The sequence below is a fragment of the Streptomyces sp. NPDC092045 genome (assembly GCF_044756005.1).
GTDB lineage: Bacteria > Actinomycetota > Actinomycetes > Streptomycetales > Streptomycetaceae > Streptomyces.
The window spans coordinates 373,433-428,168 of sequence record NZ_JBIVSC010000002.1 but is presented as its reverse complement, the minus strand read 5'-3'; the positions used below and the strand labels follow the sequence as shown (position 1 = coordinate 428,168).

55 protein-coding genes, 1 tRNA gene, 1 pseudogene and 1 riboswitch (2 of these 58 cut by a window edge) are annotated in these 54,736 nt (G+C 73.4%); of the genes and pseudogenes, 28 read left to right on the top strand and 29 right to left on the bottom strand.

Features of this window, described 5'->3' with window-relative positions; all coding sequences use genetic code 11:
- Together ACIQKA_RS08735 and ACIQKA_RS08730 are read left to right on the top strand one after the other, a co-directional pair.
- Positions 1–746: the final stretch of an MFS transporter gene (locus ACIQKA_RS08735; RefSeq protein WP_383431808.1), read on the top strand. It extends 877 nt beyond the left edge of the window; 746 of the gene's 1,623 nt are visible here — the last part of the coding sequence; its start codon lies off the left edge, out of view; the stop codon is at positions 744–746.
- A gap of 201 nt (positions 747–947) precedes the next feature.
- Positions 948–1,400: a peptidase inhibitor family I36 protein gene (locus ACIQKA_RS08730; protein ID WP_402540486.1), complete on the top strand. Its 453-nt coding sequence runs from the start codon at positions 948–950 to the stop codon at positions 1,398–1,400.
- 134 nt (positions 1,401–1,534) lie between these two features.
- Here the strand turns inward: ACIQKA_RS08730 and aceE are convergent, their stop codons facing one another.
- Positions 1,535–4,267 carry a pyruvate dehydrogenase (acetyl-transferring), homodimeric type gene (gene aceE / locus ACIQKA_RS08725; RefSeq protein ID WP_383156722.1) on the bottom strand — a complete coding sequence of 911 codons (2,733 nt, stop codon included), beginning with the start codon at positions 4,265–4,267 and terminating at the stop codon, positions 1,535–1,537.
- A gap of 417 nt (positions 4,268–4,684) precedes the next feature.
- On the opposite strand from aceE, the gene ACIQKA_RS08720 reads away from it, so the two are divergent.
- The 6 genes from ACIQKA_RS08720 (at position 4,685) to ACIQKA_RS08695 (ending at position 9,304) form a co-directional block, all read left to right on the top strand.
- Positions 4,685–5,107, top strand: a complete 423-nt coding sequence (locus ACIQKA_RS08720) for a DUF3052 domain-containing protein (protein WP_366375689.1) — start codon at positions 4,685–4,687, stop codon at positions 5,105–5,107.
- 322 nt (positions 5,108–5,429) lie between these two features.
- Positions 5,430–5,888: a peroxiredoxin gene (locus ACIQKA_RS08715; RefSeq protein ID WP_383156726.1), complete on the top strand. Its 459-nt coding sequence runs from the start codon at positions 5,430–5,432 to the stop codon at positions 5,886–5,888.
- A gap of 172 nt (positions 5,889–6,060) precedes the next feature.
- Entirely contained in the window at positions 6,061–6,636 is a 576-nt protein-coding gene (locus tag ACIQKA_RS08710; RefSeq protein WP_053647320.1) for a TerD family protein, read from the top strand.
- Between the two features lie 84 nt (positions 6,637–6,720).
- Positions 6,721–7,296, top strand: a complete 576-nt coding sequence (locus ACIQKA_RS08705; RefSeq protein ID WP_125663907.1) for a TerD family protein — start codon at positions 6,721–6,723, stop codon at positions 7,294–7,296.
- Positions 7,297–7,325: 29 nt separating this feature from the next.
- A complete protein-coding gene (locus tag ACIQKA_RS08700; RefSeq protein WP_383431812.1) occupies positions 7,326–8,465 on the top strand; it encodes a DUF475 domain-containing protein in 1,140 nt (379 codons plus the stop codon).
- A 101-nt stretch (positions 8,466–8,566) separates the two neighbouring features.
- Complete coding sequence (locus tag ACIQKA_RS08695) at positions 8,567–9,304, top strand: Tellurium resistance (RefSeq protein ID WP_383156732.1); 738 nt, start codon at positions 8,567–8,569, stop codon at positions 9,302–9,304.
- Positions 9,305–9,334: 30 nt separating this feature from the next.
- Here the strand turns inward: ACIQKA_RS08695 and ACIQKA_RS08690 are convergent, their stop codons facing one another.
- A complete protein-coding gene (locus tag ACIQKA_RS08690) occupies positions 9,335–10,207 on the bottom strand; it encodes a TerD family protein (RefSeq protein ID WP_383156735.1) in 873 nt (290 codons plus the stop codon).
- A 187-nt stretch (positions 10,208–10,394) separates the two neighbouring features.
- Here ACIQKA_RS08690 and ACIQKA_RS08685 point away from each other — a divergent pair, with 187 nt between their 5' ends.
- From ACIQKA_RS08685 to ACIQKA_RS08675, 3 genes are all read left to right on the top strand, one after another.
- Positions 10,395–11,558, top strand: a complete 1,164-nt coding sequence (locus tag ACIQKA_RS08685; RefSeq protein WP_383156737.1) for an HpcH/HpaI aldolase/citrate lyase family protein — start codon at positions 10,395–10,397, stop codon at positions 11,556–11,558.
- Positions 11,559–11,576: 18 nt separating this feature from the next.
- On the top strand, positions 11,577–14,318 hold the full coding sequence (locus ACIQKA_RS08680) for a phosphoribosyltransferase (RefSeq protein ID WP_402540483.1): 2,742 nt from the start codon (positions 11,577–11,579) through the stop codon (positions 14,316–14,318).
- A gap of 104 nt (positions 14,319–14,422) precedes the next feature.
- Positions 14,423–15,220, top strand: coding sequence for an HAD family hydrolase (locus ACIQKA_RS08675; RefSeq protein WP_386364744.1), 798 nt, complete (start codon positions 14,423–14,425; stop codon positions 15,218–15,220).
- 17 nt (positions 15,221–15,237) lie between these two features.
- On the opposite strand, the gene ACIQKA_RS08670 is transcribed toward ACIQKA_RS08675, so the two are convergent.
- The 3 genes from ACIQKA_RS08670 to ACIQKA_RS08660 form a co-directional block, all read right to left on the bottom strand.
- Complete coding sequence (locus tag ACIQKA_RS08670) at positions 15,238–15,456, bottom strand: zinc ribbon domain-containing protein (RefSeq protein ID WP_402540481.1); 219 nt, start codon at positions 15,454–15,456, stop codon at positions 15,238–15,240.
- A 46-nt stretch (positions 15,457–15,502) separates the two neighbouring features.
- Entirely contained in the window at positions 15,503–16,864 is a 1,362-nt protein-coding gene (locus ACIQKA_RS08665; RefSeq protein WP_383156748.1) for a hypothetical protein, read from the bottom strand.
- 79 nt (positions 16,865–16,943) lie between these two features.
- Positions 16,944–17,606 carry a DUF4097 family beta strand repeat-containing protein gene (locus ACIQKA_RS08660; RefSeq protein WP_383156751.1) on the bottom strand — a complete coding sequence of 221 codons (663 nt, stop codon included), beginning with the start codon at positions 17,604–17,606 and terminating at the stop codon, positions 16,944–16,946.
- 268 nt (positions 17,607–17,874) lie between these two features.
- Between ACIQKA_RS08660 and ACIQKA_RS08655 the strand changes: the two genes are divergently transcribed.
- Positions 17,875–17,946, top strand: a tRNA-Val gene (locus ACIQKA_RS08655).
- A 184-nt stretch (positions 17,947–18,130) separates the two neighbouring features.
- Here ACIQKA_RS08655 and ACIQKA_RS08650 read toward each other — a convergent pair.
- Positions 18,131–18,538 (bottom strand): hypothetical protein, encoded by a 408-nt coding sequence (locus ACIQKA_RS08650; RefSeq protein ID WP_383431967.1) that lies wholly within the window; start codon positions 18,536–18,538, stop codon positions 18,131–18,133.
- Between the two features lie 145 nt (positions 18,539–18,683).
- A complete protein-coding gene (locus tag ACIQKA_RS08645) occupies positions 18,684–18,890 on the bottom strand; it encodes a hypothetical protein (RefSeq protein ID WP_391092887.1) in 207 nt (68 codons plus the stop codon).
- 125 nt (positions 18,891–19,015) lie between these two features.
- On the opposite strand from ACIQKA_RS08645, the gene ACIQKA_RS08640 reads away from it, so the two are divergent.
- On the top strand, positions 19,016–19,654 hold the full coding sequence (locus ACIQKA_RS08640) for a DUF4231 domain-containing protein (protein WP_391092889.1): 639 nt from the start codon (positions 19,016–19,018) through the stop codon (positions 19,652–19,654).
- Positions 19,655–19,771: 117 nt separating this feature from the next.
- Here the strand turns inward: ACIQKA_RS08640 and ACIQKA_RS08635 are convergent, their stop codons facing one another.
- Positions 19,772–20,221, bottom strand: a complete 450-nt coding sequence (locus ACIQKA_RS08635; RefSeq protein WP_391092890.1) for a lamin tail domain-containing protein — start codon at positions 20,219–20,221, stop codon at positions 19,772–19,774.
- A 218-nt stretch (positions 20,222–20,439) separates the two neighbouring features.
- A complete protein-coding gene (locus ACIQKA_RS08630; protein ID WP_391092891.1) occupies positions 20,440–21,198 on the bottom strand; it encodes a UTRA domain-containing protein in 759 nt (252 codons plus the stop codon).
- Between the two features lie 188 nt (positions 21,199–21,386).
- Here ACIQKA_RS08630 and ACIQKA_RS08625 point away from each other — a divergent pair, with 188 nt between their 5' ends.
- Together ACIQKA_RS08625 and ACIQKA_RS08620 are read left to right on the top strand one after the other, a co-directional pair.
- Positions 21,387–21,620 carry a hypothetical protein gene (locus ACIQKA_RS08625; protein ID WP_383431974.1) on the top strand — a complete coding sequence of 78 codons (234 nt, stop codon included), beginning with the start codon at positions 21,387–21,389 and terminating at the stop codon, positions 21,618–21,620.
- Positions 21,621–21,773: 153 nt separating this feature from the next.
- Positions 21,774–22,040, top strand: a complete 267-nt coding sequence (locus ACIQKA_RS08620; protein ID WP_383156790.1) for a DUF2277 domain-containing protein — start codon at positions 21,774–21,776, stop codon at positions 22,038–22,040.
- Here the strand turns inward: ACIQKA_RS08620 and ACIQKA_RS08615 are convergent.
- The 5 genes from ACIQKA_RS08615 to ACIQKA_RS08595 all read right to left on the bottom strand — a co-directional run bounded on the left by ACIQKA_RS08615 (position 22,000) and on the right by ACIQKA_RS08595 (position 27,127).
- On the bottom strand, positions 22,000–22,623 hold the full coding sequence (locus tag ACIQKA_RS08615) for a DedA family protein (RefSeq protein WP_383156797.1): 624 nt from the start codon (positions 22,621–22,623) through the stop codon (positions 22,000–22,002). The genes ACIQKA_RS08620 and ACIQKA_RS08615 overlap by 41 nt on opposite strands.
- Positions 22,624–23,192: 569 nt before the next feature.
- Positions 23,193–23,660, bottom strand: a complete 468-nt coding sequence (locus tag ACIQKA_RS08610; protein WP_383431983.1) for a DoxX family protein — start codon at positions 23,658–23,660, stop codon at positions 23,193–23,195.
- A gap of 309 nt (positions 23,661–23,969) precedes the next feature.
- Entirely contained in the window at positions 23,970–24,620 is a 651-nt protein-coding gene (locus ACIQKA_RS08605) for an HNH endonuclease family protein (protein WP_383431976.1), read from the bottom strand.
- 488 nt (positions 24,621–25,108) lie between these two features.
- On the bottom strand, positions 25,109–25,777 hold the full coding sequence (locus tag ACIQKA_RS08600) for an HAD-IA family hydrolase (RefSeq protein WP_383151266.1): 669 nt from the start codon (positions 25,775–25,777) through the stop codon (positions 25,109–25,111).
- Positions 25,778–26,041: 264 nt separating this feature from the next.
- Positions 26,042–27,127: a peptidoglycan-binding protein gene (locus ACIQKA_RS08595; protein ID WP_402540476.1), complete on the bottom strand. Its 1,086-nt coding sequence runs from the start codon at positions 27,125–27,127 to the stop codon at positions 26,042–26,044.
- Positions 27,128–27,275: 148 nt separating this feature from the next.
- Here ACIQKA_RS08595 and ACIQKA_RS08590 point away from each other — a divergent pair, with 148 nt between their 5' ends.
- Positions 27,276–29,336 carry a DHA2 family efflux MFS transporter permease subunit gene (locus ACIQKA_RS08590; protein ID WP_402540475.1) on the top strand — a complete coding sequence of 687 codons (2,061 nt, stop codon included), beginning with the start codon at positions 27,276–27,278 and terminating at the stop codon, positions 29,334–29,336.
- A gap of 15 nt (positions 29,337–29,351) precedes the next feature.
- Here the strand turns inward: ACIQKA_RS08590 and ACIQKA_RS08585 are convergent, their stop codons facing one another.
- A complete protein-coding gene (locus tag ACIQKA_RS08585) occupies positions 29,352–29,855 on the bottom strand; it encodes a GNAT family N-acetyltransferase (protein ID WP_383151269.1) in 504 nt (167 codons plus the stop codon).
- Positions 29,856–29,900: 45 nt separating this feature from the next.
- Positions 29,901–30,230, bottom strand: coding sequence for an antibiotic biosynthesis monooxygenase family protein (locus ACIQKA_RS08580; protein WP_383151270.1), 330 nt, complete (start codon positions 30,228–30,230; stop codon positions 29,901–29,903).
- Between ACIQKA_RS08580 and ACIQKA_RS08575 the strand changes: the two are divergent.
- From ACIQKA_RS08575 to ACIQKA_RS08565, 3 genes and pseudogenes are all read left to right on the top strand, one after another.
- Positions 30,231–30,731: pseudogene (locus tag ACIQKA_RS08575) on the top strand (recombinase family protein); the annotation flags it as partial.
- 13 nt (positions 30,732–30,744) lie between these two features.
- Entirely contained in the window at positions 30,745–31,980 is a 1,236-nt protein-coding gene (locus tag ACIQKA_RS08570) for a recombinase family protein (protein WP_402540474.1), read from the top strand.
- A 522-nt stretch (positions 31,981–32,502) separates the two neighbouring features.
- Positions 32,503–32,841, top strand: a complete 339-nt coding sequence (locus ACIQKA_RS08565; protein WP_402540472.1) for an HNH endonuclease — start codon at positions 32,503–32,505, stop codon at positions 32,839–32,841.
- Here ACIQKA_RS08565 and ACIQKA_RS08560 read toward each other — a convergent pair.
- On the bottom strand, positions 32,838–32,999 hold the full coding sequence (locus tag ACIQKA_RS08560; RefSeq protein WP_383151273.1) for a hypothetical protein: 162 nt from the start codon (positions 32,997–32,999) through the stop codon (positions 32,838–32,840). The genes ACIQKA_RS08565 and ACIQKA_RS08560 overlap by 4 nt on opposite strands.
- A 693-nt stretch (positions 33,000–33,692) precedes the next feature.
- On the opposite strand from ACIQKA_RS08560, the gene ACIQKA_RS08555 reads away from it, so the two are divergent.
- The 3 genes from ACIQKA_RS08555 to ACIQKA_RS08545 all read left to right on the top strand — a co-directional run bounded on the left by ACIQKA_RS08555 (position 33,693) and on the right by ACIQKA_RS08545 (position 36,016).
- Positions 33,693–33,899 carry a hypothetical protein gene (locus tag ACIQKA_RS08555; RefSeq protein ID WP_402540471.1) on the top strand — a complete coding sequence of 69 codons (207 nt, stop codon included), beginning with the start codon at positions 33,693–33,695 and terminating at the stop codon, positions 33,897–33,899.
- A 130-nt stretch (positions 33,900–34,029) separates the two neighbouring features.
- Positions 34,030–35,136 (top strand): serpin family protein, encoded by a 1,107-nt coding sequence (locus ACIQKA_RS08550; protein WP_402540470.1) that lies wholly within the window; start codon positions 34,030–34,032, stop codon positions 35,134–35,136.
- A 292-nt stretch (positions 35,137–35,428) separates the two neighbouring features.
- Positions 35,429–36,016, top strand: a complete 588-nt coding sequence (locus tag ACIQKA_RS08545; RefSeq protein WP_390105816.1) for a TetR/AcrR family transcriptional regulator — start codon at positions 35,429–35,431, stop codon at positions 36,014–36,016.
- Here ACIQKA_RS08545 and ACIQKA_RS08540 read toward each other — a convergent pair.
- The 8 genes from ACIQKA_RS08540 to ACIQKA_RS08505 all read right to left on the bottom strand — a co-directional run bounded on the left by ACIQKA_RS08540 (position 36,013) and on the right by ACIQKA_RS08505 (position 44,630).
- Positions 36,013–36,681 (bottom strand): O-methyltransferase, encoded by a 669-nt coding sequence (locus ACIQKA_RS08540; protein WP_383151277.1) that lies wholly within the window; start codon positions 36,679–36,681, stop codon positions 36,013–36,015. The genes ACIQKA_RS08545 and ACIQKA_RS08540 overlap by 4 nt on opposite strands.
- Entirely contained in the window at positions 36,678–37,793 is a 1,116-nt protein-coding gene (locus ACIQKA_RS08535; RefSeq protein WP_402540468.1) for a DUF2330 domain-containing protein, read from the bottom strand. The genes ACIQKA_RS08540 and ACIQKA_RS08535 overlap by 4 nt, the downstream gene beginning before the upstream one ends.
- Before the next feature lie 126 nt (positions 37,794–37,919).
- Positions 37,920–38,321 (bottom strand): transglycosylase SLT domain-containing protein, encoded by a 402-nt coding sequence (locus tag ACIQKA_RS08530; RefSeq protein ID WP_366375643.1) that lies wholly within the window; start codon positions 38,319–38,321, stop codon positions 37,920–37,922.
- Positions 38,322–38,628: 307 nt separating this feature from the next.
- Positions 38,629–39,471, bottom strand: coding sequence for an ECF transporter S component (locus ACIQKA_RS08525; protein WP_383438115.1), 843 nt, complete (start codon positions 39,469–39,471; stop codon positions 38,629–38,631).
- Positions 39,468–41,573: an ABC transporter ATP-binding protein gene (locus ACIQKA_RS08520; RefSeq protein ID WP_402540466.1), complete on the bottom strand. Its 2,106-nt coding sequence runs from the start codon at positions 41,571–41,573 to the stop codon at positions 39,468–39,470. Before ACIQKA_RS08520 ends, ACIQKA_RS08525 begins: the two co-directional genes overlap by 4 nt.
- Entirely contained in the window at positions 41,570–42,706 is a 1,137-nt protein-coding gene (locus ACIQKA_RS08515; RefSeq protein WP_383151281.1) for an energy-coupling factor transporter transmembrane component T, read from the bottom strand. The genes ACIQKA_RS08520 and ACIQKA_RS08515 overlap by 4 nt, the downstream gene beginning before the upstream one ends.
- Positions 42,703–43,386 (bottom strand): SCO2322 family protein, encoded by a 684-nt coding sequence (locus ACIQKA_RS08510; protein WP_391092905.1) that lies wholly within the window; start codon positions 43,384–43,386, stop codon positions 42,703–42,705. The genes ACIQKA_RS08515 and ACIQKA_RS08510 overlap by 4 nt, the downstream gene beginning before the upstream one ends.
- The gene (locus tag ACIQKA_RS08505; RefSeq protein ID WP_383440814.1) at positions 43,383–44,630 is read right to left on the bottom strand and encodes a prenyltransferase/squalene oxidase repeat-containing protein; all 1,248 of its coding nucleotides are present in this window, start codon (positions 44,628–44,630) and stop codon (positions 43,383–43,385) included. Before ACIQKA_RS08505 ends, ACIQKA_RS08510 begins: the two co-directional genes overlap by 4 nt.
- Before the next feature lie 92 nt (positions 44,631–44,722).
- A riboswitch (cobalamin riboswitch) is annotated at positions 44,723–44,800 on the bottom strand.
- A 233-nt stretch (positions 44,801–45,033) separates the two neighbouring features.
- Between ACIQKA_RS08505 and ACIQKA_RS08500 the strand changes: the two genes are divergently transcribed.
- Positions 45,034–45,573: a hypothetical protein gene (locus ACIQKA_RS08500; RefSeq protein WP_391092908.1), complete on the top strand. Its 540-nt coding sequence runs from the start codon at positions 45,034–45,036 to the stop codon at positions 45,571–45,573.
- Between the two features lie 76 nt (positions 45,574–45,649).
- Here the strand turns inward: ACIQKA_RS08500 and ACIQKA_RS08495 are convergent, their stop codons facing one another.
- The gene (locus tag ACIQKA_RS08495; protein ID WP_383151287.1) at positions 45,650–46,264 is read right to left on the bottom strand and encodes a TetR family transcriptional regulator; all 615 of its coding nucleotides are present in this window, start codon (positions 46,262–46,264) and stop codon (positions 45,650–45,652) included.
- A 207-nt stretch (positions 46,265–46,471) separates the two neighbouring features.
- Here ACIQKA_RS08495 and ACIQKA_RS08490 point away from each other — a divergent pair, with 207 nt between their 5' ends.
- From ACIQKA_RS08490 to ACIQKA_RS08475, 4 genes are all read left to right on the top strand, one after another.
- Positions 46,472–47,839, top strand: coding sequence for a glycosyltransferase family 4 protein (locus tag ACIQKA_RS08490; protein ID WP_383151288.1), 1,368 nt, complete (start codon positions 46,472–46,474; stop codon positions 47,837–47,839).
- Between the two features lie 73 nt (positions 47,840–47,912).
- Positions 47,913–48,647, top strand: coding sequence for a class I SAM-dependent methyltransferase (locus ACIQKA_RS08485; protein ID WP_383151289.1), 735 nt, complete (start codon positions 47,913–47,915; stop codon positions 48,645–48,647).
- Positions 48,644–49,744 (top strand): prenyltransferase, encoded by a 1,101-nt coding sequence (locus tag ACIQKA_RS08480; RefSeq protein WP_402540461.1) that lies wholly within the window; start codon positions 48,644–48,646, stop codon positions 49,742–49,744. The genes ACIQKA_RS08485 and ACIQKA_RS08480 overlap by 4 nt, the downstream gene beginning before the upstream one ends.
- A 93-nt stretch (positions 49,745–49,837) precedes the next feature.
- The gene (locus ACIQKA_RS08475) at positions 49,838–50,398 is read left to right on the top strand and encodes a hypothetical protein (RefSeq protein WP_383151292.1); all 561 of its coding nucleotides are present in this window, start codon (positions 49,838–49,840) and stop codon (positions 50,396–50,398) included.
- Positions 50,399–50,472: 74 nt separating this feature from the next.
- Here the strand turns inward: ACIQKA_RS08475 and ACIQKA_RS08470 are convergent, their stop codons facing one another.
- Positions 50,473–51,330, bottom strand: a complete 858-nt coding sequence (locus ACIQKA_RS08470) for a DUF5336 domain-containing protein (protein ID WP_383151293.1) — start codon at positions 51,328–51,330, stop codon at positions 50,473–50,475.
- Between the two features lie 115 nt (positions 51,331–51,445).
- Positions 51,446–52,327 carry an N-acetylmuramoyl-L-alanine amidase gene (locus ACIQKA_RS08465; protein WP_383440820.1) on the bottom strand — a complete coding sequence of 294 codons (882 nt, stop codon included), beginning with the start codon at positions 52,325–52,327 and terminating at the stop codon, positions 51,446–51,448.
- A 174-nt stretch (positions 52,328–52,501) separates the two neighbouring features.
- Here ACIQKA_RS08465 and ACIQKA_RS08460 point away from each other — a divergent pair, with 174 nt between their 5' ends.
- Positions 52,502–54,460, top strand: coding sequence for a hypothetical protein (locus ACIQKA_RS08460; protein WP_402540458.1), 1,959 nt, complete (start codon positions 52,502–52,504; stop codon positions 54,458–54,460).
- Between the two features lie 64 nt (positions 54,461–54,524).
- Here the strand turns inward: ACIQKA_RS08460 and ACIQKA_RS08455 are convergent, their stop codons facing one another.
- A protein-coding gene (locus ACIQKA_RS08455; RefSeq protein WP_383151296.1) for a class I SAM-dependent methyltransferase crosses the window boundary here: on the bottom strand, positions 54,525–54,736 show its 3' portion. Its footprint extends 418 nt past the window's final position; the window shows 212 of its 630 coding nt (coding positions 419–630); its start codon lies off the right edge, out of view; it ends in the stop codon at positions 54,525–54,527.

Below are 54,736 nucleotides of genomic sequence, written 5' to 3'. Positions count from 1 at the left end.
GTGTGGTGCTGATGGTCCTGATGGCCTTCGCCTTCATGGGCGGCCTGTTCTTCGTGACCTTCTACCTCCAGGGCGTGAAGGGGCTCAGCCCGGTCGACAGCGGTCTGCGCCTGCTGCCGCTGACCGCGATGATGATCGTCTCCTCGCCGCTGGCCGGCGCGCTGATCACCAAGTTCGGCCCGCGCGTGCCGCTCGTCGGCGGCATGGTCTGCACGGCCGTGGCGATGTTCGGCATGATCACGCTCTCCGAGGGCACCAGCACGCTCGTCATGTCCCTCTGGTTCGCCCTCCTCGGCCTGGGCCTCGCCCCGGTCATGGTCGGCGCCACCGAGGTCATCGTCGGCAACGCCCCGCTGGAGCTCTCCGGCGTGGCCGGCGGTCTGCAGCAGGCCGCCATGCAGGTCGGCGGCGCGCTCGGCACGGCGGTGCTCGGCGCGGTCATGTCCTCCAAGGTCTCCGGCGTCTTCGCGGACAACTGGAAGGCGGCCGGCATCCCGGCCCCGCCCAACACGCAGCTGGAGCAGGCCGCCGAGTTCGGCATGGTCCCGCCGGAGCTCGCCAAGGCGCCGGGCATGACCCCCGACCTCGTCCAGGTGATCGGCGGCGTCATCCACGACACCTTCCTCCAGGGCATGGGCCTTGCCTTCACCGTCGCCGGTGTCGTCGCGGTCGTCGCGGCGGGCGTCGCCCTGCTGACCAAGCGCGGCGAGAACGCGGAGGCGGGCATGGGCGGCGCCCACATCTGACCTGCGCGTTCTCCTCCCGCGCGGGTCTCCGGCGTGCCTCTCGCACGTCTCTCGCGTGTCTTTCGTACGGCCCCCGCCGGACCTGGTCCGGCGGGGGCCGTCGCCCGTTCGGGTGAAGAAGCTTTGGCCCCCTTCTCAACAGGCGGTGACCTCCGGCAGAGTTCTTGTCACAGAGAGTGACGAAACCGGGGGTTGAGAACCATGCGTGACCTGCGTACGAAGCGATTCCTCACGACCGCCGCCCTGGCGGTCCTCCTCCTCACCGCCCTGCCGGCCTCGGCGGCCACCACGGCGACCGGCGGGGCGCCCGCCACGACGACCGCCACGGCGACCGGCGGGGCCGCTGCCGGGGCCGCCGCCCCGGGGGTGGCGCTCGGGGCCTGCGGCCCCGGGAAGCTCTGCCTCTGGCCCAAGCCCGACTTCAAGGGCAGGGCCCGGACCCACGAGCTGGCCACGACCGACGTCGACAGCTGCGTCGCCCTGCCGGCCGGCACCTCGGCCCAGTCCCTCGCCAACCGCACCGGACGGCCGGTCACCACCTACCAGTCCGCCGAGTGCGAGGAGACGGGCGAGTTCGAGACCTACCCGGGGGAGGGCACCTGGGTGCCGCAGTCGCCCCACGAGGTCAGGGCGTTCAAGATCTGGGAGCGGTAGGGGCGGAGCGGGAGGCGGGCGACGGCGGGCAGGAGACGGGCGGGCAGGGGGCGGCGCGGGGCGGCGCGGGAAACGCCGAGGGGCGGCGGAACCGTCGGTCCCACCGCCCCTCGCCTCCCCTCACGGGGTACGGATCACGCGTCGCCGCCTGCCGCGCCCGGGTCCGCCGCCGCCACGTCGAGCAGCTGGTAGCGGTCCACGGCCTGCTTCAGGGCCGACCGCTCGACCTTGCCCTCGCGGGCCAGCTCGGTCAGCACCGCGAGCACGATCGACTGGGCGTCGATGTGGAAGTGGCGACGGGCCGCGCCGCGCGTGTCCGCGAAGCCGAAGCCGTCCGCGCCCAGCGAGGTGTACGTGCCCGGCACCCAGCGGGAGATCTGGTCCGGCACCGAGCGCATCCAGTCCGAGACCGCCACGAACGGACCCTCGGCGCCCTGGAGCTTGCGCGTCACGTACGGGACGCGCTGCTCCTCGTCCGGGTGGAGCAGGTTGTGCTCCTCGACGGCCACGGCCTCGCGGCGCAGCTCGGTCCAGGAGGTGGCGGACCAGACGTCGGCCCGCACGTTCCACTCCTCGGCGAGGATCCGCTGGGCCTCGATCGCCCACGGCACGCCGACGCCGGAGGCCAGGATCTGCGCGGGGATCGTGCCCGCCCCGGCCGGCTTGAAGCGGTGGATGCCCTGGAGGATGCCCTCCACGTCCACGTCCTCCGGCTCGGCCGGGTGCTGGATCGGCTCGTTGTAGACGGTCAGGTAGTAGAAGACGTCCTCGGCCTCCGGGCCGTACATCCGGCGCAGACCGTCCTTGACGATGTGCGCGATCTCGAAGCCGAACGCCGGGTCGTAGGCGATGCAGGCCGGATTGGTGGAAGCGAGGAGGTGGGAGTGTCCGTCCGCGTGCTGGAGGCCCTCGCCGGTCAGCGTCGTGCGGCCGGCGGTGGCGCCGAGGACGAAGCCGCGCGCCAGCTGGTCGGCCATCTGCCAGAACTGGTCGCCGGTCCGCTGGAAGCCGAACATCGAGTAGAAGACGTACACCGGGATCAGCGGCTCGCCGTGCGTGGCGTACGCGGAGCCGGCGGCGATCAGCGAGGCCGTGCAGCCGGCCTCGGAGATGCCGTCGTGCAGCATCTGGCCGGTCGGCGACTCCTTGTAGGCGAGGAGGAGTTCGCGGTCCACCGCCTCGTACTGCTGGCCCAGCGGGTTGTAGATCTTGGCGCTCGGGAAGAACGCGTCCATGCCGAAGGTGCGGTACTCGTCGGGGGCGATCAGCACGAAGCGCTTGCCGATCTCCTTGTCCCGCATGAGGTCCTTCAGGATGCGGACGAACGCCATGGTGGTGGCGATCGACTGCTGGCCCGAGCCCTTCTTGGCCGCCGCGTAGGCCTTGTCGTCGGGGAGCTCCAGCGGCTTCGCCCGCACGACGCGGGTCGGCACGTACCCGCCGAGCGCCTTGCGGCGGTCGTGCATGTACTGGATCTCCTCGGAGTCCCGGCCCGGGTGGTAGTACGGGGGCAGGCCCTCCTCGATCTGCTTGTCCGTGACCGGGATGTGCAGCCGGTCGCGGAAGCGCTTGAGGTCGTCGACCGTCAGCTTCTTCATCTGGTGGGTCGCGTTGCGGCCCTCGAAGTTGGGGCCGAGCGTCCAGCCCTTGACGGTCTGCGCCAGGATCACGGTCGGCTGGCCGGCGTGGGCCTTGGCCGCCGCGTAGGCCGCGTAGATCTTCCGGTGGTCGTGCCCGCCGCGGCCCAGGTGCAGGACCTGCTGGTCGCTCATGCCCTCGACCATGGCCCGCAGCCGCTGGTCGTCGCCGAAGAAGTGGTCCCGGATGTAGCCGCCGGTCTCGGTGGCGTACGTCTGGAACTGGCCGTCCGGGGTGGTGTTCAGCTTGTTGACCAGGATGCCGTCCCGGTCCTGCGCGAGCAGCGGGTCCCAGGAGCGGTCCCAGATCAGCTTGATGACGTTCCAGCCGTTGCCCCGGAAGATCGACTCCAGCTCCTGGATGATCTTGCCGTTGCCGCGCACCGGGCCGTCGAGCCGCTGGAGGTTGCAGTTGACGACGAAGGTGAGGTTGTCCAGGCCCTCGCGGGCCGCGATGGAGAGCTGGCCGAGGGACTCCACCTCGTCCATCTCGCCGTCGCCGAGGAACGCCCACACGTGCGACTTGGAGGTGTCGGCGATGCCGCGCGCCTCCATGTAGCGGTTCATCCGGGCCTGGTAGATCGCGCCGAGCGGGCCGAGGCCCATCGACACGGTCGGGAACTCCCAGAAGTCCGGCATCAGCCGCGGGTGCGGGTAGGAGGAGAGGCCGTTCGGGAACTTGGACCTCTCCTGGCGGAATCCGTCGAGCTGGGCCTCGTTCAGCCGGTCGAGCAGGTACGCGCGGGCGTAGATGCCGGGGGAGGCGTGGCCCTGGAAGAAGATCTGGTCGCCGCCGTCGCCCTCGTCCTTGCCGCGGAAGAAGTGGTTGAAGCCGACGTCGTAGAGGGAGGCCGAGGAGGCGAAGGTCGCGATGTGGCCGCCGACGCCGATGCCCGGGCGCTGGGCGCGCGAGACCATCACGGCCGCGTTCCACCGCGTGGCGTTGAGGACCTTGCGCTCGACCTCCTCGTTCCCGGGGAAGAAGGGCTCGTCCTTGGTGGCGATGGTGTTGACGTAGTCCGAGCTGCGCATCTCGGGCACGGCCACGCGCTTCTCGCGGGCGCGCTCGATCAGGCGGAGCATGAGGTAGCGGGCCCGGGCCCGGCCCCGCTCGTCGACGGCAGCGTCGAGGGAGTCGAGCCATTCCTGGGTCTCTTCCGGATCGAAGTCCGGGACCTGGCTGGGAAGGCCGCCAATGATGATCGGGTTGCGATCGGATCCGGGAGCCACGCTCTTCCTTCGCTGTTCGGGGTGGTCACGGGGCCACGGTGTGGTCGGGATCTCCATCGTGTACCCCGCCGACACCGGACGTCATCTTTACCGAGGGGTAACCCTTCGGGGCGTCCTCCGGGTGTCAGGGTGCGGTCAAATCGCAACCTTACGCCCAACCCGCGCATGCGTTTCGTCCGGGCGTTCGGCAGACTGAAGAGTCAGAAGTCCTCGAAACCGGGCGAACCGCTCGCACCCGATCACGGAGGGGGTCCCGCAGTGCCGGAAGTTGCGGCGAGACGGCCCCAAACGTCACCGTTTCGGCGGTCTCCGGGGCCGGGTACTTGCGCGATCCGCCCCGGCACGTGTGGACTACGGCCAGCGCCGCGCGCACACGCGCGGCCCACAAGCATTTTCCGAATGAGCAGGAGGCAAGCCGTGAGCGCGACCGCGGACCACGCGGAGGAGCGGACCAACCCGGCATCCAGGCTGGGGTTCGAGCCCGGACAGGTGGTCCAGGAGATCGGCTACGACGACGACGTCGACCAGGATCTCCGTGAAGGCATCGAGTCCATCATCGGGGCCGATCTCGTGGACGAGGACTACGACGACGTCGCCGACGGCGTCGTCCTGTGGTTCCGGGACGAGGACGGCGATCTCACCGACGCCCTGGTGGACGCCATCGGTTTTCTGGAGGACGGCGGCATGATCTGGCTGCTGACGCCGAAGACCGGCCGCGACGGCTACATCGAGCCGAGCGACATCAACGATGCCGCGCAGACCGCTGGTCTCTCCCAGACCAAGAGCATCAGCCTCGCCAAGGACTGGGTGGGCACCCGCCTGGCCTCTCCGAAGCGCTGATCACCCACGCCGCGACGAGCCCCCGCAGGACCCGGTCCTGCGGGGGCCTTCGCGTACGGGCGCAAGCCTTCACGCGGGGGCGCGGGCCTTCACGCAGGGGCGCGGGCCCTTCGCGTGCGGGCACGGGCGCAAGCCCTCACGCACGGGCCGCAGGCCTTCGCGTGCGGGCGCGGGTGCTCCGGTCCGCCGCGCGCGGACGCGGTCCGGTGTCCCGGGGCGGGGCCCTCCGCGTACCGGCGTAGGGTGGGGTTCACCGTTTCGGCCCAGGGCCCGGGTTCCGTCGGCCCGGTCCGCGGGCCCCGTCGAGAGGGACGCGCACGCGATGGCGATCGAGGTCGGCACCGAGGCCCCGGATTTCGAGCTCAAGGACAACCACGGGCGCACCGTGCGGCTCGCCGACCTCCGCGGCGAGAAGAACGTCCTGCTCTTCTTCTACCCCTTCGCCTTCACCGGCGTCTGCACCGGTGAGCTGCGCGAGCTCCGCGCCCACCTCCCGGCGTTCGTCAACGACGACACCCAGCTCCTCGCCGTCTCCGCCGACTCCGTCCCCACCCTGAGGGTCTTCGGCGACCAGGAGGACCTGGAGTTCCCGCTGCTCTCCGACTTCTGGCCGCACGGCGAGGTCTCCCGCGCCTACGGCGTCTTCGACGAGGAGAAGGGCTGCGCGGTGCGCGGCACCTTCGTCCTCGACAAGGCGGGGACCGTCCGCTGGAGCGTCGTCAACGCCCTGCCGGACGCCCGCGACGCCGCCGCCTACGTGAAGGCGCTGGAAGCCCTCTAGGGGTCCCGACGGGGTTCCGGAGGGGCTTCCGGGAGCTCTCCGGGGCCGACACCCTCGCATTCACCGGGCGAATCGACTGTTTCGACCGGGAACCCGTCACTAGGATCCAGACGTTGATCCGATGCCAACGCACGACTGGGGGCGCTGCCCCTGGAAACCTATGGAGGGACTCGTGGGAGTCAGCCTCAGCAAGGGCGGCAACGTCTCGCTGACCAAGGAGGCCCCTGGCCTCACCGCCGTGACCGTCGGTCTGGGCTGGGACGTCCGCACCACCACCGGTACGGACTTCGACCTCGACGCCAGCGCCATCCTGGTGAGCGAGGAGGGCAAGGTCCGCAACGACCAGGACTTCGTCTTCTTCAACAACCTGAAGAGCGCCGACGGCTCCGTCGAGCACACCGGTGACAACCTCACCGGCGAGGGCGAGGGCGACGACGAGCAGGTCAAGGTCGACCTGGCGGGCGTGCCGGCCGACGTGGCCAAGATCGTCTTCCCGGTCTCGATCTACGACGCCGAGAACCGCCAGCAGTCCTTCGGCCAGGTGCGCAACGCGTTCATCCGCGTCGTGAACCAGGCCGGCGGCGCCGAGATCGCCCGGTACGACCTCTCCGAGGACGCCTCGACCGAGACCGCCATGGTCTTCGGCGAGCTGTACCGCCACGGCGCGGAGTGGAAGTTCCGCGCCGTCGGCCAGGGCTACGCCTCGGGCCTGCGCGGCATCGCGCAGGACTTCGGCGTCAACGTCTGAGCCGAACCGCACGAACCGTCCGGCGCCGCACTCGGAAGTGCGGCGCCGGACGTGCCTCATCACCCACCGGGGAGGAACAGAATCATGGGCGTCACGCTCGCCAAGGGAGGCAACGTCTCCCTCTCCAAGGCCGCACCCAACCTCACCCAGGTCCTCGTCGGGCTCGGCTGGGACGCGCGCTCCACCACCGGAGCCCCCTTCGACCTCGACGCCAGCGCCCTGCTCTGCCAGGCCGGCCGGGTGCTCGGGGACGAGTACTTCGTCTTCTACAACCAGCTCCGCAGCCCCGAGGGCTCCGTCGAACACACCGGTGACAACCTCACCGGCGAGGGCGACGGCGACGACGAGTCCCTCATCGTGGACCTCACCAAGGTGCCGGCCCACTGCGACAAGATCGTCTTCCCGGTCTCGATCCACGACGCCGACAACCGCGGCCAGAGCTTCGGCCAGGTCAGCAACGCCTTCATCCGGGTCGTCAACCAGACGGACGGTCAGGAGCTCGCCCGGTACGACCTCTCCGAGGACGCCTCCACCGAGACCGCGATGATCTTCGGCGAGCTCTACCGCTACAACGGCGAATGGAAGTTCAGGGCGGTGGGTCAGGGGTACGCGTCCGGGCTGCGGGGCATCGCTCTAGACTTCGGGGTCAACGTTTCGTAAAGCCATGTAATTTCACGATGGGGTAGACAGTGGTTCTGAAAACCTTCGGCTGGTCGTTCGCCATCACGGCGATCGGCCTGGCCTTCGCCGCTTGGCAGTGGGGGTGGGAGGCGTTCGGGGTCGTTCTGATCCTGTCGATCCTCGAGATCTCGCTGTCCTTCGACAACGCGGTCGTCAACGCCGGAATCCTGAAGAAGATGAATGCCTTCTGGCAGAAGATCTTCCTCACGATCGGCATCCTGATCGCCGTCTTCGGCATGCGGCTGGTCTTCCCCGTCGCGATCGTCGCCATCAGCGCCAAGGTCGGCCCGATCGAGGCCGTCCAGCTCGCCCTGGACGAGCCCGAGCGGTACGAGGCCCTGGTCACGGACGCCCACCCGGCGATCGCCGCCTTCGGCGGCATGTTCCTGCTGATGATCTTCCTCGACTTCATCTTCGAGGACCGCGACATCAAGTGGCTCTCCTGGCTGGAGCGCCCGCTGGCCAAGCTCGGCAAGGTCGACATGCTGTCGGTCTGCGTCGCGCTCATCGCCCTGCTCGTCACGGCGATGACCTTCGCGACCCACGCGCACACCAGCGTCGGCCACGTGGACAAGTCCGCGACCGTGCTGCTCTCCGGTGTCGCCGGTCTGATCACCTACCTCATCGTCGGCGGCCTCTCCGGCTTCTTCGAGAACAAGCTGGAGGAAGAGGAGGAGCGCGAGCACGAGGAGGAGGAGAAGGCCAAGGCCGAGGGCAAGCCCGTCTCGGCGGTCGGCCTCGCCGGCAAGGCCGCGTTCTTCCTGTTCCTTTACCTGGAAGTCCTCGACGCCTCGTTCTCCTTCGACGGCGTCATCGGCGCCTTCGCCATCACGAACCACATCTTCTGGATGGCGCTCGGCCTCGGCATCGGCGCCATGTACGTCCGTTCGCTCACGGTCTACCTGGTCCGCGAGGGCACCCTCGACGACTACGTGTACCTGGAGCACGGCGCGCACTACGCGATCGGCGCCCTCGCCGTCATCCTGCTCGTCACCATCCAGCACGAGATCAGCGAGCTCATCACCGGCTCCATCGGCGTGGTCCTGATCGCCCTCTCCTTCTGGTCGTCCGTCCGCCGCAACAAGGCGCTCGCGGCGGCCGAGGGGGGCTCCTCGGGAGACAGGACAGGGGTGACCCCGGGGGTGTGACACCCCCGAGAATGAGGAACGCTTCACTGCGGGGCGGCCGGAGCACCCGGCCGCCCCGCGGGCATGTGGGGACGTGGACGAGCGGTGGGGGTGGGGACGGCATGGCCTTCTGGGACAACCTGTTCGCGGGGAGGGCGGCGCAGTTCGACTCGGGCAACGCCGTGTCGAACGCGATCGACCTGACGAAACGGCGCCCGTCCGTCTCGCTCACCAAGCAGGGGGCCGCCACCGGCAACCTCCGGGTGAACCTCTCCTGGCGGATGCGGACCTCCGACATCGAGGGCCGCTCCCGCCAGAGCGGCCGGCTGCTGCGCAACCCTGCCCAGTTCTTCAAGCCCGAGGTCGTCCAGGCCCACACCCAGGGCATGGTCAACGTCGACCTCGACCTGGGCTGCCTCTACGAGCTGGCCGACGGCTCCAAGGGCGTGGTGCAGCCGCTGGGCAACTTCTTCGGCGACCTGAACACGGCCCCGTACGTGAAGCTGAGCGGGGACGACCGCTTCGGCGGCTCCTCCGGGGAGACGATCTTCGTCAATCTGGACCAGCGCGACGCGATCAGAAGGCTGCTGTTCTTCGTCTACATCTACGACCAGACGCCGGCCTTCGACCGCACCCACGCCAAGGTCACGCTCTACCCGAGCAACGGCCCCCGGATCGAGATCGAGCTCGACGAGCGCGCCCCGCAGGCCCGCTCCTGCGCGGTCTTCTCCCTGGAGAACGTCAAGGGCGACCTGACGGTCCGGCGCGAGGTGCGCTTCGTGTACGGCTTCCAGGCGGAGCTGGACCGGCTGTACGGCTGGGGCCTCCAGTGGGGCCGCGGCTACAAGACCAAGACGTGACGGGCGGGCGCCGTGCCCGCCCGGGCCGTCTCAGGACCTGACGAACTGGGGACCCATCGGCGGCATCCGGAAGTCCGGGGAGGGGTTCTGCCCGGGAGCGCCCACGGGCTGCGGATACCCGTACGCGGGGGCCGGGACGTCCGCCGGCCGCTGCGGATACCCGTACGCGGGCGCCCGGTCCGGCCGGGGCGGCACCGCCGGCTGCGGCGGCACGGGAGGGTGGACCACGGTCGCGTCGAGGTCGGCGGCCCCCGCGGGCGTGCCGTGGGCCGGGGAGCCGGTGGGAGCGCCGTCCGGGCCCCGGGAGGCCTCCGGGGCCCCGGGAAGGCCGTCGTGGCCCTCCTGGGCGCCTTCCTGGGCGTCCTCGTCGACCGAGATGCCGAAGTCGGTGGCGAGGCCGACGAGGCCCGTCGGATAGCCCTGCCCCACCGCGCGGAACTTCCAGCCGTCCCCGCGCCGGTACAGCTCGCCGCAGATGACCGCCGTCTCCTCGCCGGTCTCCGCCGTCACCTCGAACAGGGCCAGCGGCTCGCGCTCGGGCCCGGTGGCGTCGTACAGCAGGATCCGCAGGTCGGAGACGGAGCGGAAGGTGCCGCCGTCGGAGGAGGCCGCGACCACCACCCGGTCGACCGAGGCGTCGAGGTTGCCGAGGTCGGCCTCGACGGTGTCCGTCAGGCCCGAGGCGTCCCGCTTCTTCGGCAGCCGCCGCACGAGCCCCGAGGGGTGGCGCGGCTGGTTGTAGAAGACGAAGTCCTCGTCGGACCGCACGCGCCCGGAGGGCCCGAGCAGCAGGGCCGAGGCGTCCACGTCGGGGACCCCGGGGCCCGGGGTCCAGCGGAGCACGGCCCGTACGGCCGCGGTGTCGAGAGGGACGTTGGAGCCCTTCAGCATCGCGTGCGTCATGACCGCAATCCTGCCCTCCCGGCCGACCCGCGGACAACGCGGGGGCGGTACCGAGACCGGGACGAGACCGACGGACACGGACGGGTTACCTGGATTTCATACGCTGGGGGAACCGGGGATACCCGTATCTACGTACTATTACCGGCCACGTGTCGTCCGGGCACAGAGAGGCAGACGGGGTACTCACATGCGTCATTTCGGGCACATCCCGTCCGTGAAGCGGGCCGGGCTGTTCCACCGGGAACCGGCCGAGTTCACGGCCGCGTCGCCCGCGCGCACCCTCGCCACGGCCCTGGGCGCCACGCTCTACAGCCCGGCCACCCGGCCGCGGCTCGCCGACGCCGTGCGCAAACAGGCCGCCCGCGGCGTGGTCTCCATGGTGCTCTGCCTGGAGGACTCCATCGGCGACGCCGACGTCGAGGCGGGCGAGGAGAACCTCGTCCGGGAGTTCGCGGACCTCGCCGCCGGCGGCACGGACGTGCCCCTGCTCTTCATCCGGGTCCGGGAGCCCGACCAGATCACCGACCTGGTCGAGCGCCTCGGCGAAACGATTCATCTGTTGTCCGGATTCGTACTTCCCAAATTCACCGAGAAGCGGGGCCGCGCCTTCCTCGAAGCGCTCGTCGGGGCCGAGCGGACGAGCGGCAGGCGCCTGTACGCCATGCCCGTCCTGGAGTCCCCCGAGCTCCTCCACCTGGAGACCCGGGTCGAGACCCTCGCCGGCATCGCCTCGATCACCGGCGAGTACCGCGACCACGTCCTCGCCCTGCGCCTCGGCGTCACCGACTTCTGCTCCGCCTACGGCCTCCGCCGCTCGCCCGAGATGACCGCGTACGACGTCAAGGTCGTCGCCCACGTCATCTCCGACGTCGTCAACGTCCTCGGCCGCGCCGACGGCACCGGCTTCACCATCACCGGACCCGTCTGGGAGTACTTCCGCCCCGGCGAGCGCATGTTCAAGCCCCAGCTCCGCCGCAGCCCCTTCCTGGAGGGCCGCGCCGAGGACCTGCGCACCGCGCTCATCGAGCACGACCTCGACGGCCTGCTGCGCGAGATCGAGCTCGACCGCGCCAACGGCCTGCTCGGCAAGACCTGCATCCACCCCACCCACGTGGTGCCGGTGCACGCGCTCTCCGTGGTCAGCCACGAGGAGTGGAGCGACGCCCAGGACATCCTGCGGCCCGAACGGGGCGGCGGCGGGGTGCTCCGCTCCGCGTACACGAACAAGATGAACGAAGTGAAGCCGCACCGCGCGTGGGCCGAACGCATCCTGCTGCGCGCCGAGGTCTTCGGCGTCGCCAAGGAGGACGTCGGCTTCGTGGAGCTGCTCACCGCCGGACTGGCCGGCTGACGAAGGGACGTCGACGACGTGGTGTGGACCGGAACGTGGGTCGCGGAGCGACTGGGCGTCGAACTGATCGGCGACGAGGAGCTGCCGGACCTGTTGGGCCTCGCACTGCGCCGCAACCCCAAGCGCGCGCACCTGCTCGTCTCCGGCGTGCTCGGCAAGCACGTGCCCCAGCGCCCCTCGGTGGTGTACGGCGCCGGCCTCGACCTCGGCCGGCGCGTGCGGGCGCTCCTGGGCGACGGGGAGGCCGCCCGCGCCGTCGTCCTCGGCTACGCGGAGACCGCCACCGCCCTGGGCCACGCCGTCGCCGACGGCCTCGCCCTCGCCCCGTACCTCCACTCCACCCGGCGGCCGGTGCCCGGCGTCGCCCGCGCGGGCGGCTTCGAGGAGTCCCACTCCCACGCCACCTCGCACCTGCTGCTCCCCGAGGACCCCGGGCTGCTCGCCGGCGACGGACCCCTGGTCCTGGTCGACGACGAGTTCTCCACCGGCAACACCGTCCTCAACACGATCAGGGACCTGCACGCGAACCACCCGCGCGAGCGGTACGTCGTCGTCGCCCTCGTCGACATGCGCTCGGCCGCCGACGTCGGCCGCCTGGACGCCTTCGCGGAGGAGATCGGCGCCCGCGTCGACCTGATCGCCCGCGCGGCCGGCACGGTGCGCCTCCCCGAAGGGGTCCTGGAGAAGGGCCGGGCGCTGGTGGCGGAGCACGAGACGGCTCCGGAGCCGAGGCCCGCGGCCCCGGCCCCCGGCGCCGTACGGGCCGAGCTCGACTGGCCCCGGGGCCTTCCCGACGGCGGCCGGCACGGCTTCACGCCGGAGCACCGGGAGCGCCTGGAGGCGGCCCTGCCGTCCCTGGCCGACCGTGTGGGGGCGGCCCTGGGGGCGCCACGGGCCGCCGGGACGCCCGGGGCCCCGGAGGCCTCCGGCACCGGTGCGGGCGCCGACACGGCCAGTGGCAGCGGCAGCGGCACCGGCATAACCGCCGGCAGCGGCAGCGGCAGCGGCACCGGCATGGCTACCGGCACCAGCACCGACATAGCCACCGGCACCGGCACCGGCACCGGCACCGGTGCGGCCACCGGCACCGGCACGGCCACCGCCGCCGCCGCCGCCCGCCGCGTCCTCGTCCTCGGCTTCGAGGAGCTGATGTACGCGCCGCTGCGCCTCGGCACCGCCCTGGAGGAGGCCGGGCACGACGTCCGCTACTCCACCACCACCCGCTCGCCCGTCCTCGCCGTCGACGACCCCGGCTACGCGATCCGCACCCGGCTGGTCTTCCCCGCCCACGACGACCCGGCCGACGGCCCCGGCGAGCGCTACGCCTACAACGTGGCGGGCGGGGGCTTCGACGCCGTCGTCCTCGTCGTCGACTCCGCCGCCGACACCCCGGCGCTGCACGCCCCGGACGGCCTCCTGGCCCGGCTCGCGGAGCACGTGCCGCACGTGGTTCTCGCGGTGATCCCCTCGTACGTGCCCGGGGCCGCCCCGCACGCCCCCGGAACCACCGGGACCGCGCGCGCCGTCGAGAACGGCGGAGCCGCCGGAACCGCCGCCGGAACCGCCACCGAAGTCCCCGACGCCACCGAAGCTCCCGAAAGGAGCTCCATGCTGCCCGAGCCCCTCCGCGGCCCCGCCTTCTCCTCCTACGCACCCGAAGAGGTCGGCTGGCTGCTCCAGGACCTCTCGGACGTCGCACTCGAAGCCCCCACGGAGGAGCGCGAGGAGGCCGTCCAGAGCGGCGGCGCCCACTACGCGGAGTCGCTGCCCGTCGAGTACCAGCCCAGCGAGCGCTACCAGGAGCTCTTCCACGCCGCCCTGGCGGGCTCCGCCGCCCGGATCGCGCGCGCGGTCGGCACGGTCACCGAGACCGTCCTCGCCGAACGCGCCGGCACCCCCGTCCTCGTCTCGCTCGCCCGCGCCGGCACCCCCGTCGGCGTCCTCATGCGCCGCTGGGCGCAGGCCCGCCACGGCCTCGACCTCCCGCACTACGCCGTCTCGATCGTGCGCGGCCGGGGCATCGACGCCAACGCGCTGCGCTGGCTCGCCGCCCACCACGACCCCGCCGACGTCGTCTTCGTCGACGGCTGGACGGGCAAGGGCGCCATCACCCGCGAACTCGCCGAGGCGATAAGGGAGTTCGAGGAGTTCGACGGGTTCGACCCGGACATCGCGGTCCTCGCGGACCCCGGTTCCTGCGTCCGCACCTACGGCACGCGCGAGGACTTCCTCATCCCCTCCGCCTGCCTCAACTCCACGGTCTCCGGCCTGGTCTCGCGCACCGTGCTCCGCTCCGACCTGGTCGGGCCGGACGACTTCCACGGCGCCAAGTTCTACCGCGAGCTGGCCGGCTCCGACGTCTCCGGGGTCTTCCTGGACGCCGTCGCCGCCCGCTTCGACGAGGTCGCCGCGACCGTCGAAACGGACGTCAAGGAGCTCCTGAACGCCGACCGCGCCCCCACCTGGGAGGGCTGGGCGGCCGTCGAGCGGATCAGCGAGGAGTACGGCATCCACGACGTCAACCTGGTCAAGCCGGGCGTCGGCGAGACCACCCGCGTCCTGCTCCGCCGCGTTCCCTGGAAGATCCTCGCCAAGCGGGGCGCCGGCGCGGACCTCGCGCACGTGCGGCTGCTCGCCGAACAGCGCGGCGTCCCGGTCGAGGAGGTCGACGACCTGCCGTACAGCTGCGTGGGCCTGATCCACCCCAAGTACACCAGGGGCGCGACGGGCGCCGACGGCAAGGCGGTGGCGTCCCAGTGAGCACGACGACGGGCACGGCCCGGACCCGGACCCCGGATCCGAACCCGGTACAGGCCCCGGCCCCGACTCCGGTACAGGCCCCGGTCACGACCCCGGCCCCGGTCCTGGTCGCCAGCGACCTCGACCGCACCCTCATCTACTCGTCCGCGGCCCTCGCCCTCGGCATGCCCGACGCGCTCGCGCCCCGGCTGCTCTGCGTCGAGGTCCACGAGTCCAGGCCGCTCTCCTACATGACCGAGGAGGCGGCCGCCCTCCTGGCGCGGCTGACCGACGAGACCGTCTTCGTGCCCACCACCACGCGCACGCGCAAGCAGTACCAGCGCATCCGACTGCCCGGCACCGCGCCGAAGTACGCGATCTGCGCCAACGGCGGGCACATCCTCGTCGACGGCGTCTCCGACCGGGACTGGCACGCCTCCGTCCTCGACCGGCTGGCCGGCGAGTGCGCGCCGCTCGCCGAGGTCCGCGCGTACCTCTCCGCCACCACGGACCAGTCCTGGGTGCGCAAGCACCGGGTCGCCGAGGACCTGTTCACCTACCTGGTCATCGAGCGGGACCTGCTCCCCGAGGGCTGGCTGGAGCTCTTCGGCCACTGGGCGGGGGAGCGCGGCTGGACCGTCTCCCTCCAGGGCCGCAAGGTGTACGCGGTGCCGAAGCCGCTCACCAAGAGCGCGGCCGTCCGCGAGCTCGCCCGCCGCACCGGCGCCGCGCTCACCCTGGCGGCCGGGGACTCCCTGCTCGACGCCGACCTGCTGCTCGCCGCGGACCGGGCCTGGCGCCCGGGCCACGGCGAACTGGCCGACGGCGACTGGACCGCCCCCCACCTCGACGTCCTCGCGGAACGCGGGGTCGCGGCGGGGGAGGAGATCCTGCGCCGCTTCAGGGCGGCGGCAGCGGGCTGAACCCCCCTCCGGGAGGATCAGCCGCAGCAGCCCCCGCCGCAGCAACCGCCACCGCCGCCACCGCCGCTCTGCGCGGGGGCGGCGGTGGCGCTTCCGCCGACGGCCACGGCCGAGAGCAGCTTCACGGTGTCGTCGTGCCCGGCGGGGCAGGCGGCCGGGTCGGAGGACTCGGCCATGGGCCGACTGAGCTCGAAGGTGTCGCCGCAGGTGCGGCAGCGGTATTCGTAACGAGGCATGGGGACAGGTTAGAGGCTGCCCGGCGGAACGCGGCGGCTCGGCCGGTCAGTGACCGGAGCCGCCTCCCCGCTCCTCCCGGATCTGCCCGACGACCCGGGCGGCGTCGGCGCGGACGTCCTCCAGCTCGGTCAGGAAGTGCCAGTAGTCCGGGTGGCGGCCCTCCAGGGAGGCGACCGCCCGGTCGATGCGCGCGACGGCCCGGTCGAGGGGCCCGGCGTGCCGGGGGTCGGGGGTGGTCCGCCCGTCCATGGCGAGCCGCTGGGCGTCCCGTACGGCGAACCGGGCGCGGTCGACCTCGGCGTTCGGGTCCTTGGCGACGGCCTCCAGGCGGCGCAGCCGCTCCCCGGCGGCCGAGACGGCCTCGTCGGTCGAGTCGAGGAGGGCGCGGACGGTGGAGAGCAGCGAGGTCGCGTCGGGCCAGCGCTGCTCGGCCCGCGCCCTCCCGGCCTCGCCGAGCCGCTCCCCGGCCTGCGCGAGGCTCGCCGCGGCCTGCTCGGGCACGTGCTGGAGGTCCTGCCAGCAGTCGAGCGAGAACCGCCGCCGCAGTTCGGACAGGACGGGTTCGACGCCCTCGGTGCGGGTGGCCAGCGCCTCGGTGCGGGTGCGGAGGGAGACGAGCCGCCGGTCGATCTCGGCGGCGCGCTCGGGCAGCCGCCCGGCCTCGGCCCGTACGGCCTCGGCGTCCCGCAGCACCAGGTCGGCCCGCTGGAGGGTCTCGGGGACGCCGTGCCGGCCCGCGCCCTCGTTGAGCCGGGTCAGCTCGGGCCCGAGCCGGGCGAGCCGCAGCGCGAGGTCGTCGGCCCGCAGCCCGCTCTCCCGGACGGCGTCGAGGGCGTCGCTCGCGCCGCGCAGGGCCTGCCGGGCGCGCTCGACGGCGGGCGCCAGCCGGGCGAGCTGGGTCTCGGCGCGCCCGAGGAGCGGGGCGAGCCCGGCCTCGAAGCGGTCGAGCTCGCCCTTCACCCGGTCGAGCTCCTCCTTGGCGCGGGTGAGTTCGGCGCGCGCCCGGGAGGCGGTGGCGGCGTCCAGCTCGTCGCGGTCGAGGTCGTGGGCGTCGACGGCGGTGATGTACGCGTGGCTGACCTGGTCGATGCGGCGCCCGAGCGCCTCGAAGCCCGAGACGGCGTCGCGGGCCTCGGGGGAGCTGTCGACGGCGGTGATGGTCTCTATCGAGATGCGCAGCCCGCGCTGGGCGGTGTCGAGCTCGTAGAACGCGGCCGCTGCGGCGTCCTTGGCGGCCTGCGCCTCGGCCCGCTGGCCCTCGCCCCGCCCGCCGAACCAGCGGCGGGTGCCGCCCCCGGCGAAGGCCCCCGGCAGCATCGCTCCCGCCACCAGGGGCAGCAGGAGCGCCAGCCGGAACGCGGAAGGAATCCCGGGCGCCGACGCGCTCCTCGTATCGCTCGCCGCCACGTACCTCTCCCCGTGCTGTGTCCGCCGTGCCCGGTCCGGGTCCATTCTCCCACCCGGTGGGGACGAACACACGGGCCGGTCAGTTCACCGTGCGGACGGTGACGTCGCCGTTGTCGCTGCGGACGCTCACGTTGTGCCCGCTGCTGTCCCGCCGGGGGACGTCGAGACGGACGTCCCCGTTCCCGCTGCTCCCGGAGAGGGCGTACTCGGCCTTCGGGACCTCGACGGTGATGCCGCCGTTGTCGGTGACGACGTCGACCTTCCGGGGTACGGCTCCGAGGGTGAGCCGGACGTCCCCGTTGGCGGTCCGTACGGCCAGGTCGGTCGACGTGGTGCCGGAGTCGACGACCACCCTCCCGTTCTCGCTGCCGAGGTCGAGCGCCCCGGCGGCCTTCCGCACCCGCACGTCCCCGTTGTCGGTCCTCACCTTCATGGGGGTGGCGAACCCCTCGGTCGTCACGTCGCCGTTGTCGTTCTCGACGGTGACGGCGACCTTCCGGGGCACCTGGATCCGGTGCACGGACCGGCAGTCGGAGGCGACCGCGTCGCACTCGACCCGCAGCGTCAGCCGCCCGTCGACCAGCTTCCAGCTGGCGTCCGGCCCGGACCCCATGAACACCCACCCGTCGACCTGCCGCTCGACCCGCACGTCGTCGACGTCGGCGGGGGTGATCACCAGCCGGGAGTTGTCGGAGTCGACGGTGAGGGCCTCCCCCGAGAACGCGAAGTTCTTCTTCTCCACCGGCGCCCCCTCGGCGTCGGCCGTCCCACATCCGCCCACCCCGAACGCGAGGGCGAGCACCCCACCGGAAGCGACCAGCACACGAACCCGACGACCCACGACCACGAAGACCAACCCCCAGAAGACCAAGACGACCACCTGAACCTACGCCCCGCCCACCCTCCGCGACGATCGGGCGACCCACCGTCCCCGGGGTGGGGCTATCCCCCCCGGCCCCATCGGTTTGCGGCACCCACCCACCGGCCATGTAGGCTGTTGCCTCTTCCACGGGTGCGTAGCTCAGGGGTAGAGCGCTGCTCTTACAAAGCAGATGTCGGCGGTTCGAAACCGTCCGCGCCCACCGGTGCAGAGGCCCCCGGTCAATCATGACCGGGGGCCTTCGGCGTCGGTGTCCGGTATCGGCGCCGTGGCCGCTGCGGCCGTGCCTCGAAGGTGCTGCGGCCCGTTCCCGCCACGGTCCGGGAGCGCTCGGTCGGCCCCGCGGCTCCCGGTGTCCCCGACCGTGACCGCTCGGCCGGAGCGGGTCAGAACGCGCGGGCGAAGACGCGGGCGCCGTTGTGGAAGGTGATCGTCAGGCCCGGCTGGGAGGTCGCTTCCGGTGGGGTGGACCAGCGTTCGACGGCCGAGATCTCCGGGGAGGCGGCCTGGGCGAGGACGGCGGCGAGCCAGGCCTCGGGGGAGTCGGTCTTCCGGGGAGGCTCTCCGGCGGGGATCGGGGGGCCCGTGACCGGTTCGTCGAGGAAGCCCTCATGCTTGGCGCCCTCGGGCAGCTGGCCGGTGAACTGCCACCGGGTGTCGGTCGTGCCCACCGTGACGACCACGCCGAAGGGGTGCTCGGTGTCGCCGGACTCGGCGAGGGTCCGCACGCGGTCGGCCGTCGGGCTGTTCTTCGCGAGGTCGGCGACGAGTTCGCTGAACCGCTGGGGACGCATGCCTCTGCGTCTCCTTTCTCCGGGTTTCCTTTCTCGGTCGTTCTTCCATCCTAAGGATCACAGGGGCTGGGGGGAGACGGGCAGGGGAAAGCCCCGGGCCGTGATCGGTCCGGGGCCTTTCGTGTGCGAGCTCGGCCGTTCGGCGTCAGGCCTTGATCACTTCCACCTTCTTGTCGCCCGCCGTCGCCTCGACGACCCACTTGACCGTGCCGGTCTCGCGGTCGCTGGCCGTGGCGGCACCGACGGCGCCGTGGCCCGCGAGGGCGACGAGGGCGGCGGCGAGGACGCCGAGGGCGATGCCGGCCCTGGTGGCGATGGTGGTGGTCGGGTGTGCGGCGCGGGCCTGTGCCATGGAGGGCTCCCTCAAGTGCCGTGGGCGTGCGGTCGGTTGCTTCGTGGCGAACGTACCCCGTGGGAAAGCCGGGGGGAACGGGTGAAGAGTTGACGGAGGTCCCGGAGCGCGGGTGTACTCCCCGCATGGCTGAGGTGGGGGACGCGCCCGAACAGGGCGCGCGGAGCGGCGAGATGACGCCGCAGCGGTACATCGAGACGCGGATCGAGCAGTACCAGGGATGGTACGACGCCAAGGCGACCCACATGAAGGCGATGCACCTGCGGATGCGGACCGTGTCCGTCGTCGGCGGGGCCCTCGTGCCGGTCTTCGTGAACCTGGACCTGGGCTTCGCGCGGATCACGGCCACCGTCCTGAGCGTGGTCGTCGTCGCCGCGGTGTCGCTGGAGAGCGTCTACCGGTACCGGGAGCAGTGGAAGAACTACCGCTCGACCGAACAGCTCCTCGGGCACGAGCGCGTCTACTTCGAGACGAGGGTGGGGCCCTACCGCGGCCTTTCGAAGCGGGACGCGTTCGCCGCGCTGGTCGCCCGGGTCGAGAAGGCCATCGCCAACGAGAACTCGGCCACCCTGAACGTCATGACGCTCGGCGGGCAGGTCGACTCCGACGTGCAGCAGGGCGTTCCCGCCGCCCGCACCGAAAGCGTCCTCGTGGAGAGCGTCCGGGCCGAGAGCGTGAAGGTGGAGAGGGCCAGGGGCGGCGGCGGTGGGTCCGGAGAGGGCCGGGCCGGCGGTGATGTCGGGGAGGCGTCGAGCCGGGAGTGACGCCGGGGCGGACCGTGGGGCGGGAGTGATGCCGGGGCGGGCGGTGGGCGTCGGGGGCGGGTCCGCGGCCCCGGGGCCGTTCTCCGGAGCCCGCCCCCGCTCAGGCGCGGCGTCGCCTCAGCACCACGTGTAGTCCGCCCGCGTCGAGTTGTACGCGCAGGTGTCGACGCTCGCGCCGTTCGACTTCCGCAGCGTCGCCGTGTCGCGGTCGTTGTTCCAGACGTACGCCCCGCGGTTCTGGTACACGTTCGCGGCGGTGTTCGTGCCGCGGCCCGTGCGGACCGTCACGACCTTCCCCTTGCCCAGGACGAAGTTGCCGAAGGTGTACTTGTGGTCGGCCGCGTCCGTGAGCGTCCAACCTCGCAGGTTGACCGCCGCGTTGGTGGTGTTGCGTATCTGCACGTACTCGCCGTTGAGGCTGGCGGTGGACCGGGTGTCCGTGCCGGGGCTGTCGTACCAGATCTTGTAGAGGTGGACCGAGCCGGCGGCCTGGGCCTGCGTGGGCAGCAGGAGGACGCCGGAGGCGGCCGCCGCGGTCACGGCCGCGAGCGTGCGTGCACGAAGCATGGATGTCCCTCGATTTCTGCCGGATCCCCACCGTCGGGGCCCGGCGATCACACAGAATACGCATCTCCTTCACGACTTCTCCGCACTTCGCGGAAAGTGGGGGTGGGGGTGGAGGCAGGGGTGAACGGGGCGGCCCGGTCGGGGTGTTCGCGGGGGAGAGGGCGAAAGGGGGAGGGGTGGTGGCGCGGGGCCGCCGTGGCGCCGGCCCGCGCGAGGTCCTACGCGTCGAAGTCGTACTCCAGGACGTACGACGACGAGTCCAGCGTCATCTCGTTCAGCTCCACCGCCACCCCCGCCTCCGTGAAGGCCGTGCGGTCGATGAGGACCACCGGCGTCCCGAGCTCCAGGGCCAGCCCCTCCGACTCCTCCGCCGTCGGCATCCGGGAGCGGATCTCCTCCCGGAAGCGCACCGGCCGCCGCCCCAGCTCGGCCAGGCGCGCGTACGTGCCGCCCGGGCCCGTGTCCCGTTCCGCGATCGCCGTCCCGCGCACCAGATCGGCCGGGAGGTACGAGACGGAGAGCAGCACCGGCCTGTCGTCCAGGACGAACCGGCGGCTCCGGACGCAGACGGACGCGCCCGGCGCCAGGTCGAGCGCCTCCGCGACCCGCGCGCCGGCCTCCGCCTCGCCCACCTCGATCCGGTCGACCACCAGGTCCCGGTCCTCCACGTCCGCCGACCAGACCGAGCGTCCGCCGCCCCAGTGCTCGCCCGCCAGACGCGGGATGCCGCGGCGGCGCAGCGGACGGAAGACGCGGACGAACACCCCGGCGCCCTTGCGCGCCTCGGTGAGCCCCTCGGTCCGCAGCACGGAGAGGGCCTGCCGGGCCGTCATCCGCGCCACCTCGTAGGTCGCCATGAGGTCGTTCTCGCCGGGGAGCCGGTCGCCCGGAGCGAAGGCGCCCGACCGGATCGCTTCCCTCAACTCATCAGCGATCCTTTGGTACTTGGGCCGTCGAGTGCTGTCCTGGTCAGTCACGGGTGGACCACTCCCTTCATCTGCGGGACACCCTACGGCGCACCCCCCGACGCGGAAGCACACGCGTACGCCGTCCCGACCGGTCGATCCATCCATCGGGGGACATCTCTAGAGATACGTTGACAGGGCCGGGGCGCCGCGCTTCCCTGAGTGTCCCCATGCTTCAGGTTCCGGGACGGAGGGGACGCGTGCAGCCACTGCCCGAGGTCGGTGACCTCGTCCGTGACGCCGCCACCGGGCGGGTCGGTTTCTACGTGGACAGCGTCTCCGGTCGCTTCCGCATCCGCGCCGTGCACGGCGGCACCGAGTGGGAGGCCGAGCCCGTCGACGTCCAGCTCGCCACGCCCCTGCACGAGCTGCGGGCCCGCACCGCCGAGATCAACGCGCGGAGCAGACGCGGCCTCGGCGGAGTCGGGGCGTAGGGCCGCCGGGTCCGGTCGCGCGAGTCGTGCGGGACGCCGGGGGCCGTCGCACGGGACTGCCGGGCTCGGTCGTGCGGCCCGCGCGGGAGGGTCCGGCCCGGTCCGTACGGGCGGGCCCGCGTGGTTGTCAGTGGGGCGCGCCACACTGGAGGCATGTGCCGCAGCATCAAGACGCTCCGCCCACCCGTGCTGCCCGAGGAGGCGACCGAGGACGACATCCGCGCCGCCGCCCTGCAGTACGTCCGCAAGATCTCCGGGTTCCGCGCCCCCGCCGCCCACAACCGCGAGGTCTTCGAGCGGGCCGTGGACGAGATCGCCGGAGCCACCGCGAGACTCCTCGACGGCCTGGAGGTGCGCGGGGCGCACCCGGGCCCCGCGGTCAGGAGGCGGGCGCCGGAGCCTCGGCCGGACGCCGTATGAGATACGCGGCGAGGCCGCCCGCCAGGAAGAGCGCGAGGGCCGACACCCCCGCGCTGAACCAGGTCGCGCCCAGCCACTGACCGCCCAGCCAGCCGAGCCCGACGCTGTACGAGGCCCAGACCACGCCCGCGAGCGCCGACCACGGCAGGAACTCCTTGCTCCGCCGCTTCGCCGCGCCCGCGCCCAGCGAGACCACGGAGCGGCCCGCCGGCGCGAAGCGGGCGAGCACCACGAGCAGCCCGCCGCCCCGGGCGAGCGCGGTGCCGAGACGTTCCTGCGCCAGGGAGAGGCGGCGCGAGCGCGCTATCGCCCGGTCCAGCCTGGCCCCGCCCCGGCGCGCCAGCCGGTACGCGAGGAAGTCGCCGAGCACCGAGGCCGTGGCCGCGCAGAGGAGCAGGGGGATGAGCGACGGCACGTCGGGGGAGGCGGCGGTGGCCGCGGTCGCCGCCGTGGCCGCGGTGATGACCAGGAAGCCGCTCGGCAGTACGGGCAGGAAGACGTCGAGGAGGATCGACGCCGCCACCACCGGGTAGATCCATGGACCGGCGGTGAGCGACCGCAGCGAGCCCAGGCTGTCGAGCAGATTCACAGGGGCAGAGCCTACGCGGGACCGGGGGTTCGCCGCCGGGTGGGTGCCGGGCGGGCACCGGTGGTTCGAGTGGATGTCCAGCGCCGTTGTCCCGTGCGGCCGGGACGGCGCCGGGGTGGTGTGGGGCCAGGGGGGCCGGGGCGGTGTGCCGCGCCGGTGTGCGGACGTGCGGGAAACTGAAGGGAATCGTCCGTTCTAAGGTCCGTACCAAACATGCGCCACGCACGGGAAAAGGCCGGAATCCACGCTGTGGAGACCGGCCTTGTCCTGTTAAGGAGCCGGGAGGTGCCGAGGGATGCCGAGGGGTGCCGAAAGGCGTCGAGCTTCCCGGCCCGTGCGTCTTCCGGGCCCGTGCGTCTTCCGGCCTCGTGCGTTTTCCGGGCCCGTGGAGCGGCGGACCGGTGGATCCGCCGGCCTCCGCGGGCGTGCGTGCGTGTCCGTGGACGTCCGCGGGCGTTCGCGGGCGTGCGCGGGTCGGAGCCGGTCCGCGACCTGGGTGGGGCCGGGATCCGGGACCGGAGTTCGGGCCGTGGCCGGGCTCTGGCCGTGGCCCGGAGCCGGGATCAGGCCGTGACCGGCGTGCCCTGCTCCTCGCGCTCCTCGGCCCTCTCCTCGCGGGCCGGCGCGTCCGCGCCGTTGCGGGACCCGCCTCCGAAGAGCCGGTCCACGGACAGCGCGCCCGGGCCGGTGAAGACGAGCAGCAGGAAGATCCAGCAGAACAGGGCCGAGAGCTCGCCGCCGTTCTGCAGCGGGAAGAGGGCCTCGGGCTGGTGGACCTTGAAGTACGCGTACGCCATCGAGCCCGAGGCCAGGAAGGCGGCGCTGCGGGTGCCGAGGCCGAGCAGGACCAGGACGCCCGCGACGAGCTGGATCGCCGCCGCGTACCAGCTGGGCCAGGTGCCCAGCTCGACCGTGCCGCCGCCCTTGGACCCGCCGAGCACGCCGAAGAGCGAGGCGGCGCCGTGGCAGGCGAAGAACAGGCCGACGACTATGCGGAAGACGCCGAGCGCGTACGGCTGGGCCCGGTCCAGGCGGGCCGCGAGGCCGGCCGCGCCCGCGGTGCCGGTGGAGGTGCCGGTGGCTGCGGCGCCGTCGGCCTTCGGGCCGGCCGCCTCGCCGGGCGTGGCGGGGGCACCGGTATTGCCGGTGTTGCTCATGGGTGGGACTCCTTCGGTCTGGCCTCGTCCGTCGGCGGAAGAGGTGGGGGACGGAACCGATGAGTCCGTAGGTTAGGTTTGCCTGACTAATACTTGCAAGTTCAACATCGGGTCACCGGGAAGTGTGCGGTCGTGTTCACTTCCCGGCAATCCCGCCGTGACGTTTCTTCAAGTGGTGTGGTGTCAGCAGCCGTTGAGGGCGGACTGGAGGGCGCTCTTCTCGGCGGAGTCGACGCTGAGGTTCCAGTGGTGCTTCACGTGCACCCAGGCCCTGACGTACGTGCAGCGGTAGGCCGTCCGCGAGGGCATCCACTTCGCCGGGTCGAGGTCGCCCTTGGCCTGGTTGACGTTGTCCGTGACGGCTATGAGCTGCGGCCGGGTCAGGTCGTTGGCGAAGGACTGGCGCTGGGAGGTGCTCCACGAGCTGGCGCCGGAGCGCCAGGCCTCGGCGAGCGGGACCATGTGGTCGATGTCGACGTCGGAGGCGGCCGTCCAGGTGGCGCCGTCGTACTCGGAGTACCAACTGCCGCTGGTGGCGGCACAGCTGGAGTCCGTGACGACGTTCTTGCCGTCCCGCTTGAGCACGGTCTCGCGCGTGTTGCAGGCGCCGGACTGGGTGATCCAGTGCGGGAAGAGGTCCCGGCTGTAGCCCGAGGTGGAACCTTCCGCCTTCACCGTGAGGGCGGCCAGGTAGGTGCGCGCGGTCGCGGCGCTGACCGGGGTGGGCATGGCGGCCTGGGCGGCGGGCGCGGTGGCGAGGAGGCCGGTCACGGTGAGGGCGGCGGAGGTGGCGAGAACGGCGAGTCGACGCGCGTAGACATTGCGGACGGGCATGTGAACTCCCTTGATGTGGGGGGACCTCGGCGGGTGCCGTCCCCGTGGGGCGCCGGGCGTGCCCGGTCATCGTGGCGGCGCCGGGTTTCCGTACGGGGTGCGCCAGGTAACAGCGTGACGACATGGGCACGTCACATCAAGGGGTGTGCGCGTTCTGTCGGAGCGTCAGATTCCGCTCGGCGGTCGCGGGTTGGAGGGGCGGAGAGCCCGGTGGTGCGGGAGCGTTGCGCGCGCGGGGGCGCTGCGCCGGTGGGGCGGGGGCGGGTGCCGGTGGCTCCTGCGGGCGGTGGGGCGGGGGCGGGTGCCGGTGGCTCCTGCGGGCGGTGGGGCGGAGGCCGGTGGCAGTGCCGGTGGTGGTGGCGGTGGTGGTTGGCGGTCCGTGGCGATCGGCGGGGAGCGCGGGTCCGTGGACCGCAAAACGCTCGCGCGCGGCCGGAGCGTCCGGCCGCGCGCGAGCGGCGGTGAAGGGAGGAGAGGGGAAGGAGGGGTTACGGCACGGTCGTCAGCGTGATCGTGCCGTCCGCCGCCGCCCCGACCCGCAGGTGGGTGAGGTCGGGCACGTACGCGTCCGGCGCGAAGGCCGCCGCGCGCGGGCCCACGCCCACGACGCGCATGCCGGCCGCGCGGCCCGCCTGGATGCCGGCCTCGGAGTCCTCGAAGACCACGCAGTCCTCCGGCGCGAAGCCCAGCGCGGCCGCGCCCTTCAGGAAGCCCTCCGGGTCCGGCTTGCTGGCCCCGACGCCCTCGGCCGTGACCCGGGTCTCCGGCACGCGCAGCGCGGCCGCCCCCATGCGCGCCTGGGCGAGGGCCTCGTCCGCCGAGGTCACCAGGGCGTGCGGCAGGTCCGTGATCGCGGCCATGAAGGCGGGGGCGCCGGGGACGGGCACGACCCCGTCGAGGTCGGCGGTCTCCTCGGCGAGCATGACCCGGTTGTCGGCGTGGTTCTGCTCCATCGGGCGGTCCGGGAGGAGCGCGGCCATCGTCGCGTACCCCTGGCGCCCGTGGACCACCCGGAGCACGGCGTCCTCGTCCAGGCCCTGCCGCTCGGCCCAGCGGCGCCAGCAGCGCTCGACGACGGCGTCCGAGTTGACGAGGGTGCCGTCCATGTCGAGGAGGAGGGCGCGGGCGGTGAGCGTTGCCGGGGTGGTGGCGGGCATCGGATCTCCAGAAGGGGTGGCGCGGAGAGCGCGGAGAACAAGGCGGACCCGCCCACCGGTCAGGGAGTGCGGGCGGGGCCACTTTGTTCTTCAACGATACAAAACAGGGGGCGGTCTTGGCCAACCGCCCCGCCCCCCGTCCGCATCCTGGACCGCTGCCGCTGCCGCTGCCGCTGCCGCTGCCGCTGCCGCTGCCGCTGCCGCCCGCATGGCCTCGGACCCGCCCGGCCCCGGACCCGTACCGCCCGGCCCCGTCCCTCCCCGTCAGTTGCCCGGCTGCTCCTGCTCCAGGACCGCGCGCGTGCTCGGCCCGTACACGCCCAGCGGATCCCCCTGGATCGAACGCCAGCGCTGGTACTCCCGCACGGCCTCCCGGACCTTGTTGCCGTAGCGGCCGTCGACGGGGCCGAAGTAGACCCAGGCGGCCCGCAGCCGCCACTGGAGGTCCTCCACCTCGGGTCCCCGGTCGCCGTAGCTGAGGGTGGTGACCTCCGGCTCGGGCTCCTCCGTGTTCTCCGGGGTCCGGGAGGGCCTCGCGGTCGCCGTCGTCGGCGCGGTCGTCGGCGTCGCCGGGGCCGTCGCGGAGGGAGGGGCGGCCGAACCGGTCGACGCACCGGGGCTCGCGGAGGCGCCGGAGGCCGAGGCGGAGGGCGTGGTCGTCGCGGAGGGGGAGGGCGACGCCGACGTCCGGCGCGGCTTCGGGGACGACGACGTCGGCTCCGGGCTCCCCGAGGAGGGGGACGGCTCCTCCGACACGGCCAGGTTCAGGTCCGCGCTCGTCGTCACCTCGGGCACGGCCGCCCGGTCCTCCGTCTCGCCCGCGCCGGCGAGGGCCGCGGCCAGGGCGGCGGTGCCCGCCACGGCGACGGCGGCCACCGCCGCGATCGCCGCGCCGCGCCTGCGGCCCCGCGGCCGGCCCCCGCGCGGCGGGGGCGGCGCCTCGCCGGGTCCGCGCAGCAGCAACGGCATCGTCTCGGAGGGGTCGCCCCCGGCGCCCGTCCCGTAAGACCCCGCCCCGTACGAGCCCGTCCCGTACGGGTGGCGCTCCGGGGCGTCCGGGCGGACCGCCGCCGGCCGGGCGGTCGGCGGATCCGCGTCGGCGCCCCCCGCGCCGTACGCGTCCGCTTCCGCTCCGGAGGTGTCTCCCCCCGTCCCGTACGGACCCGCTCCCGCCCCGTACGCACCCGCCCCCGCCCCGTACGCGTCCGCTCCCGCGCCCTCCCGCGCGTCCAGCGTCACGTACGGGCGGATCCGGAGCGGGTCGAAGTCCTCGGCCGCCGCCAGTTCCGCCCGGGCGCAGGCGCAGCCAGGTCTGTGTACACCGCATTCAGGACAGACGTGTCCGGTCATGATGGGTCCCCTCCCCGATACAACTGCGAGCGATTATGCAGCCCACTCCCTTCCGGTGGGGGAACAGGCGTGCCCTTCCGCAGGCCATAACCGGACATTCGGATCAGGATGGAGACGCCGAGAAGACGAAGACGCCGAGGAGACGCCCATGGCCCAGGACCTACGCCCGTCCCCGCCCGGCGGCGCCCCCGCGCCCGGGGGCGGGCAGCGCCACAGCACCGTCCTCGTCGCGATCGGCGCGCTGCTGCTCGGCATGCTGCTCGCCGCGCTCGACCAGACCATCGTCTCCACCGCCCTGCCGACCATCGTCAGCGAGCTCGGCGGCATGGAGCACCTCTCCTGGGTGGTCACCGCCTACATGCTGGCGTCCACCGCCGCCACCCCCCTCTGGGGCAAGCTCGGCGACCAGTACGGGCGCAAGAAGCTCTTCCAGGCGGCCATCGTCATCTTCCTCATCGGCTCCGCCCTCTGCGGCATCGCCCAGAACATGCCGCAGCTCATCGCCTTCCGCGCGGTCCAGGGCCTCGGCGGCGGCGGGCTCATGGTGCTGTCCATGGCGATCGTCGGCGACCTCGTCCCGCCCCGCGAGCGCGGCAAGTACCAGGGCCTCTTCGGCGCCGTCTTCGGCGCCACCAGCGTCCTCGGCCCCCTCCTCGGCGGACTCTTCACCGAGCACCTCTCCTGGCGCTGGGTCTTCTACGTCAACCTGCCGATCGGGATCGTCGCCCTCTTCGTGATCGCCGCCGTGCTCCACATCCCGGTCCGCTCCACGAAGCACACCATCGACTACCTCGGCACCTTCCTCATCGCCTCGGTCGCCACCTGCCTGGTCCTCGTCGCCTCCCTCGGCGGCACCACCTGGGACTGGGGATCGCCGCAGATCATCGGCCTCGCCGTGCTCGGAGCCGTGCTCCTCGTCTGGTTCGTGCGGGTGGAGCGGCGGGCGGCCGAGCCCGTGCTGCCGCTCAAGCTGTTCCGGATCCGGACCTTCACCCTCGTCTCGGTCATCAGCTTCGTCGTCGGCTTCGCGATGTTCGGCGCGATGACCTACCTGCCGACCTTCCTCCAGGTCGTGCAGGGCGTCACCCCGACCATGTCCGGCGTCCACATGCTGCCCATGGTCCTCGGCCTGCTCCTCACCTCCACCGCCTCCGGCCAGGTCGTCAGCCGCACCGGCCGCTGGAAGGTCTTCCCCGTCGTCGGCACCGCCCTCACCGCCATCGGCCTGCTCCTCCTGCACCGCCTGACGGAGACCAGCTCCACCTGGGAGATGAGCGTCTACTTCTTCGTCTTCGGCGCCGGGCTCGGCCTCGTCATGCAGGTCCTCGTCCTCGTCGTGCAGAACGCCGTCGCCTACGAGGACCTCGGCGTCGCCACCTCCGGGGCCACCTTCTTCCGCTCCATCGGCGCGTCCTTCGGCGTCGCCGTCTTCGGCACGATCTTCACCAACCGGCTCACCTCCAAGCTGGAGGACGTCTTCGCCGCCGCCGGCCCCGGCCTCCCGCCCGGCACCGGGCCCGGGGAGGTCGCCGCCGACCCGCGCGCCGTCGCCCAGCTCCCGCCCGAACTGCGCCCCTCCGTGCTCCACGCGTACTCCACGTCCATCACGGACGTCTTCCTGTACGCGTCGCCGGTCGTCCTCGTCGCCTTCGTCATCGCCTGGTTCCTCAAGGAGGACCGGCTCCGCACCTCGGTCACCGCGCCCGACACCACGCAGACCCTCGCCTCCAACCCCGTCGAGCGCTCCTCGTACGACGAGTGCGCCCGCGCGCTGTCCGTCCTCGGCTCCCGCGAGGGGCGCAAGGCGGTCTACGTGAAGATCACCGAGCGCGCCGGACTCGACCTGCTGCCCGCCGCGAGCTGGCTGCTGCTGCGCATCCGCCGGCACGGCACCGTCGAGCCCGCCCGGCTCGCCGAGACCACCCCCGTGCCGCTGCGGGCGATCACCGAGGCCTCCCGGCAGCTGGAGGAACGGCGCCTGGTCGCCCGGGAGGGCGTCCAGATGATCCTCACCGAGGAGGGCGTACGGGTGACCACGCTGCTCGCCGGGGCGCGGGAGGACTCGCTCGCCGAACTCCTCGGCGACTGGTGGGGACCCGAACGGCCCACCGACCTGGTGAAACTCGTGGAGGAGCTGACGGCCGAACTGAGCGGCTCGGACGCGGAACGCCCCCGCACGGCGCAACCGCCCCGCGACCACCACGCGTGAGCGCGCGGGGGCGGGTCAGAGCTTCTTGCCGTACCAGACGTCCATGTACGGGCCGGTGCAGTACGCCGGTATCTCCGCGTACCCGTGCCGGGCGTACAGGCTCCGCGCCTCGATCAGGTCCAGGCGCGTGTTGAGGACCATCCGGCGGGCGCCGAGGGCGCGGGCCGCGTCCTCCAAGGCGTCCATCAGGAGCCCGGCGCCGCCCCGGCCGCGGAACGCGGGGCGCAGGTAGACCCGGGTCAGTTCGGCGCGCGCCCCGCGGCCGTCGCCGCCGTCGTCGAGCAGGAGCACGCCGCCGCACCCGGCCGGCTCGCCCCCGCACCGGGCCACCCGGAAGTCTCCCGTCGGCGGGGCCAGCAGCCCGGCCCCGTCGTCCGTCAGCCCCTCGTCGATCTCGGCCGCCGTCGCGGGCCGCTTCCAGTAGCGGCTCGCGACCTCGTCGTAGTACTCACGGCGCAGGGCGGCGGCGTCCGGGGTGTCGACGCGCTCGGGGGAGAAGGTCCAGGTCATGCGCGTCATTCTGGGACGCGCACGGCCCGGGACGCAGCAGGTTTTCTCCGGGGCTCAGCCCTTCGGGGCCGCCTGCTGGACGACCTCGAACGACCACAGGGTCGACCCGGACGCGGCGGGCTTCGACCGCTCGCCCCCGCCCTCGCCGCCACCCTGGTGAGCGGCCCGCATGGAACCGTCCATCCAGTTCTGGAAGTCCTCCTCGCTGCGCCAGCGGGTGTACACCAGGTACTGGTCGGTGCCCTCCAGGGGCCGCAGCAGCTCGAACCACTCGAAGCCGTCGGACCCCTCCACGGCCCCGGCCCGCGAAGCGAAGCGCTGCTCCAGCACCTCGCGCTGCTCGGCCGGCACGGTCAGGACGTTGATCTTTACCACACTAGGCACATGACACCTCTCAGGAAGCACAGGCCGGGCGCTGCGCCGAGCCTTGATCACGTACGTGCAGTCTCGTACATCCGCCAGTCAAAGCGGCGTGAGGACGACTCGCAGGCGTCGCCCGTGGCGCAGCGCGAACGGTGCGCCTCGCTGATCGCGTCGAAGGGGTGGAGCGACGCGGGCCACTTCGAGGACGTGGGCAAGTCGGGGTGGGATCCGAGCATCCACCGGCCGGGGTTCGAAGAGATGATGACGACCGTACGGGGTGGGCACGTGGACGCCGTGGTCGTCTTCTCACTGTCCCGCCTGACGCGCCGTGGCGCGCTGGAAGCGATGCGCATCATCGAGGAGCTGGAGGCGCACGGCGTCCGGCTGGTGAGTGTCGAGGAGCCGTACCTCGACACGTCCACCCCGGTCGGCGTCGGCATCCTCGCCATCATCGCGGGTCTGGCGCAGCAGGAGTCCGACATGAAGTCGGCGTACGTCTCCGCCACCAAGGACACACTCCGGCGGGCCGGCAGCCATGTCTCCGGCGTCGCTCCGTACGGCTTCGCGGCGGAGAGGGCGACCAGCGGCAAGCTGTCCGTCGTCCGACTCGTCCCGGACCCGGTGGAAGCCCCCGCACGTCCGCGACATGGCCAAGTGGGCGGCAGAGGGAGTGTCCGCCTCACAGATCGCCAAACGACTGAACGAGGACGGCGTGCCTACAAAGGCGGCGTCCCTGGGGGAGTCGGGGGCCAAGCGCCTCGCCTCGCGCCGTGCACGCGGAGTCTCGGAAGCCGTGGAGCGGCCCGCGTGGGTGTCGTCCACCGTCCTGCGCATCCTGCGTGACCCGCGCCTTGCCGGGTACGCGATCGAGTGGCAGGGACGGGTACAGGCGACCAAGGACTCCGACGGCAACCCCGTCCCCGGCAAGACGGGGAGGCGCGTCATCCTGCGTGACGACGAAGGGCAGCCGGTCCAGTCGCACGAAGCGCTGATCCCCACGGAGGAGTGGTGGAAGCTCCAGGACGTGCTGGACGGCCGGACGCAGGTGGTCGTACGAGCGGGCCGGCGCGTCCCCACTCTGCCGGCCGGACATGGACTGCTGTTCTGCGACGTCTGCGGATCGGTGATGGTGACCGACCGACGGGCCGGGAAGCTCTACTACAAGTGCAACCGGGCCGGGGGAGTGGTCCCGGGCCATGGTGGTCTCGTCATCGGCCAGGACGCGGCGGACAGCGAGACGGCGGGGCGGGTGTGGGCCCGTCTCATGGCCATGGACCCCGCCGACCCGGAAGACCTCGAATGGGTTGCCGAGGCGTCACGGCGCTTCGCCCGCCCACAGGACACGTCCCAGCGAGACGCGGAACGTGCGGCGGTACGAGTCGAGTTGGAGCACGTACGGGAGTCCCGCCGCATCCTCCACGTGGACCGGCTGGCCGGCGTCCACGCCGACGGGACCGGTGCGCAGATGTTCAGGGAGTCCATGGCGCGGTTGGCTGCCCATGAGGAGCGGGCGGCCGAGCGGCTGGCGGAACTGGAGGCGACCGGCAACCGAAGCATCCAGATCCCCAATGAGTGGACGAGCGTGGACGGAGGCCCCATCGGGGAGGGGTCGACATGGGCGGCGTGGGACCTGGAGAAGAAGCGGGATTTCCTGGCGCTCTTCATCGACTCCGTGAGGATCGCCAAGTCCGTCGGCAGGGGCCGGAACGCGAACACGCGAGACCGTGTGATCGTGCGATGGGCCGAGTCGCCGGAACCTGCGGCCGCCTGAGCCCTCTGGGAGGTCTGTACGGTCCGCCGCTGGGGACGTCCGACGGCGGGCCGTTTGGCGGCCTGCGGATCGCCCCGATCGGCCCCGGTAGTCCCGCGCGGACCGCCGGGGCCGTCTGCTGTCCGCAGCGGCCCGACCAGCGGGCGGAGCCATGACGGTATGACGGTTAGAGAGTGTTTTTCGTACGGACATAGAAAAACAAGAGGGATACCGAAAGAGCCACCAGAACGTCATGCCGTCATGGTCGACCGCCCGGGAATCTCTCCGTCCCTCCTGCTTCCGAGAGAAGAAGCCGGGACCACTGCGCACCCCACCGACCCGTAACGGGCGGTCCGAGTGCCCGGCCCTCTCCGATGCTCTGCCCGTGCAGCACGCACCCTCACGGGGGTGGCCGCAGTGGTCGTGAGGCAGAGCGCGGGGACCGCACCGCCCACCGGTAACCGCCCTCGGGCGCTGAACGGGGTTGTAAGACCGTGCGGTCCCCATCGTGTCCGGACGTTCGTCAACGAGCGCGGGGCGCACATGCGCTGTATCGAATGCCAGGAACCTGCGACCCATCGGGGCCGCTGCAAGACCCACCACGGCGTGTACGAGGACCGTCCGGCCATCCGACAGCGTCGAGCACAGGGACGACGTCGAGCGGCCCGGAACGACGCTGCTGCGAGGCTCCGCCGGGTCATCGAGCGGAAGGGGACCGTGCGGCGTGACCGGTGCCCAGGCGACTTCCCTGCGGCAGACGTGGACGTGGACCACGTGCGGCCCCTCTCGATGGGAGGGACCGACACGGACGGCAACGTTCAAGTGCCGTGCCGGGGCTGCCACCAGCTCAAGACGAGCACGGAGTTCGGGCGCGCGGCTTAGCGCTGTGTCCACCACGTGCCCGCCGCCCCGCCGGCGGTGGTGACCAGGGCGACGAGCCATCCGGGGATGCGCTGCACTGTCAAGTGCAGTCCACCGAGGCGGAGTTCGAGCATGGGGCGGGTCGCGCTCCTTGTGTCCATGCTGCGAGTCGTAGTCATGGCTTGTAGTCCTCTCGCTGGCTTCGGTCATGCGGTTTGCATGTCCTCTGGCTCCTGTCGCGCGCCGTTGCGCGACGGCATGGAAGAAAGGACGCAACGCCACGACGCGACGTGGGGTGTCCGGTCGGGGTCAACGCTATGCAGCGATGAGAGATGACCGAGTTGATATGAGCCAAGCCCCGTTCCCCTGCGGCGAGTTCGGGGTGCCGTGATGAGGGGCGACTTGGCGTGGTGGTGTGCTTCGAGCTGACCTCGGAGAGCTTCACCGCCCCCGAGGCGTATCGCGCTGATTACGAGAAAAGCGTATCGCTCCTGCCCCCCGGGCCGTCATGAGCCGTATGCGTACAAAAGCAGTGGTGGAAGTTTGACGCTATGGACAGCGCCACGGCGGATGGTCATCGGCGGCTTCGATCCAGGACCATAGGGGCTCGTCTGACGTGCGGTTATGTTGTGATCCACCGTGGGTCGCGACGGCGATGGCGTGGTCAGCGCGAAAGTTCCGAAGGGGCACCGAAGCCCCTTGGCTGCCGGACGCGGCCACTCCGTCGCCGGGTTCGTCACTTTTTGCCGCGCAGTCATGCGTGTGTACGTATCCCTGACCCTGCGCAGACTCCAGCGCTACTACCTGCACACCCGGGATGCCGAGGAGGCGCCCATGCCCCGACAACCCCGCCCTCCGTGCTCGGTACCCGGGTGCCCCAAGTGATCGGCCCGGACGACATCGGCCGGCGCGTCGAGGACGGCGCGGGAAGGGTCGGCATCCTGCGTGACCTGATCCGGGACTACGAGGGTCCCGCCGAGTCGCCCCGCGAGCGCCGGAAGCGAGCCATGGCGTTCCTGCGGCCCGAGCACGGCGGGCGGGAGTGGCTGGTCCCGCCCGACCATGTGCGTCGAGCGTGACGGGGCATGGGCCGACAGCGAGGGCTGACGGCTTCTAGGCTGGCCGACCACGGCGGCGCTCACGGTGCGAAGTTCTCCATGAATGGCTTGACCCATTCATGATCTTCACGATGCTCATAGGAGGCAGGATATGACCCGCACTCCCCCCGCCCTCCGGGCGGACACGGTACGGAGCCTGGCCGCGCGCTGGCTGTCCCGGTTCGGGGACGGGGACTTCGTCGTCTCGCCGGCCGGGCTGTGGCTGGCGCTCGGGGCCGTCGCGGCCGGGGCGCGGGGGCGGACCGCCGGGGAGCTGCGCGAGCTGCTCGGGGTCGACGGGGAGGCGGCGGCCGGGGCCGTCACCGGGGCCGCGCGGCGGCTCGCCGGGACGGACGGGCTCGCGGTGGGCACGGGGGTGTGGGCGCGGGCGGCGGTCCGCGAGGAGTTCCGGCGGGGCCTGCCCGACGTGCGGTTCGGAGGGCTGGGCGGGGACGCGCAGGACGCGCTCGACGCGTGGGTGCGGGAGGCCACCGGCGGGCGGATCGACGGGTTGCCGCTCGCGCTCGACGGCTCCGAGGAGCTCGTGCTGCTCAACGCCCTCGCCCTGAAGGCCTCCTGGGCGACCGCCTTCGCCCGGGACCTCACCCGCGACGAGCCCTTCACCGACGGGGACGGCCGCACCCGGCCCGTACCGACCATGCGGCGGCGGATCCCGCCCTCCTCGGTCCGGTCCGTGGGCGGGGTCACCGTCGTCGAGCTGCCCTGCGCAGGGGAGGGCGCCGCCCTGGTGCGGTTCGTGCTCGGGCCCGAGGGGGCCGGACCGGGCGAGGTGCTGCCCGCCGCCTGGGCCGGGCCCGGGGAAGGGGAGCCGCTCGCCGCCGACGCGGCCGACCTCCTGCTGCCGCGCTTCACCCTCCGGACGAGGACCGAGGCGAACGAGCACCTGGCGGCGCTCGGCGTCGAACGGGCCCTGCGCCCCGGGGCCGACTTCTCCGGCCTCTCGGCGGAGGACCTCTTCGTCGACAAGGTGGTGCAGGAGGCGATGGTCGAGGTCGCCGAGGAGGGCGTCGAGGCGGCGGCCGTCACCCAGGTCAGGATGGCCCGGAGCGCGGCCCCGCCCCGCCGCGAGGTGGTGCGGCGGATCGCCTTCGACCGGCCCTTCGGCGTCGTCGTCCTCGACGCGGAGGGAGAGGTGCCGCTCTTCGCGGGGTGGCGGCGGAGCGCGCCGTCCGTGGGCGGCCGGGGGGCGTCCCGGTGATCGGGCCGGATCGGGCACCGGACACCGCGAGCCCGGCCCGATCGCCGAGACATCCCCGGGGTGTGTCCGGCGGATCGGGGTCGGACAGGGCGTGGCGAGGTGGCGTGCCGTTCCGGGCGTCGCGGTCCCTGCCCCGGCTCCGGCCCCGATCCGCCGGACACGCCCCGGGACCGGTTCGGGCGTGGAGCCGGGGCCGGGACCCCGGCCCCGGCTCCGGTTTCCGGGTGCGGTCTCCGGTCCGTAGTACTCTGCCCGGAGTGGTTTGGGCCCGGTGCTACGCCTGGAGCGGTCAATGGTGAGACGGAACGACCAGCGGCGCGCGGCCCTCGTCGACGCGGCGATCGAGGTGCTCGCCCGGGAGGGCGCGCGCGGCATGACCTTCCGGGCCGTGGACACCGAGGCCGGCGTCCCCGTCGGCACCGCGTCCAACTACTTCGCCAGCCGCGACGACCTGTTCACCCAGGCCGGTGCCCGGGTCTACGAGCGGCTCCGGCCCGACGAGGCCACCGTCGCCCGCCACCGGACGGCCGCCCGCGACCGGGAGACGTACGTCGAGCTGATGCGCGAGCTGGTCGGCCGCGTCTCCTCCTTCCGCACCGGCTACCTGGCGCTCCTCGAACTCCGCCTCGAAGCCACCCGCCGGCCCGCACTGCGCGAGGTCCTCACCGAGCGCGTCCGGGCCGACGTGGACGCCAACATCGCCTATCACGAGGAGTCCGGCCTCCCCGGCGACGCCATGGCCGTCAAGCTGCTCATCCTGGCGCTGAACTGGCTGATCGTCGAACAGCTCACCCTGCCGGACGTTTTCACGGAGGCGGAGCGCGAACGCCTGGTGACGGCCGCGGTCGAACGCATCGTGACGGCCGAGGACACGCCCTAGTCCGTCACGCGGGCCACCAGCAGCCCGTCGTAGCCCTTCGTGCCGACCGTCTGGAACGCGGTCGCGTCCAGGCGCGGTTCGCGGGCGACCAGGTCGAACATCTCGCGAGTGCCGGTGATCGCCGGGTCGTCCGGGTGCTCGGCGGCGATCCTCCCGCCCCGCACCACGTTGTCGACGACGATCACCGTGCCCGGCCGCGAGAGCTTCAGGGCCCACTCCACGTAGCGCGGGTTGTTCGCCTTGTCCGCGTCGACGAAGACCAGGTCGAACGGGCCCGCGCCCTCCGCCTCCAGCTTCGGCAGGCTGTCCAAGGCCGCGCCCGTTCGGACCTCGACGATCCCGTCGAGCCCTGCGCGGGCGATGTTGGAGCGGGCGACGTCGGCGTGGGCCGGGTCGTGCTCCAGGGTGATCAGGCGTCCGTCGGCGGGCAGCGCGCGGGCCAGCCAGATCGTGCTGTAGCCGCCGAGCGTGCCGATCTCCAGGATGCTCCGGGCGCCCTGCACCCGGGCCAGGAGGTGGAGCAGCTTGCCCTGGTTGGGGGCGACGGCGATCTCCGGCAGGCCGGCCGCCGTCGAGGCGGCGAGCGCGCCGGACAGCGCCTCGTCGCCCGGGGCGAGCAGTTCGGTGAAGTAGTGGTCGACGTCCGTCCATTGAGGGTTGGTCATGCGGCCGAACGTACACCCGCCCCCGCCGGGTTCGGGCGGCGCCGCGACGCCCGGACGGCCGCGATCGCCGCGCCCGCCACGAGCAGCGGGCCGCCGCCCACCGTCAGGAGCCAGACGGGAACGCCGCCGGCGACGGTCAGCAGCCGGTCGGTGCGGATCACTTGCCGGTACGGGATGTCGGCGACCCGCCGCAGGTGGTGGTCGTCGTCGATCCGCTCCGGGTTCGGGAACTCCTGCTCCAGGACGGTCAGATGGACCGGCCGGTCGCCCGCGAGCGCGGCCACGGCGCCCCCGGGCCGCTCGATCCGCCCCGCGAAGGTCACCTCGGGCCGGTCGCCGCCGATGGCGGAACGGGGCTCCATCCGGTGGTCGGAGAGGACGGACAGACCGAGGGTCTGGGGCGTCTTCGCCAGCCGCGAGAGCCGCATCGGGTAGACCGGCTCGGGCGAGGCGAAGGCGATGCGCAGCGGGGTCAGCTCGCCCCGCAGGACGGTGCCCTTCTCCTCGGGCGCGAGGCGGACCGCGACGTACTCCCACTTCCGCTCGACGTACGGCCGGAGCGCGCCGGTGAGCCGGTCGGGCAGGTCGAAGCCGTTCGCGCGCAGCCAGTCGCCGAGCGCGTCCGGGTCGGCGGCGGTCAGCCGGGCCACGTCGAAGGGGCCGAGCCGCTCGCGGCCGACGACGCCGACGCCGGTGCCCGCGCCGGGCGCGGCCCCGGCGCCGTCGACGCGGTCGGTGTCGAACGGCCAGTCGTCCTCGCGCGGCCAGAAGTGGAAGCGGTCGCGCCGCTCGGGCTCGGTGAGCCGGGCGATCTCGTCGAACAGCTCCGGGTCGCCGAGGGAGACGTCGGCCCGGCCCGGCACCGGCATGATCCAGGCCGCCCGCTCGGCGTCCCCGTGCACGCGGAAGCGCATCACGATCGTCTCGGTGCGCCCGTCCCAGCGGACGGCCGACTCCTCGCGGTCGACGCCGATCCGGCGCGACGGGTCCGGGACCATGGCGCCGCACCCGCAGGCGTACGCCGGCGCGACGAGCGAAACGGCCTGGAGCGCGAGCAGCGCGACGAAGGCCGTCAGGATTCTTCCGATCAGGATGCTGTGTGTCCCCCGCATGGCGGCTTGGACGCGCGGAGGGAAGGTCCGGTTCCCCGGACGGGGCCTCCGGGAACGCCGCAGGCCCCGCTCCTCCGTGAGGAGGGCGGGGCCTTGCGTGGTGCGCGCTGCGCGGTGGCGGGACTCTTAGTACCAGCCGTTGGCCTGCCAGAACGCCCAGGCGGCGTTCGGGGAGCCGTAGCGCTCGTTCATGTAGTCGAGACCCCACTTGATCTGGGTGGCGGGGTTGGTCTTCCAGTCGGAGCCGGCCGAGGACATCTTCGAGGCCGGCAGGGCCTGGACCAGGCCGTAGGCGCCGCTGGAGGAGTTGGTGGCCTTGTGGTTCCAGCCGGACTCGTGGGCCACGATCTTGCTGAAGGACGCGTACTGCGAGGCGGGAACGATCTGTCGCGCGACATCCTGCGGGCTGGCGGCCGAGGCCGAGCCCGTCGTGCCGAGCACCGCGCCCGACGCGCCCAGCAGCACGGCTGCGGAGGCGGCGAAGGTCTTCTTGCGGGCGGCGACACGAGTGGTGAGCGAGCGGATCAAGGTTTCTACCTAACTTCGGGGACAGAGGCCGCGCCGGGCGTTTCCGGCAAGCCGGAACCAGGGCCCGGAAGACCCGGGAACCTGGGGGACCGGCCGGCCCGAGGCGCTGCGGTGAGCACCTGCTGCCTGGCGACGTCCACCAGAGAAGCAGGGCCGGAACGCCGATGCAACGACCCCTCGTACGAGGAAGCTTCGGACCCGGGAGGAACGTCCCGGGGGCCGGACGGGGTGCGTTTACGCAGGTTATCGGGGTTTGAGTGGGGCTTTGGGCGGTTCCGTACGGCTACTATTCCGGCTCGTACGTGACCTAGGTCCTGTGGGCCGCCTCACTCGCGGAGGCCCCTTCCGGGTCCTCGAATGTGACCTGGGCCTCGAAGTTCGCCCGTCTCGTCGCCCTCCGCAGCGCCCTCAGGAGGGTGGCGCCGACCGTGAGCGTGAGGACGACGGTGAGCACGGCCCGGCCGAGGTCCCAGCCGAGGGAGGTGGCGGTGACGTACGCGAGGAAGCGGACCAGGTTCTCGTGGAGCGGGGCGCCCGGCTGGAAGGAGATCCCGCTGCTCAGACCCTGGAGCAGGACCCAGCCCTGGAGGTTCATGACCGTGCCGTACGCGAACGCCGCCGCGAAGCCGTACGCGGAGAGCATCAGCAGCTCGGCCCGGCCCCGGAGCGTCCGCTGCCCCGGCAGCAGCCCGGCGCCCATCGTGAACCAGCCCATCGACAGCATCTGGAACGGCATCCAGGGACCCACACCGCCCGTGAGCAGCGCGGACGCGAACATGGTCACCGCGCCGAGGACGAAGCCGAAGCCCGGGCCCAGGACCCGGCCGCTCAGCACCATCAGGAAGAACATCGGCTCCAGGCCGGCCGTCCCCGCCCCCAGCGGGCGCAGCGCCGCGCCCACGGCGGCGAGCACCCCCAGCATCGCGACCGCCTTCGCGTCCATGCCCGAGTCCGCGATCGTCGCCACCACCACCGCGACGAGCAGGGGCAGCAGGGCCGCGAACAGCCACGGGGCGTCACCGGCGTGCGACGTGACCGCGGAGCCGGCGTCCGCGAACAGGGGCCAGCAGAAGGCGGCGATCCCGATCAGGGAGACGAGGGCGAGGGCGGCGATCGAGCGGGGACCCAGGCGGAGGGGGCGGGCGCTCATTCCGCCGCCCCCCGTCCCGCCAGCGCCCGTTCCACCTGCTCGACCGTGAGCCACGGTTGCGGGGCCAGGACCTTGGCCACCTGCGGCGAGAACGCGGGCGAGGAGACCACGACCTCGGCCGTCGGGCCGTCCGCGACCACCTCGCCGTCCGCGAGGATCACCACCCGGTGCGCCAGCTCGGCCGCCAGCTCCACGTCGTGCGTGGCGAGCACGATCGCGTGCCCGGCCTCCGCGAGGCCCCGCAGGTGCTCGACCAGGCGGGCCTTGGCCGCGTAGTCCAGGCCCCGGGTCGGCTCGTCCAGGAGGAGCAGCGGCGGGCGGCCGGTCAGGACGACGGCCAGGGCGAGGGCGAGCCGCTGGCCCTCGGACAGGTCCCGGGGGTGCGTGTCGTCCGCGACGCCCGGCAGCAGCTCGGACACCAGGGCCCGGCAGGTCCCGTCCTCCGCGCCCGCGTCCGCGTCGGCCGCCGCGCACTCGGCGGCGACGGTGTCCGCGTACAGCAGGTCCCTCGGCTCCTGCGGTACCAGGCCGACCTGCCGGATCAGCTCGCGCGGGTCGGTGGCGTGCGGGGTCCGGCCCGCGATCCGGACGGTGCCGGAGGTGGGGGCGATCATGCCGACGAGGGCGGCCAGGAGGGTCGACTTCCCGGCGCCGTTCCGTCCCATGAGGGCGACGGTCTCGCCGGGGTCGACGCGGAGGTCGACCTTGCGGAGGGCTTCTACGCGGGCGCGGCGGACGTGGAGGGAGTCGGTGAGGACGAGGGGGGTGGTGGGGGGTGCGTCGCCTTGTCGCGCTCGGCGTCGGGAGAAGAGGGAGAAGCCCCCACCCCGCCCCTTCCCGAAACCGGGGGCGGAGCCCCCGGACCCCGAGACCACAGGGGCTGCGCCCCTGGAACCCCGCTTTACGGGGGCTCCGCCCCCGGGCCCCGGGCCCACGGGGGCTTCGTGCCCCGGCCCCGGGCTTACGGGGGTTTTGTGCCCCGGCCCCGGGCTTACGGGGGTTTTGTGCCCCGGCCCCGGGCTTACGGGGGTTTTGTGCCCCGGCCCCGGGCCCACGGGGTTTTCGCGCCCCGGCCCCGGGCCCACGGGGGCTCCGCCCCCGGGCCCCCGTGCCTCAGACGCCGGCGGGGCTGGGATGGGGCTCTCGGCCCCCGTGCGTCCGTGGGGCTGGGCGTCTCCGATGTGTGCCGTATTCAGCCCGTCCGGCGTTTGAGGACCGGGGGTCCGGGGGCGGAGCCCCTGGTTTCGGGAAGGGGCGGGGTGGGGGAGGGGCCCCGCAGGGACACCCGCGCCGATCAAGGGCTCCAGGCGCTCCTTCAGGCCCCCCGCCCTCCGCCTCGCGTCCCGGACGGTCAGGGGGAGCGGGGTCCAGCCCGCCAGGCGGCCCAGGGCGACCACCGGGGGGTGGACGGGGGAGACGGACATGACCGCGGACGGCGGACCCATGACCGCCTCCGGGAGGAGGAGGACCTGGTCCGCGTACTGGACGACGCGTTCGAGGCGGTGCTCGGCGAGGAGGACCGTCGTGCCGAGGTCGTGGACCAGGCGCTGGAGGACCGCGAGGACGTCCTCCGCCGCCGACGGGTCGAGCGCGGAGGTCGGCTCGTCGAGGACGAGGACCTTGGGGTGCGGGGTGAGGACGGAGCCGATCGCGACCCGCTGGCGCTGCCCGCCGGAGAGCGTCGCGATCGGGCGGTCGCGGAGTTCGGCGAGGCCGAGGAGGTCGAGGGTCTCCTCGACCCGGCGCCGCATGACGCCGGGCGCGAGCCCCAGGGACTCCATCCCGTACGCGAGCTCGTCCTCGACCGTGTCGGTGACGAAGTGGGCCGACGGGTCCTGGCCCACCGTGCCCACCACGTCCGCCAGCTCGCGCGGCGGATGCGTGCGGGTGTCCCGGCCGTCGACGGTCACCCGGCCGGTCAGCGTGCCGCCCGTGAAGTGGGGGACCAGGCCCGAGACCGCGTTCAGGAGGGTCGACTTGCCGACGCCCGAGGGGCCGACCAGGAGGACCAGCTCGCCCTCCGGGACGGTGAGGTCGAGGTTCCGGAGCGTGGGCTCGGCGTCCTCCTCGTACCTCACCGAGACGTTCTCGAAGCGGATCACGGGTTCTCCTCGGGTACGGGGGCCACGAACGCCGGCACCAGGCCCACCAGGACCGACAGCGCGGGCGGCAGCGGCAGCTCCGGGGCTGTCAGGGGGACGACCCCCGGGTGCAGGGCCTCCGGGGCGTACGCGTTCGCGCGGATCATCAGGACCGCGACCGCCACCCCGGACCCCGCCACCAGCCAGGACCGGGCGCCCCAGCGGTCGGGCCGGTACCGGGTCCGTACGGTCCGGCGCCCGCCGAGCCGGAGCCCGGCGACGGCGGCGAGGAGCCCGGCGCCGAGCAGCGGGAGGCCGTACCCCGCGCCCTCCGCCGCGAGCAGCCCGTACGAGCCGGCGCAGATGCCGAGGAGCCCGCCGAGGGTCAGGACGTCGGTCGTGCGGCGCACGGAGGCCGGGACGCGGGCCGTGCGCCCGTAGCCCCGCGCGTCCATAGACGCCGCCACCGCGATCGAGCGTTCGAGGGCTCCCTCCAGGACCGGCAGGCCGATCTGGAGGACCGCCCGGACCCCGCCCGTGGTGCGGCCCCGCAGCCGGCGGGCGGTCCGCAGCCGGACCACGTCGGCGACCATGTTCGGCGCGAAGGTCATCGCCACGACGACGGCGACCCCCGCCTCGTAGAGCGCCCCCGGCAGCGACTTGAGCAGCCGCGCCGGGTTGGCGAGCGCGTTCGCGGCGCCCACGCAGATCAGCAGGGTCGCCAGCTTGGCGCCGTCGTACACCGCGAACAGCAGTTGCTCGGCCGTCACCCGGCCGCCGATCCGCACCCCCTGCGCCCAGTCGGGCAGCGGCACCTCGGGCAGGGTGAAGAGGAGGTGCGTGCCCGGGATCGGGGAGCCCAGGAGGAGCGAGAAGAGGACGCGCAGGGCCACGACGAACAGGCCCAGCTTCACGAACGCGCCGTACGAGCGGGCCCAGGGCGCGTCCGTGCGGCGAGCCGCGACGACGTAGCCCGCGACGCCGACGATCAGGCCGAGCAGCAGCGGGTTGGTGGTGCGGGAGGCGGCGACGGCCAGGCCGAGCGCCCACAGCCACCACGCCCCCGCGTGCAGGGCGTTGGACCGGGTCGCGACGGGGGCCGAGAGGGCGTCGAGCGCGCCGCGGAGCCTGCCGGGGGCGGGGGCGGTGCTCATCCGCGGCGGCGGGCCTTCCAGACCGCCGCCCCGCCGAGCGCGAGGACGGCCGCCCCGCCGACGAGCACGCCGACGGACGGGCCGCCGTCGTCGCCGTCCCGCTTCTCCGCGGCGGCGGGGGAGGCCGTGGGCGCGGCCGTGGGCTCCCCGGCGACCTCCTCGCCGCAGCCCCGCGCCGGATAGCCCGCGATCCCGCACAGCATGGCCCCGCTGCCGTACCGCAGCGGCTTCACCACGGCGGCGAGCGCCTCCGCGCCGGTCGCGTCGGGGCGGAGCTGCGCGCAGCCGGTGGCGATCCGCTTCGTCGGCGGGGCCTCGCCGGGCGGGGCGTCGGCCGGGCCGCCGAAGTCGACGACGACCGCGACCCGCTTCGTGCCGTCCTTCGCCGCCGCGTCCCCGCAGATCCGGGCGAAGTCCGGGGCGGCGGTGGGTCTGGCGGTGTCGTCGGCCTCCTTGCTGACCGCGAAGCGGAAGCCGACCGCGTCGCCGTCGGCGGGCCGGGCGGTCGCCGGGCCCTGCGTGGCGTAGGCCCAGGGCTTGCCGCCGTCGCTCTCCCAGTACGCCCAGTAGCGGTAGCCGGCGGCGTGCGCCGGGGCGGCCGCGACCCCGGCGAGGGTCAGCAGCGCCCCGGCCGCCGCGCCCGCGACCCTGGCGGTGGTCCTGACGGCGGTGGCGGTCACTTCTTGCGGCCGCTCAGGAGGAAGCCGATGCCGACGCCGACGACCGTGCCGATGCCGATGATCCACCAGATGTCGAAGCCGGAGTCCTCCTCGTCGGTGGTGGAGGAGGCGGAGGTGTCGGGGCTCTTGGGCGCGGGCCCCGCGGCGTTGAGCTGCTCGACGAGGTCGACCGGGCCGAACTTGCGCGGGTCGGTCTCCGTCGCGCGGGCGGCCAGGATCAGCTGGGCGTAGGCGGCCGGGCCGCTCTCCTTCGCCCAGGAGGCGGAGTTCTTCTCCAGCCATTCCAGGGCGGGCATGGCCTCCTTGGAGGCGCCGGCGGCGGAGAGCGCGACGACGGCGTCGGCGGTGTTGCCGAAGTCGGGCCGCTCGGCGGTGTCGGTGGCGCCCGGCATCGGCGGCTGGACGAGGTGGTGGGTCTTCGCGAGGGTCTTCGCCAGGTAGGAGGCGCCGTTCAGGGCGGCCCGCTCGGAGGTCGGCTTCGACAGGTCGGTGCAGGTGGGGGCCTGGTCGGGGGAGGCCTTGGTGGCGACCATGCTCTTGCCGAGCCCGGCGAGCGCGGCGGCGGCGGTGGCGTCGGCGTTGGCGAACAGCTTCCCGGTCTTGTCGGGCTGGTACGCGAAGGCGCCGGGACCCTCCTTGTCCGTGCAGGGCAGCGCGAAGGAGAGGAGCGCGTCGTAGGGGGAGCGGCCCTCGGCGGAGGTGAGGTCGACGGGGCGCACGCCGGTCGCGGCGAGGGCGCCGACGACGACGGAGGTGGAGTTGGCGTCGCTGGCGCCGCCGGCGCTGTAGCCCCAGCCGCCGTCCTTGTTCTGCACGGACTTCAGCCAGTCGGTGCCGGCCTTGACGGCCTGGTCGGCCTTCTCGGGGGCGGCGCTCTGGCGGCGCACGGCGGCGAGCGCCTGGACGGCGGCGGCGGTGGCGTTGGTGTCCCGCATGGTCTTCGCGTCGCAGGGCTCGGCGGCGTCCGCGCGGTAGGCGGGGAAGGCGCCGTCGGCGCACTGCTGGCCGAGGAGCCACTCCACGGCCTGGTCGGCGGGCTGGTAGCCGGTGGCGCGCTGGGCGAGGAAGGAGAGCGACTGGCGCCAGACGCCGTCGTAGGTCGGGTCCTTCGTGCCGTACAGACCGGCCGGGAGGTTTCCGGCGGTGGGGGTCGGGGAGGGGGCGGCGGCGGCCTGCCCGGCTGCTCCGGTGCCGAGTACGGCGACGGCGGCGGTGAGCGCGGCGGCGCGGCGGACGGTGTTCATGGGGCCCTCTCCTGCGGCCGGGCACGGCACGCCTCGGGCACCGGGCTCCGGCTCCGTATTCCTCGACGGTGCCGGCGGTCACGTCCCGTCCGGGGCATTCCGACTTGCCGCCTTCGGGGAGAAGGCGGTGCACGGCTGCGGGTCAGTACCGGATTTCCACCGGTTTCCCCCCGTACGGGCATGATGACGACCTGCTTACTGTACCGGCCCGTACTCCCTGTTCACCGAGGTGCGAGGCGGCTCACACCGTCCCTCGCGCCGTCGGGTCCGCCGTCCGCCGGGCCCGGTCGGGCCGTACCGGACGTACGGCCTTCCGGACGGCCGGAGTTGTCGTTCCCGCGTGCAAAACTATGCCCTCGGTCACGGGGGCGACGGGCCTCCGTGCGTGTCCACGGGGAGTGTTGTGCGCAAGGCGAAGTGGGTGGCCGCGGTCGCGGCCGCCGGTGCGGTGCTGCTGGTCGCCGGCTGCGGCGGCGAGGGCGGTGCGGACAAGGGCGGCTCGTCCTCGGCGGGTTCGGCCGCCACGGGCGGTTCGGGGGCCGGCGGCGGGGACGGCGCGAAGCTGGACGCGGCGGCCGTGAGCAGGGCGATCGGCGACGCGGCGACGGGGGCCGGCTTCACGCAGGACTCCTCCGGCGAGGCGGTGCCGGACGGGCTCAAGGGGTGCATGGTCACCTGGACGGCCGACGCGGAGAAGGCCGCGGACCCGAAGAAGTCCTTCGCGGACACGGTCGGCACCCTGACGGGCGGCGGCTGGAAGGAGACGCGGACCTTCGAGCAGGACGGCTCGGAGATCAAGGCCCTGGCCCACGGCACCTGGCAGCTCCAGGCCAGCAACCACTCCGCCGGCCCGCTGAAGCTGGTGATGTTCGTCGCCACCGACGCCGGTCCGGAGTGCGAGGCGGCCATCAAGGCCGACAACGACGGGAACAAGAAGTCCTGACCCGGGACCGGGTGCGCCCCGCCGTCCGTGCGGGACGCGCCCGGAGGCCCCGGGAGCCCGGCCCGGGGACCCGCCCTCAGCGGGCAGCCGCCCCCGCCCCGATCAGCCCGCACACCGTCTCGATGTCGATCTTCACCTGTGCGATCGAGGAGCGGCCCGACAGCCAGGTGATCAGGGCCGAGTGCCAGGTGTGCTCGATCACCCGGACCGCCGAGCGCTGGGCCGGCGTCGGGTGCCCGGTCCCCATCGCGTCCAGGATGATCGCGGTCGTCAGCCGGGAGACCTCGTCCACCTCGGCGCTCGCCCCGCGGTCCGCGAAGATCAGCGCCCGCACCATCGCGTCGGCGAGCTGCGGTTCCCGCTGGAGCGCCCGGAAGGCCCGCATCAGGGTCTCCGCGACCCGTTCCGCCGGGTCCGCGCCCGCCGGGGGCCGCTTGCGCAGCGTCGTGTGCAGGTGCCGGAGCTGGTCCTGCATCACCGCGACGAGCAGGTGGATCTTCGACGGGAAGTAGCGGTACAGCGTGCCCAGGGCCACGCCCGCCTCCTCGGCCACCTCCCGCATCTGCACGGCGTCGAACCCGCCCCGCGACGCGAGCCGCGCGCTGGCGTCCAGGATGCGGCGCCGCCGCGCCTCCTGGCGCTCCGTGAGGGGCGCGGCGGCGGCGTGGTCCGCCCTGCTGTCTGCGGTCATGGGGTCCCGTTCCGTGCGGTGGGGAGCGACAGTATGGCGGCGGCCCCGCCGTGGCGCGAATCACCCGCTCCGGATCTCACCGCGGCGCTACCTGCCGGTAGATTCTGTCCTTCCCGGACGACCTGACGACGGCCGAGTCTGTAACTTGTTCTAGATTAACGCCAGCGGTTACGCTCCGGCGAAACGCACGCTCGAAGGGGGCCGCGCATGACCGCCGAGGCCGTACAGGCAGGCCCCCGACAGGCCGTCACCGACCCCGGTGACGTCCCCCGGGTTCTCGGCCGTGCCCGAACAGGGGGGACCCCCACGTTGCGGATCGCTCTCCTCACGTACAAGGGGAACCCCTTCTGCGGGGGCCAGGGCGTCTACGTCCGGCACCTCTCCCGCGAGCTCGCCCGCCTCGGCCACACCGTCGAGGTCATCGGCTCCCAGCCGTACCCCACGCTCGACGAGGGCGTGCCGCTCACCGAGATCGCCAGCCTCGACCTCTACCGCTCCCCGGACCCCTTCCGGACCCCGAAGCGCGACGAGTACCGCGACTGGATCGACGCCCTGGAAGTCGCCACCATGTGGACCGGCGGCTTCCCCGAGCCGCTCACCTTCTCCCTGCGGGCCCGCCGCATGCTCGCCGCCCGCCGCGGCGACTTCGACGTCGTCCACGACAACCAGACCCTCGGGTACGGACTCCTCGGCGGCCCGCGCGCGCTCGGCGCGCCCCTCGTCACCACGATCCACCACCCCATCACCGTCGACCGCGGCCTCGAACTCGACGCCGCCGACGGCTGGAAGCGCCGCCTCTCGGTCCGCCGCTGGTACGCCTTCACCGCCATGCAGAAGCGGGTCGCCCGCCGCCTGCCGTCCGTGCTCACCGTCTCCGGCACCTCCCGCCAGGAGATCGTCGAGCACCTCGGCGTGCGCGAGGACCGCATCCGCGTCGTCCACATCGGCGCCGACACCGACCTCTGGTCCCCGGACCCCTCGGTCGCCGAGGTCCCCGGCCGGATCGTCACCACCTCCAGCGCCGACGTCCCGCTCAAGGGCCTGATCCACCTGATCGAGGCGCTCGCCAAGCTCCGCACCGAGAACCCCGACGCGCACCTCGTCGTCGTCGGCAAGCGCGCCGAGGACGGCCCCGTGGCCCGGGCCATCGAGCGGTACGGCCTCGAAGGCGCCGTCGAGTTCGTCAAGGGCATCAGCGACGCCGAGCTCGTCGACCTCGTCCGCTCCGCCCAGGTCTCCTGCGTGCCCTCGCTGTACGAGGGGTTCTCGCTGCCCGCCGCCGAGGCCATGGCCACCGGCACCCCGCTCGTCGCCACCACGGGCGGCGCCATCCCCGAGGTCGCGGGTCCCGACGGCGAGACCTGCCTCGCGGTGCCGCCCGGCGACGCCGGCGCGCTCGCCGCCGCCCTCGGCCGGGTCCTCGGCGACCCCGACCTGCGCGCCCGGCTCGGCGCCGCCGGACGGGAGCGGGTCCTGGAGCGCTTCACCTGGGCCCGCGCGGCCCTGGGCACGGCCGAGCTGTACCGCGAGGCGATCGCCCGCCGGGGCGCCGCCTCCCCGCCCGCCCGCGGATGACCACCGTGCGCCCGCACCGACCGAACGACCTCCACCCGCACCGCCCCCGTCCCGACCGCGAAGGCAGGCCCTCGTGCTGACCGTCGACTTCACCCGCTTCCCGCTCGCCCCCGGCGACCGCGTGCTCGACCTGGGCTGCGGTGCGGGCCGGCACGCCTTCGAGTGCTACCGGCGCGGCGCCCGGGTCGTGGCCCTCGACCAGAACGCCGAGGAGATCCGCGAGGTCGCCAAGTGGTTCGCGGCCATGAAGGAGGCCGGGGAGGCCCCGGCCGGCGCCACCGCGACCGCGATGGAGGGCGACGCCCTCAACCTGCCCTTCCCCGACGAGTCCTTCGACGTCGTCATCATCTCCGAGGTCATGGAGCACATCCCGGACGACAAGGGCGTCCTCGCCGAGATGGTCCGCGTCCTCAAGCCGGGCGGCCGGATCGCGATCACCGTCCCCCGCTACGGCCCCGAGAAGGTCTGCTGGGCGCTCTCCGACGAGTACCACGAGGTCGAGGGCGGCCACATCCGCATCTACAAGGCCGACGAGCTCCTCGGCAGGATCCGGCAGGCCGGCCTCAGGCCGTACGGCACCCACCACGCGCACGCGCTGCACTCGCCGTACTGGTGGCTCAAGTGCGCTTTCGGCGTGGACAACGACAAGGCGCTGCCGGTCCGGGCGTACCACAAGCTCCTGGTCTGGGACATCATGAAGAAGCCCGCCCTGACCCGGGTCGCCGAGCAGCTCCTCAACCCGGTCGTCGGCAAGAGCTTCGTGGCCTACGCCACCAAGCCGCACCTCCCGAAGGCCGATGCCGAGTGACGAGCCCCGAGCGGATCGCCGAGCACCTCGTCCTGCCCGGGGTGCTCACCGCCGAGCAGGCCGCCGAGACCGTCGCCGGGATACTCGCCGTCCAGCGCGAGGACGGCGCGATCCCCTGGTTCCGCGGCCACCACCTCGACCCCTGGGACCACATCGAGGCGGCGATGGCCCTGGACGCGGCCGGCGAGCACGCCGCCGCCGCCCGCGCCTACGAGTGGCTCGCCCGGCACCAGAACGCCGACGGCTCCTGGTACGCCGCCTACCACGACGGCGACCCGGAGCGGGTCACCGACCGGAGCCGCGAGTCCAACTTCGTCGCGTACGTGGCGGTCGGCGTCTGGCACCACCACCTGTCCACCGGCGACGACGCCTTCCTCGACCGGATGTGGCCCGTCGTCTACGCGGCCGTCGAGTTCGTCCTCGGACTCCAGCAGGCCGGCGGCCAGATCGGCTGGAAGCGCGAGCCGTCCGGCGAGCCCGTCGCCGACGCCCTCCTCACCGGCAGCTCCTCGATCCACCAGGCCCTGCGCTGCGCCCTCGCCGTCGCCGAGGCCCGCGAGGAGCCGCAGCCGGACTGGGAGCTGGCGGCCGGGGCCCTCGGCCACGCGATCCGCCGCCACCCCGAGCGCTTCCTCGACAAGTCCCGCTACTCGATGGACTGGTACTACCCGGTCCTCGGCGGCGCCGTCACCGGCGAGGAGGCGCGGGCCCGGATCGACGCGTCCTGGGACGCGTTCGTCGTGCCCGGCCTCGGCGTCCGCTGCGTGGTCCCCAACCCGTGGGTCACCGGCGGCGAGAGCTGCGAACTCGCCCTCGCCCTCTGGGCGGTGGGGGAGTCCGACCGGGCCCTCACGATCCTCCAGGACATCCAGCACCTGCGGGCCGCGAACGGCATGTACTGGACGGGGTACGTCTTCGAGGGCGACACGGACGCCGACCGGACGATGTGGCCCGAGGAGCAGACGAGCTGGACCGCCGGGTCCCTGCTGCTCGCGGTGGCCGCGCTCGGCGGCGAGGAGGCCACGGTCGCCGTCTTCGGCGGCGAGCGCCTCCCGTCCGGTCTGGAACCGGACTGCTGCGGGGACCCCGCGCCCTGAGACGGGGGACCGGCACCCGTACGGAGTCGCCCCGGTGGCGCCCGTACGGGCCCGGGGCGAGGCTGGCGCCACAGCCCCCAGGGAGGTCCCGCCGTGCCCGGAACCCTTGCCCGCGCAGCCGTGGCGCCGCCGCTGTGCTGCGCCCTGCTGCTGACCACCGCCGCCTGCGGCGGGGACGACGGGGGGCGGTCCGCGAGCGCCTCCGCGAACCCCTCGGCGTCCCCGGCCCCGTCGGGCAGCGCCGAGCGGCAGAAGCTGGCCAAGACCCGGTTCGTCGCCAACGCCGGCCTGGCCGCGGGCGCCACGTACCAGTGGATCGTGAAGCCGTACCGGGCGGGCACGTTCAAGAAGGGCGCCGACGGGCGCACCTTCGCCGTGGTGAAGGCCGGTCTCGCGGGCGCCTTCGCCTACAACCGGCTCAAGGCGGCGGCGGAGAACGCCAAGGGCGACCCGCTGCTCTCCAAGGCGGTCGCGCCGCTCACCGCCGGGATCGACTCGCTCAAGGACCTCGGCACCAAGTTCCGCAAGGGCGAGGTGGGCGAGGGGGACGTCGGCGCCTTCGAGAGCGTGATCAACGGCGTCAAGGAGGCGGGGCGGAGCGCGGGCGCGGAGGTCGAGGACCAGGTGCCCAGCACGTCCCAGCTCGGGGGCTGAGCCCCCGGGGAACGGCGACGGCCCCCGTCCGGACCGAGGATCCGGACGGGGGCCGTCGCCGTGTGCGGGACCGGTCAGCCGCGCTGGATGCCGGTGGTGTCCTGGAGGACGCCGCGGCGCCCGTCCTGCGTCTGCGCCACCAGGGCCTGGCCGCGCTGCTCGACCGCCAGGTACCAGGTGCCGGGCGCCAGCTCGGCGATCGGGGCCTGTCCGCCGTCCTCCGCGTACAGCGGACGGGCGACCGGGACCGCGAACCAGAACGGGGCGAAGTCCGAGGCGGGCTGCGCCGGGGCCTGCTGCGGCTCCGGCTGCTTCGGGGCCTGCGGCTGGGGCTGCGGGGCGGGGGCCTGCGCGCCGAACGGGTGGCCGGCACCGTGCGAGGCGTCGTGCGCGCCCCCGTACGGCTGCTGCTGCGCGCCCGGGTAGCCGTAGCCGCCGGGGACGCCCTGCGGGCCGGGCTGGCCCGGCTGCATGCCGTACGGCTGCGGGGTCTGCGGACGCGGCGCGCCCACCAGCGGGGCCTGGAGGGCCGGGACGAGCGGACCGGCGACCGCGGCGGCGGCGAGGACCAGGGAGGCGATCAGGCCGAGGATCAGACCGGCGCCGGCGTTGGTCGCCTCGAAGATCCACATGAGCAGGGTCCACGCGGAGGCGATGGTGAACGCGGCACCGACCTGACCGAGCTCCAGCCCCGCCACCTTGCGCTGCTGCGGCAGGGCGCGGGAGGCGACGACGAGGGCGGCGCCGACGATGCCCAGGAAGAAGGAGCCCCAGCCGAGCGGCGACGCCTCCCACGAGTTCGGGCTGTCGATCTGGTCGCAGATCGACGCCGGGCCGTCGCAGCTCGAAATGCCGAGGAACGAGGCGATGAACAGCACCACCGCTGCGCCGATCAGCACGCCATCGCCTCGGGTGAGGGAGCGGATATTCACGTGAGAAGTCCTTCGTCGGGTCGTCGTCGCGTCGGTCGTCGTCGCGACGGGGTGGCGCTCGGGATCATGGCAGGGGGGCGGCCCCCCGGTACGGAGAATCTATCGCCCGCCGGTTCTACCCCCGGAGGTAGGTGGCGATGCCGTCCGCGATCCCCTGCGCCGCCTTCTGCCGCCACACCGCCGACGCGAGGAGCTGCGCGTCCTCCGGATCACGCATATTGCCGCATTCGACGAACACCTTGGGCACGGTTGAGAGATTGAGTCCGCCGAGATCGTCCCGTACGTCCAACCCCGTGCCCCCGCCGAGGTAGTTGGCGGGCGCGGTGCCGGTGGCGCGGGCGAACCGGTCCGCGATCCGTTCGCCCAGTTCACGGGAGGGGCCGACGATCCTCGCGGTGTCGGCGGCGCCCTCCCGCACGCGTGCGGGGAGGATCACATGGAATCCGCGGTGCCCGGCGGCCGAGCCGTCCGCGTGGACGGAGACGACGGCGTCGGCGCGCGCCCCGTTGCCGATCCGCGCCCGCTCGTCGACGCACGGGCCCCAGGGGCGGTCCGCGTCGTGGGTGAACACCACCGTCGCCCCGCGCGCGGTGAGCAGGTCCCGCAGCCGGTGGGAGACGTCCAGGGTGAAGGAGGCCTCGGTGTACCCGTCGTTCGTCGACGTGCCCGTGGTGTCGCACTCCTTGCGGTTCGTCCCGATGTCCACCTTCTGGTTGATCTCCTTGGAGTGCCGGAAGTTGCCGGGGTTGTGACCGGGGTCGACGACGACGGTCCGCCCGGCGAGGGAACGGTTCTCCGGCACCGAGGCGGCGGGGGCGGAGGGGGTGCGGCCCGGCTGCGGGGCGCTCCGCGTCGCCGACTGCTCCGGGCCCTTCCCGGACGGCGGCCCGGCCGGGTCCGCGGAGGCCCCGCAGCCGGCGAGCGCGGCACAGCAGCCCGTGGCGGCGAGGACGAGGGCGAGGGGACGGCGGGCGGTCTTCCGGTGGTCGTTCGGCACCCCGCGACTTTAGGCCTTGCGCGGGGCGAAATCCCGCAGGGGCCCGTACCGGGTACGTACCGGGTTGGTCACCGCCGGGGAAGAACGGTGGACGCGTGTGCGGGGACGGTGAAGGGTAGCCATCAGAGGCGACGGTGGGGTGCCACCGCGCATGGATCCACGAGGGGGACCGTGGTGGGGGAAGAACCGAACGACGCACGTCCCGAGCCGGCCGACAGGATCCCGGGCGGGGACGCCTCGGACCGCTCGAACCAGAACCAGGACCCGGGCCGGAGCGCTCCGGACCCGCGTACGGCTCCGGTGCCGGAGGCGCCGCCCTGGGCCCCGGTGCCCCCGGCGGACCGGACCCCGCAGGGCCCGGCCGCTCCGCCCCCGCCGGCGCAGCCGCCCGCCACGCCCACGCTCGCCTTCGGCCCGCCCCCGGCGGCGTCCGGGCAGCCGTCCGGGCAGGGCTCCGGAGAGGCGTCCGGCGCGGTGCCCGTCGGGGCGGGTGCCGCCGCGCCCGGATACGGCTATCCGCGGTCCGGCCCCGCGACCGCGCCCGGCTACGGCCCGCCGCCGGGATACGGACCGCCGGGGTACGGGCCTCCCGGGTACGGCCCGCCGCCCGGGGACGGGCCGCCCGCGCAGCCGCCCGGCCCGGCGAACCCGGCGCAGGCCGCCGCGATCGCCCTGCTCAACCTCTCCGGCCTCGGCCTGGGGTACGTGCTCCTGCGCCACTGGGCCGGCGCCGCGCTCTGCTGGCTCGCCACCGCCGCCCTGCTGGTGGTCGCGCTGCCCGCCGACGTCGACGGCGTGCCCGCCGGCGTCCTCGTCGGGTACGGCGTCCTGCTGCTCGCCGCCGCGGCCGACGGCTTCCGGCGCGGGTTGCGCGCCACCCTCCGGACCGGCGCGGCCCTCCGGCGCCTGGCGCTGCCGCTCGCCCTGGTGCTGCTCGCCGTGCCCGCCGGGGGCTCCCTCGCGTACGGCGCGGCCCGCGAGGAGGCGCGGGAGGAGGCCCTGCTCGCCCGCCTGGCCGTCGCCGACGAGCGGGTGAGGTCCGGCGAGGGGCTCCTCTTCGAGCGGGCCGAGCCCCTCTACCGCCTGGCGCTCGCCACCTATCAGGACCTCGGCACGAAGCACACCGGTTCGCGGGCCGGGAAGCTGGTCCCCGCGCGCCTCGACGCGTACTACGCGCAGCTCTCCGCGCCGTACGCGAAGAAGGACCACTGCCGGGCGGTCGCGCCGCTCAAGCACCTGCGGGGCCTGGCCGGGACGTTCGACAAGGACCTGCTCGGCACCCGGCCGGCCAGGGCGGACGAGCCGCTGGCCGAGTCGCTCTACGGGTGCGGGACGGCCGCGCTCGGCGTGCAGTCGGCCGAGCCGGCCGCCGAGGTGAGCCTGAACGAACTCCTCGACACCTTCCCGAAGTCGGCCCAGGCGACCCGCGTCGAGCCCGCCGTCCGCGAGGCGATCAAGACGCGGTCGGCCGCCGTCGACGGCGGCGCCGCGCCCTGCGGGACCGTCGTCGAACTGCGCACCCTCCGCGGCTCCGTGGACGCGCTGCCGGACGCCGTCTTCGCGGAGGCCGCGCGGGAGACCGCGGCGGCCGTCGAGAAGGGCGACTTCGCCTGCGGGACCTCGCAGTTCCGGAGCAAGGAGTTCGACGACGCGGCCGCGACGATGACCCAGTTCGCCAAGGACCACCCGAACAGCCCGAAGGCCGCGCACGCGCGCTCGATCGCCATCGCGGCCGAGATAGCGGACGAGGAGCCCGAGGCCGGCAAGGCCCTGCCCCCGGCGGCGGCCCCCGGCGGCGCCCGGATGGTCATGGTGGTGAGCAACGACGGCCCCGGCTCGGTCGATCTGCTCTACACGGGCCCGACGACCGGCAAGGTCACGCTGAACGCGTGCGCGACCTGCACGAAGTACCCGGGCTCGGTCTTCCTCGACCCGAAGAAGATCAAGGCGTGCACCGGCCCGTCCTCGAAGTACCCGAAGGCGACGCTGCTGCTGCCCGCCGGCACCTACCACTTCCTCCAGAAGCGGGCCGGCACGGGCACGACGACGGTCGGGGACACCAAGACCAGCAAGACGAAGATCGAGCCGAACTACAGCTACACGAACTGCCTGTACGTGACGTCGGGGTTCTGACGCGCGGAGCCCGTCCGGCGGCCGTCCCTCCTCCCGGGAGGGGCGGCCGCCGCCCGTTCCCGCCTCAGCGGCGGCGCAGCACCCGCAGCGAGTCGGTCACCGAGACCTCCTCGAAGTCGCCCGACTCCAGGGCGCGGAGGTAGATCCGGTACGGGGCCTGGCCGCCGTCCTCCGGGTTCGGGAAGACGTCGTGGATGACGAGCAGACCGCCGGGGGCGACCTTGGGGGCCCAGCCCTCGTAGTCGTTCACGGCGTGCTCGTCGGTGTGCCCGCCGT

What these genes read in the sequence shown, in the direction of transcription:
- ACIQKA_RS08730 (WP_402540486.1), top strand. Translation starts at nt 948, where the DNA reads ATGCGTGACCTGCGTACGAAGCGATTCCTCACGACCGCCGCCCTGGCG.
- ACIQKA_RS08715 (WP_383156726.1), top strand. Translation starts at nt 5,430, where the DNA reads ATGGCGATCGAGGTCGGCACCGAGGCCCCGGATTTCGAGCTCAAGGAC.
- ACIQKA_RS08705 (WP_125663907.1), top strand. Translation starts at nt 6,721, where the DNA reads ATGGGCGTCACGCTCGCCAAGGGAGGCAACGTCTCCCTCTCCAAGGCC.
- ACIQKA_RS08695 (WP_383156732.1), top strand. Translation starts at nt 8,567, where the DNA reads ATGGCCTTCTGGGACAACCTGTTCGCGGGGAGGGCGGCGCAGTTCGAC.
- ACIQKA_RS08690 (WP_383156735.1), bottom strand. Translation starts at nt 10,207, where the DNA reads ATGACGCACGCGATGCTGAAGGGCTCCAACGTCCCTCTCGACACCGCG.
- ACIQKA_RS08685 (WP_383156737.1), top strand. Translation starts at nt 10,395, where the DNA reads ATGCGTCATTTCGGGCACATCCCGTCCGTGAAGCGGGCCGGGCTGTTC.
- ACIQKA_RS08670 (WP_402540481.1), bottom strand. Translation starts at nt 15,456, where the DNA reads ATGCCTCGTTACGAATACCGCTGCCGCACCTGCGGCGACACCTTCGAG.
- ACIQKA_RS08650 (WP_383431967.1), bottom strand. Translation starts at nt 18,538, where the DNA reads ATGCGTCCCCAGCGGTTCAGCGAACTCGTCGCCGACCTCGCGAAGAAC.
- ACIQKA_RS08645 (WP_391092887.1), bottom strand. Translation starts at nt 18,890, where the DNA reads ATGGCACAGGCCCGCGCCGCACACCCGACCACCACCATCGCCACCAGG.
- ACIQKA_RS08640 (WP_391092889.1), top strand. Translation starts at nt 19,016, where the DNA reads ATGGCTGAGGTGGGGGACGCGCCCGAACAGGGCGCGCGGAGCGGCGAG.
- ACIQKA_RS08635 (WP_391092890.1), bottom strand. Translation starts at nt 20,221, where the DNA reads ATGCTTCGTGCACGCACGCTCGCGGCCGTGACCGCGGCGGCCGCCTCC.
- ACIQKA_RS08620 (WP_383156790.1), top strand. Translation starts at nt 21,774, where the DNA reads ATGTGCCGCAGCATCAAGACGCTCCGCCCACCCGTGCTGCCCGAGGAG.
- ACIQKA_RS08605 (WP_383431976.1), bottom strand. Translation starts at nt 24,620, where the DNA reads ATGCCCGTCCGCAATGTCTACGCGCGTCGACTCGCCGTTCTCGCCACC.
- ACIQKA_RS08600 (WP_383151266.1), bottom strand. Translation starts at nt 25,777, where the DNA reads ATGCCCGCCACCACCCCGGCAACGCTCACCGCCCGCGCCCTCCTCCTC.
- ACIQKA_RS08595 (WP_402540476.1), bottom strand. Translation starts at nt 27,127, where the DNA reads ATGACCGGACACGTCTGTCCTGAATGCGGTGTACACAGACCTGGCTGC.
- ACIQKA_RS08590 (WP_402540475.1), top strand. Translation starts at nt 27,276, where the DNA reads ATGGCCCAGGACCTACGCCCGTCCCCGCCCGGCGGCGCCCCCGCGCCC.
- ACIQKA_RS08585 (WP_383151269.1), bottom strand. Translation starts at nt 29,855, where the DNA reads ATGACGCGCATGACCTGGACCTTCTCCCCCGAGCGCGTCGACACCCCG.
- ACIQKA_RS08570 (WP_402540474.1), top strand. Translation starts at nt 30,745, where the DNA reads ATGTCTCCGGCGTCGCTCCGTACGGCTTCGCGGCGGAGAGGGCGACCA.
- ACIQKA_RS08565 (WP_402540472.1), top strand. Translation starts at nt 32,503, where the DNA reads ATGCGCTGTATCGAATGCCAGGAACCTGCGACCCATCGGGGCCGCTGC.
- ACIQKA_RS08560 (WP_383151273.1), bottom strand. Translation starts at nt 32,999, where the DNA reads ATGACTACGACTCGCAGCATGGACACAAGGAGCGCGACCCGCCCCATG.
- ACIQKA_RS08550 (WP_402540470.1), top strand. Translation starts at nt 34,030, where the DNA reads ATGACCCGCACTCCCCCCGCCCTCCGGGCGGACACGGTACGGAGCCTG.
- ACIQKA_RS08545 (WP_390105816.1), top strand. Translation starts at nt 35,429, where the DNA reads ATGGTGAGACGGAACGACCAGCGGCGCGCGGCCCTCGTCGACGCGGCG.
- ACIQKA_RS08540 (WP_383151277.1), bottom strand. Translation starts at nt 36,681, where the DNA reads ATGACCAACCCTCAATGGACGGACGTCGACCACTACTTCACCGAACTG.
- ACIQKA_RS08535 (WP_402540468.1), bottom strand. Translation starts at nt 37,793, where the DNA reads ATGCGGGGGACACACAGCATCCTGATCGGAAGAATCCTGACGGCCTTC.
- ACIQKA_RS08525 (WP_383438115.1), bottom strand. Translation starts at nt 39,471, where the DNA reads ATGAGCGCCCGCCCCCTCCGCCTGGGTCCCCGCTCGATCGCCGCCCTC.
- ACIQKA_RS08515 (WP_383151281.1), bottom strand. Translation starts at nt 42,706, where the DNA reads ATGAGCACCGCCCCCGCCCCCGGCAGGCTCCGCGGCGCGCTCGACGCC.
- ACIQKA_RS08505 (WP_383440814.1), bottom strand. Translation starts at nt 44,630, where the DNA reads ATGAACACCGTCCGCCGCGCCGCCGCGCTCACCGCCGCCGTCGCCGTA.
- ACIQKA_RS08495 (WP_383151287.1), bottom strand. Translation starts at nt 46,264, where the DNA reads ATGACCGCAGACAGCAGGGCGGACCACGCCGCCGCCGCGCCCCTCACG.
- ACIQKA_RS08490 (WP_383151288.1), top strand. Translation starts at nt 46,472, where the DNA reads ATGACCGCCGAGGCCGTACAGGCAGGCCCCCGACAGGCCGTCACCGAC.